The 57,671-nt window shown below is 45.3% G+C and carries 55 protein-coding genes; 17 read left to right on the forward strand and 38 right to left on the reverse strand.

The window, feature by feature from the left end:
- Positions 1-106 precede the first annotated feature (106 nt).
- Together pdeM and GVO63_RS12535 are read right to left on the reverse strand one after the other, a co-directional pair.
- Entirely contained in the window at positions 107-811 is a 705-nt protein-coding gene (gene pdeM / locus GVO63_RS12530; protein ID WP_159580289.1) for a ligase-associated DNA damage response endonuclease PdeM, read from the reverse strand.
- Positions 812-969: 158 nt separating this feature from the next.
- Positions 970-3,576, reverse strand: coding sequence for a ligase-associated DNA damage response DEXH box helicase (locus GVO63_RS12535; RefSeq protein WP_159580291.1), 2,607 nt, complete (start codon positions 3,574-3,576; stop codon positions 970-972).
- 225 nt (positions 3,577-3,801) lie between these two features.
- Between GVO63_RS12535 and GVO63_RS12540 the strand changes: the two genes are divergently transcribed.
- Positions 3,802-4,980, forward strand: a complete 1,179-nt coding sequence (locus tag GVO63_RS12540) for a DUF418 domain-containing protein (RefSeq protein ID WP_159580293.1) — start codon at positions 3,802-3,804, stop codon at positions 4,978-4,980.
- 67 nt (positions 4,981-5,047) lie between these two features.
- Here GVO63_RS12540 and GVO63_RS12545 read toward each other — a convergent pair whose 3' ends face one another.
- Entirely contained in the window at positions 5,048-5,863 is an 816-nt protein-coding gene (locus GVO63_RS12545) for a putative porin (protein ID WP_159580295.1), read from the reverse strand.
- Positions 5,864-6,122: 259 nt separating this feature from the next.
- On the opposite strand from GVO63_RS12545, the gene GVO63_RS12550 reads away from it, so the two are divergent.
- The 3 genes from GVO63_RS12550 to yeiP all read left to right on the forward strand — a co-directional run bounded on the left by GVO63_RS12550 (position 6,123) and on the right by yeiP (position 9,654).
- A complete protein-coding gene (locus GVO63_RS12550) occupies positions 6,123-7,139 on the forward strand; it encodes a ligase-associated DNA damage response exonuclease (protein WP_159494986.1) in 1,017 nt (338 codons plus the stop codon).
- Positions 7,139-8,809 carry a cisplatin damage response ATP-dependent DNA ligase gene (locus GVO63_RS12555; protein ID WP_159580297.1) on the forward strand — a complete coding sequence of 557 codons (1,671 nt, stop codon included), beginning with the start codon at positions 7,139-7,141 and terminating at the stop codon, positions 8,807-8,809. Before GVO63_RS12550 ends, GVO63_RS12555 begins: the two co-directional genes overlap by 1 nt.
- A gap of 269 nt (positions 8,810-9,078) precedes the next feature.
- On the forward strand, positions 9,079-9,654 hold the full coding sequence (gene yeiP / locus GVO63_RS12560) for an elongation factor P-like protein YeiP (RefSeq protein WP_159494984.1): 576 nt from the start codon (positions 9,079-9,081) through the stop codon (positions 9,652-9,654).
- 131 nt (positions 9,655-9,785) lie between these two features.
- Here the strand turns inward: yeiP and GVO63_RS12565 are convergent, their stop codons facing one another.
- Positions 9,786-10,754 (reverse strand): carbohydrate kinase, encoded by a 969-nt coding sequence (locus tag GVO63_RS12565; protein WP_159494058.1) that lies wholly within the window; start codon positions 10,752-10,754, stop codon positions 9,786-9,788.
- 284 nt (positions 10,755-11,038) lie between these two features.
- Between GVO63_RS12565 and GVO63_RS12570 the strand changes: the two genes are divergently transcribed.
- Together GVO63_RS12570 and GVO63_RS12575 are read left to right on the forward strand one after the other, a co-directional pair.
- Positions 11,039-12,205, forward strand: coding sequence for an ROK family transcriptional regulator (locus GVO63_RS12570; RefSeq protein WP_159580299.1), 1,167 nt, complete (start codon positions 11,039-11,041; stop codon positions 12,203-12,205).
- A 70-nt stretch (positions 12,206-12,275) separates the two neighbouring features.
- Positions 12,276-12,371, forward strand: coding sequence for a homocysteine S-methyltransferase family protein (locus GVO63_RS12575; protein ID WP_236552135.1), 96 nt, complete (start codon positions 12,276-12,278; stop codon positions 12,369-12,371).
- Positions 12,372-12,492: 121 nt separating this feature from the next.
- Here the strand turns inward: GVO63_RS12575 and GVO63_RS12580 are convergent, their stop codons facing one another.
- The 5 genes from GVO63_RS12580 to ubiG all read right to left on the reverse strand — a co-directional run bounded on the left by GVO63_RS12580 (position 12,493) and on the right by ubiG (position 16,941).
- Positions 12,493-13,152, reverse strand: coding sequence for a glutathione S-transferase family protein (locus GVO63_RS12580; RefSeq protein WP_159494056.1), 660 nt, complete (start codon positions 13,150-13,152; stop codon positions 12,493-12,495).
- Entirely contained in the window at positions 13,152-13,760 is a 609-nt protein-coding gene (locus GVO63_RS12585; protein WP_159580301.1) for a glutathione S-transferase family protein, read from the reverse strand. The genes GVO63_RS12580 and GVO63_RS12585 overlap by 1 nt, the downstream gene beginning before the upstream one ends.
- A gap of 210 nt (positions 13,761-13,970) precedes the next feature.
- On the reverse strand, positions 13,971-14,876 hold the full coding sequence (locus GVO63_RS12590; protein WP_236552136.1) for a lipase secretion chaperone: 906 nt from the start codon (positions 14,874-14,876) through the stop codon (positions 13,971-13,973).
- Between the two features lie 87 nt (positions 14,877-14,963).
- Positions 14,964-15,938, reverse strand: coding sequence for a triacylglycerol lipase (locus GVO63_RS12595; RefSeq protein ID WP_159494053.1), 975 nt, complete (start codon positions 15,936-15,938; stop codon positions 14,964-14,966).
- A gap of 250 nt (positions 15,939-16,188) precedes the next feature.
- Complete coding sequence (gene ubiG, locus GVO63_RS12600; RefSeq protein ID WP_159580305.1) at positions 16,189-16,941, reverse strand: bifunctional 2-polyprenyl-6-hydroxyphenol methylase/3-demethylubiquinol 3-O-methyltransferase UbiG; 753 nt, start codon at positions 16,939-16,941, stop codon at positions 16,189-16,191.
- Between the two features lie 168 nt (positions 16,942-17,109).
- On the opposite strand from ubiG, the gene GVO63_RS12605 reads away from it, so the two are divergent.
- Complete coding sequence (locus tag GVO63_RS12605) at positions 17,110-17,469, forward strand: DUF2237 family protein (protein WP_159580307.1); 360 nt, start codon at positions 17,110-17,112, stop codon at positions 17,467-17,469.
- A gap of 87 nt (positions 17,470-17,556) precedes the next feature.
- Here GVO63_RS12605 and GVO63_RS12610 read toward each other — a convergent pair whose 3' ends face one another.
- From GVO63_RS12610 to GVO63_RS12675, 14 genes are all read right to left on the reverse strand, one after another.
- Entirely contained in the window at positions 17,557-18,987 is a 1,431-nt protein-coding gene (locus GVO63_RS12610) for an aldehyde dehydrogenase family protein (RefSeq protein ID WP_159494050.1), read from the reverse strand.
- A 41-nt stretch (positions 18,988-19,028) separates the two neighbouring features.
- Positions 19,029-20,669 (reverse strand): acetolactate synthase large subunit, encoded by a 1,641-nt coding sequence (locus GVO63_RS12615; protein ID WP_159580309.1) that lies wholly within the window; start codon positions 20,667-20,669, stop codon positions 19,029-19,031.
- Positions 20,670-20,941: 272 nt separating this feature from the next.
- Positions 20,942-21,349, reverse strand: a complete 408-nt coding sequence (locus GVO63_RS12620; RefSeq protein WP_159580311.1) for a DUF4112 domain-containing protein — start codon at positions 21,347-21,349, stop codon at positions 20,942-20,944.
- 125 nt (positions 21,350-21,474) lie between these two features.
- Positions 21,475-22,554, reverse strand: a complete 1,080-nt coding sequence (gene hemH, locus GVO63_RS12625) for a ferrochelatase (RefSeq protein ID WP_159580313.1) — start codon at positions 22,552-22,554, stop codon at positions 21,475-21,477.
- A 205-nt stretch (positions 22,555-22,759) separates the two neighbouring features.
- Complete coding sequence (locus GVO63_RS12630) at positions 22,760-24,361, reverse strand: AbgT family transporter (protein ID WP_159580315.1); 1,602 nt, start codon at positions 24,359-24,361, stop codon at positions 22,760-22,762.
- A gap of 289 nt (positions 24,362-24,650) precedes the next feature.
- Positions 24,651-25,532, reverse strand: coding sequence for a protease modulator HflC (gene hflC, locus GVO63_RS12635; protein WP_159494045.1), 882 nt, complete (start codon positions 25,530-25,532; stop codon positions 24,651-24,653).
- A 5-nt stretch (positions 25,533-25,537) separates the two neighbouring features.
- Entirely contained in the window at positions 25,538-26,689 is a 1,152-nt protein-coding gene (gene hflK / locus GVO63_RS12640; protein ID WP_105932648.1) for an FtsH protease activity modulator HflK, read from the reverse strand.
- A 67-nt stretch (positions 26,690-26,756) separates the two neighbouring features.
- Entirely contained in the window at positions 26,757-28,046 is a 1,290-nt protein-coding gene (hflX, locus tag GVO63_RS12645; protein ID WP_159494044.1) for a ribosome rescue GTPase HflX, read from the reverse strand.
- 17 nt (positions 28,047-28,063) lie between these two features.
- Positions 28,064-28,312, reverse strand: a complete 249-nt coding sequence (hfq, locus tag GVO63_RS12650) for an RNA chaperone Hfq (RefSeq protein ID WP_014951092.1) — start codon at positions 28,310-28,312, stop codon at positions 28,064-28,066.
- Positions 28,313-28,390: 78 nt separating this feature from the next.
- On the reverse strand, positions 28,391-29,326 hold the full coding sequence (gene miaA, locus GVO63_RS12655; protein WP_159580317.1) for a tRNA (adenosine(37)-N6)-dimethylallyltransferase MiaA: 936 nt from the start codon (positions 29,324-29,326) through the stop codon (positions 28,391-28,393).
- Between the two features lies 1 nt (position 29,327).
- Positions 29,328-31,190: a DNA mismatch repair endonuclease MutL gene (gene mutL, locus GVO63_RS12660; RefSeq protein WP_159580319.1), complete on the reverse strand. Its 1,863-nt coding sequence runs from the start codon at positions 31,188-31,190 to the stop codon at positions 29,328-29,330.
- A 72-nt stretch (positions 31,191-31,262) separates the two neighbouring features.
- Positions 31,263-32,606 carry an N-acetylmuramoyl-L-alanine amidase gene (locus GVO63_RS12665; RefSeq protein WP_159580321.1) on the reverse strand — a complete coding sequence of 448 codons (1,344 nt, stop codon included), beginning with the start codon at positions 32,604-32,606 and terminating at the stop codon, positions 31,263-31,265.
- Between the two features lie 81 nt (positions 32,607-32,687).
- The gene (tsaE, locus tag GVO63_RS12670) at positions 32,688-33,170 is read right to left on the reverse strand and encodes a tRNA (adenosine(37)-N6)-threonylcarbamoyltransferase complex ATPase subunit type 1 TsaE (RefSeq protein WP_159494040.1); all 483 of its coding nucleotides are present in this window, start codon (positions 33,168-33,170) and stop codon (positions 32,688-32,690) included.
- 74 nt (positions 33,171-33,244) lie between these two features.
- On the reverse strand, positions 33,245-34,744 hold the full coding sequence (locus tag GVO63_RS12675) for an NAD(P)H-hydrate dehydratase (RefSeq protein WP_159580323.1): 1,500 nt from the start codon (positions 34,742-34,744) through the stop codon (positions 33,245-33,247).
- A 6-nt stretch (positions 34,745-34,750) separates the two neighbouring features.
- On the opposite strand from GVO63_RS12675, the gene queG reads away from it, so the two are divergent.
- Positions 34,751-35,893: a tRNA epoxyqueuosine(34) reductase QueG gene (gene queG, locus GVO63_RS12680; RefSeq protein WP_159580325.1), complete on the forward strand. Its 1,143-nt coding sequence runs from the start codon at positions 34,751-34,753 to the stop codon at positions 35,891-35,893.
- Between the two features lie 32 nt (positions 35,894-35,925).
- On the opposite strand, the gene GVO63_RS12685 is transcribed toward queG, so the two are convergent.
- From GVO63_RS12685 to nudC, 3 genes are all read right to left on the reverse strand, one after another.
- Complete coding sequence (locus GVO63_RS12685) at positions 35,926-36,558, reverse strand: hypothetical protein (RefSeq protein WP_159580327.1); 633 nt, start codon at positions 36,556-36,558, stop codon at positions 35,926-35,928.
- A 23-nt stretch (positions 36,559-36,581) separates the two neighbouring features.
- On the reverse strand, positions 36,582-37,673 hold the full coding sequence (gene hemE / locus GVO63_RS12690) for a uroporphyrinogen decarboxylase (protein ID WP_159580329.1): 1,092 nt from the start codon (positions 37,671-37,673) through the stop codon (positions 36,582-36,584).
- Positions 37,674-37,939: 266 nt separating this feature from the next.
- A complete protein-coding gene (gene nudC / locus GVO63_RS12695; RefSeq protein ID WP_159580331.1) occupies positions 37,940-38,773 on the reverse strand; it encodes an NAD(+) diphosphatase in 834 nt (277 codons plus the stop codon).
- A 156-nt stretch (positions 38,774-38,929) separates the two neighbouring features.
- Between nudC and rsd the strand changes: the two genes are divergently transcribed.
- The 5 genes from rsd (at position 38,930) to GVO63_RS12720 (ending at position 42,088) form a co-directional block, all read left to right on the forward strand.
- Positions 38,930-39,394, forward strand: coding sequence for a sigma D regulator (gene rsd, locus GVO63_RS12700; protein WP_159494034.1), 465 nt, complete (start codon positions 38,930-38,932; stop codon positions 39,392-39,394).
- 35 nt (positions 39,395-39,429) lie between these two features.
- Positions 39,430-39,903 carry a transcriptional repressor gene (locus GVO63_RS12705; protein WP_159580333.1) on the forward strand — a complete coding sequence of 158 codons (474 nt, stop codon included), beginning with the start codon at positions 39,430-39,432 and terminating at the stop codon, positions 39,901-39,903.
- Positions 39,893-40,357 carry a chemotaxis protein CheX gene (locus GVO63_RS12710; protein ID WP_159494059.1) on the forward strand — a complete coding sequence of 155 codons (465 nt, stop codon included), beginning with the start codon at positions 39,893-39,895 and terminating at the stop codon, positions 40,355-40,357. The genes GVO63_RS12705 and GVO63_RS12710 overlap by 11 nt, the downstream gene beginning before the upstream one ends.
- The gene (locus GVO63_RS12715) at positions 40,347-40,784 is read left to right on the forward strand and encodes a secondary thiamine-phosphate synthase enzyme YjbQ (protein ID WP_159580335.1); all 438 of its coding nucleotides are present in this window, start codon (positions 40,347-40,349) and stop codon (positions 40,782-40,784) included. Before GVO63_RS12710 ends, GVO63_RS12715 begins: the two co-directional genes overlap by 11 nt.
- 101 nt (positions 40,785-40,885) lie before the next feature.
- Positions 40,886-42,088, forward strand: coding sequence for an OmpA family protein (locus tag GVO63_RS12720; RefSeq protein ID WP_159494031.1), 1,203 nt, complete (start codon positions 40,886-40,888; stop codon positions 42,086-42,088).
- 144 nt (positions 42,089-42,232) lie between these two features.
- Here GVO63_RS12720 and dnaB read toward each other — a convergent pair whose 3' ends face one another.
- The 5 genes from dnaB to GVO63_RS12745 form a co-directional block, all read right to left on the reverse strand.
- Entirely contained in the window at positions 42,233-43,618 is a 1,386-nt protein-coding gene (gene dnaB / locus GVO63_RS12725) for a replicative DNA helicase (protein ID WP_159494030.1), read from the reverse strand.
- A 115-nt stretch (positions 43,619-43,733) separates the two neighbouring features.
- Positions 43,734-44,204, reverse strand: coding sequence for a hypothetical protein (locus tag GVO63_RS12730; protein ID WP_159580337.1), 471 nt, complete (start codon positions 44,202-44,204; stop codon positions 43,734-43,736).
- Between the two features lie 364 nt (positions 44,205-44,568).
- Positions 44,569-45,582 carry a DUF4097 family beta strand repeat-containing protein gene (locus GVO63_RS12735; RefSeq protein WP_159580339.1) on the reverse strand — a complete coding sequence of 338 codons (1,014 nt, stop codon included), beginning with the start codon at positions 45,580-45,582 and terminating at the stop codon, positions 44,569-44,571.
- A gap of 13 nt (positions 45,583-45,595) precedes the next feature.
- Entirely contained in the window at positions 45,596-46,108 is a 513-nt protein-coding gene (locus tag GVO63_RS12740; RefSeq protein WP_159580341.1) for a hypothetical protein, read from the reverse strand.
- Entirely contained in the window at positions 46,101-46,676 is a 576-nt protein-coding gene (locus GVO63_RS12745) for an RNA polymerase sigma factor (RefSeq protein ID WP_159580343.1), read from the reverse strand. Before GVO63_RS12745 ends, GVO63_RS12740 begins: the two co-directional genes overlap by 8 nt.
- 117 nt (positions 46,677-46,793) lie before the next feature.
- On the opposite strand from GVO63_RS12745, the gene GVO63_RS12750 reads away from it, so the two are divergent.
- Complete coding sequence (locus GVO63_RS12750; RefSeq protein ID WP_159580345.1) at positions 46,794-47,444, forward strand: MOSC domain-containing protein; 651 nt, start codon at positions 46,794-46,796, stop codon at positions 47,442-47,444.
- Positions 47,445-47,466: 22 nt separating this feature from the next.
- Here GVO63_RS12750 and GVO63_RS12755 read toward each other — a convergent pair whose 3' ends face one another.
- The 5 genes from GVO63_RS12755 to GVO63_RS12775 all read right to left on the reverse strand — a co-directional run bounded on the left by GVO63_RS12755 (position 47,467) and on the right by GVO63_RS12775 (position 51,505).
- Positions 47,467-48,579, reverse strand: coding sequence for an MBL fold metallo-hydrolase (locus tag GVO63_RS12755; protein WP_159580347.1), 1,113 nt, complete (start codon positions 48,577-48,579; stop codon positions 47,467-47,469).
- 426 nt (positions 48,580-49,005) lie between these two features.
- On the reverse strand, positions 49,006-49,458 hold the full coding sequence (rplI, locus tag GVO63_RS12760) for a 50S ribosomal protein L9 (RefSeq protein ID WP_012519953.1): 453 nt from the start codon (positions 49,456-49,458) through the stop codon (positions 49,006-49,008).
- Between the two features lie 26 nt (positions 49,459-49,484).
- A complete protein-coding gene (gene rpsR / locus GVO63_RS12765) occupies positions 49,485-49,712 on the reverse strand; it encodes a 30S ribosomal protein S18 (protein WP_012519954.1) in 228 nt (75 codons plus the stop codon).
- Positions 49,713-49,723: 11 nt separating this feature from the next.
- Positions 49,724-50,125, reverse strand: a complete 402-nt coding sequence (gene rpsF, locus GVO63_RS12770) for a 30S ribosomal protein S6 (protein WP_014951120.1) — start codon at positions 50,123-50,125, stop codon at positions 49,724-49,726.
- A 120-nt stretch (positions 50,126-50,245) separates the two neighbouring features.
- A complete protein-coding gene (locus tag GVO63_RS12775; protein ID WP_159580349.1) occupies positions 50,246-51,505 on the reverse strand; it encodes a HAMP domain-containing sensor histidine kinase in 1,260 nt (419 codons plus the stop codon).
- Between the two features lie 264 nt (positions 51,506-51,769).
- Between GVO63_RS12775 and GVO63_RS12780 the strand changes: the two genes are divergently transcribed.
- From GVO63_RS12780 to GVO63_RS12790, 3 genes are all read left to right on the forward strand, one after another.
- Positions 51,770-52,057: a YebG family protein gene (locus GVO63_RS12780; RefSeq protein WP_159494026.1), complete on the forward strand. Its 288-nt coding sequence runs from the start codon at positions 51,770-51,772 to the stop codon at positions 52,055-52,057.
- A gap of 157 nt (positions 52,058-52,214) precedes the next feature.
- A complete protein-coding gene (locus tag GVO63_RS12785) occupies positions 52,215-53,024 on the forward strand; it encodes an ABC transporter ATP-binding protein (RefSeq protein ID WP_159494025.1) in 810 nt (269 codons plus the stop codon).
- Positions 53,024-54,349: an ABC transporter permease gene (locus GVO63_RS12790; protein WP_159580351.1), complete on the forward strand. Its 1,326-nt coding sequence runs from the start codon at positions 53,024-53,026 to the stop codon at positions 54,347-54,349. The genes GVO63_RS12785 and GVO63_RS12790 overlap by 1 nt, the downstream gene beginning before the upstream one ends.
- A gap of 22 nt (positions 54,350-54,371) precedes the next feature.
- Here GVO63_RS12790 and GVO63_RS12795 read toward each other — a convergent pair whose 3' ends face one another.
- Positions 54,372-55,955, reverse strand: coding sequence for a PAS domain-containing methyl-accepting chemotaxis protein (locus GVO63_RS12795; protein WP_159580354.1), 1,584 nt, complete (start codon positions 55,953-55,955; stop codon positions 54,372-54,374).
- Positions 55,956-56,109: 154 nt separating this feature from the next.
- Positions 56,110-57,615, reverse strand: coding sequence for a sensor histidine kinase (locus tag GVO63_RS12800; protein WP_159580356.1), 1,506 nt, complete (start codon positions 57,613-57,615; stop codon positions 56,110-56,112).
- Between the last annotated feature and the right edge of the window lie 56 nt (positions 57,616-57,671).

Here is a 57,671-nt window from a genome sequence, read left to right on the forward strand (position 1 = left end):
GGGTCAGTGTACATTTTCCGAGACAAATCTATGTCACAGAATGTACTCTGACCCCCTTTTTTGATTCTACCGCAGTGGAAATGTACTCTGACCCCATTTTGGTAATTCATACTTTAAATATAATGTTGTCGTAGAGCATGAATACCTGTCTTGAGCGTTTAGGCAGAAGCGTTAGCATCACCTCTTCATCTATATCCAGACCGCCAGTGAACTGACCAAAGGCAGGCATCACAAAAACGTTTTCGTTATTGGTAAAGCATTTGCCTGAATATCGGCGGCGGGTGATGGTTGTGCGCTTTTTGGGGTGATAATGGCCAATAACCTGGGCACGAGTTTCGTCCGCTTCAGCTTCGTGCCTGAACACCATGTTATCTAACGTTATTTCATAGCAGGGCGTGCCGGGAATACCGTCGGGTAAGTCAGGATCATGATTACCTTCTACCCACATCCATTCGTCCACTTTATTTACGAGGCTACATAGATGCTGACGGTCATGGATAGTCATACGCGACATACTGTGTTTGTCATGAAAACTGTCACCTAAGCTTATTACTCGTTTAGGCCGATAATCATCAATAATGCTTTCTAGGCGCGTTAACGTAGCAGTGGAATCTAAACTCGGCAACGGGTTCGCATAGCTGCGTAGATAGCTACCTTTCTCTAAATGAAGATCAGAAACGATAAGCCAATCGCATGCGGGTAAGTAGGCCACGCCACGGGCGTCTAATAGCCACAAATAGTCTGCATACTTTGTAATAGTGATTTGGCGCCGGCTTACTTTTTCGGTCAGCCAAACATCGCTTAGTGCCAAATTTTCCTCTTTTATTTTCGTTTGTGAGTGTCTATTAGCGGGATACTTTGCTCTATTGCAGTTCGTGCTGACCACTCTTGTTAGTTGAGTAAAGTGTCAGGCGTAAAGTACATCGCTAAAATATGAAAGCGCAGTTTACAGATTGTGCGATCCCCAAATTATTCAACGCTAGCCCCTGACAGCAATGCACGCACTTCGTCTAGCATGGTTTCAGCTTCAGCGTATAAATTGGCTTGCTCAATGATAGCCTGTGCACCTGCCCCTTTCACTTGTTCACTGCGTACATCAAGTACAATAGGTATGGCCATGGGCGACGGTTTTTCAAGATTAACCAACGTGGTTGAGTCTACATAGCGAATAAGTAAATTGGCAAGGCGGCGCAGGTCAAGCAGTTCTCGCTCTGCGTCAGCCCGCGCTACTTTAAGTAAAATATGGTCGCGGTCATGTTCGCGCAACGTATCGTAGATAAGATCAGTAGAGAACGTGACCTGCTTCATGGTTTTTTGACTGGCGTGGTAACGTTGTTCAGTGAGTCCACTCACCACCGCAACCTGCCTGAACGAGCGCTTGAGCATAGGCGCCTGCAACATCCAATCTTCCAACTCGTCCCCTAAAATGTCCGGCTGAAATAACTGCTGCAACTGCTTTTGAGTAATGACATTAACTGATGCCACCGACAAACCATAATCCGTCACACTGAAGCTTAAAGGCTTAACACCCATTTTTTCCATTCGTCGGGTTAACAGCATACCCAACGTCTGATTTGCTTTGCGACCGTCGAACGTGTAATACAAGGTATAGTAGGCTTGTCTAAACGGAAATTGCTCCACCAGCACATTATCTGGGCGAGGCAATTGAGAGAAAGCTTGCTGAAGCTTAAGCCACTCTTGCACCTGTGCGGGTAAGGCTTTCCATGACTTTTGTGTTGCCAGAATTTCGCGCACACCGTCAGCCAAATAAGTAGACAACGGCATTTGTCCACCAGCATAGCTTGGTATTTTTGGCTCTTTGGCTTTGGCCGGCTTTGCGTGAAGCTGCATGTCTCGAATAGCCTCAAATCGCAACACTTCTCCTGCAAAATAAAAGGTATCTCCAGGAGTTAATTGCTGGGCAAAATACTCTTCAACCTCGCCAATGATCGTGCCTTGGTTTCCTCTTCGAATACGTTTCACTTTAAGACGACCAGCTTCAACGATTGTGCCGATGTTTTGTCTGTGTCTTTGAATAACTCGGCGGTTAGCTGGGGAGAACGTACCATCATCATTTCTTGTCAGACGCTGGTATCGTTCATACGCATTAAGTGCAGTGCCGCCGTCTTGTGTAAACTGCCACAGCTTATCGAAATCATCTCTGTCCAAACCTTGATAAGGCGTGGCAGTCAGTATCTCTTGGTACAAGCTATCGGGGCTATCAGCCTTACTGCATAAGCAATTCAATATAAATTGGGGAATGATGTCTAAGGCACCTGGCTGTGGGCTTTCTCCATCTAACTCACCTTTTTCAATCGAAGTGATTGCCGCTTGACACTCAAGCGCTTCAAAACGGTTTGCTGGTACTAATAACGCTTCACTCGGCTCGTCAAGTCTGTGGTTCGCACGCCCTATACGCTGCAACAATCGACTCACACCTTTTGGGGCGCCTACTTGAATAACCTTATCCACGTCCCCCCAGTCAATACCTAACTCCAAGGCCGACGTACATACAATGGCCCGCAACATGCCGCTTGCCATCATGGCTTCGGTTTTGCGACGCTGCTCTTTGCTTAAACTACCGTGATAAAGGGCAATAGGAAGGGCTGCTTTATTTGCCTCCCATAGCATTTGAAACAACAGTTCGGACTGAGCCCGCGTATTCACAAAAACCAACGTGGTTTTGGCATTTTCAATAGCCTGGTAGATATCATCAATAGCGTAGCGAGCCATAAAACCGCCAAAGGGCATGCGCGCTTTAGAATGCAGCATTTCAACTTTAGGCTTTTCACCGGCTTTCACTTTTATAATATTGGCGACACCGTCACTGCCAGCCAGCCACGCGCCTAGTGTTTCGGGAAATGCCACGGTGGCTGATAAGCCAATACGCTTACAATGTGGTGATAAAACGCTTAACCGTGCAAGGGCTAGCGAAAGAAAGTCGCCGCGTTTATTTGCCGTTAAGCTGTGGGTTTCATCGATGATCACACGTTTGAGCTTGCCAAACAGCTTATCGGCATCGGCGTAGCTTAACATCAGCATAAGCGATTCAGGGGTGGTAAGCAGGATATTAGGCGGCTTCTTTCGTTGACGCTGACGCTTATGCGAGGGCGTATCGCCAGTGCGTGTTTCTGCCGTAATAGGCAACCCCATCTCTTCAATGGGCTGTAACAAATTACGATGTATATCTTGCGTCAGTGCTTTCAATGGCGATATGTAAAGGGTGTGCAGGCCGTTAAATCCGCCCTTTTTTTTCTCGCTCGTACTTCTGTCGCTGCCAGCCTTTTTTTTAGGTTGCTCACGAACTTCAGTCGTTTCGGCAAGCTCCCTGTTTCCAAATGTCTCGGCAAGCTCTCTGTTTCCAAATGTCTCGGCAAGCTCTCTGTTTTCGAATGTCTCGGCAAGCTCGACTAAGCTAGGCAAAAAACCAGACAAGGTTTTGCCCGCGCCGGTTGGCGCAATTAATAATGTGCAGTCATGCTGATCTTTCTCCACCAGCATGGTGTGTTGGTAATCGCGTAACTGCCAGCCTTTTTGTTCAAACCAACGGGCAAAGACTGAGGGAAGTGAAGTCATTGACGGTTCTTGTAATTACTTTAAGCACTTATACGGCAAAACCGGGGTTAGGTTTACTCATTACGCCTTACGATAGATGCACAATGCAATCAGCCTCCGCGCGTTTAATGTTTAGATACATTTTTCACTTCGACCTTATGCATTTCTTTAGCGTAAACTTCAGCGCAGAGTTGTCGACCTTCTTATGCTGTACGAACTTAGCAGTTTTTCTTACAAGGACCGTAAATGCGAATTCATTCAATAGACGCCGTTAGAGGCTTAGCCATTCTTGGCATCCTGTTCATGAACATTACGTTCCACCAAAACGGCTACGCAAACTATGCGTTTTTTGAAGAACCGCTGTTATCAGACACCGTTATTTCACTTTTTAACACGCTGTTCTTAGATGGGCGATTTCGTTCTCTTTTCTGCCTGCTGTTTGGTGCAGGTCTGGCAATTCAATTTGATGCCTGTGAAAAGCGCGGACGCAACTTTCTAGATTTCTCAAAAGCCAGACTTAAATGGCTGCTTGTATTTGGGCTACTGCATGGCGTATTTATTTTTAGCGGCGACATCTTGCTGTATTACAGCCTTTGCGCTTTTTTTATTCTAAAACATTTCACGCTTTCTCAGGATGAACTCAAAAAAAAGAGTATTAATTACCTTATTGTGGGAAGTGCAATCATGGTCGTAGGTGGGCTCGTCATGGCGTTTATTTACAACATGGGGGCTGAATTACCAACACGACCCAGTGAAACATTCAACGGAGAAGCGGCCGTGTGGCAAAGTGGCTATATAACGCAGCTTGGTATTCAAGCATCGTTTATGCTTTCTACCGTTATTGTCGCGCCTTTTACTATGCTATGGCAGTCCATGGGGCTTATGATGTTTGGAGCATACTTGTATAGAGCAGGCTTTTTCGATCACGGCTTCTCGTCACTGGCATTTAAGAAGTTAGTATTGGTGGCTATCGTCACTTCCATCATCACTGCACTTGTGCAAATCTTATTCGAACAGGTGACATTAGATGTGGTTCCCATTTTCACGAGTGTTCCAGCGATTTTCTGCGCTTTGGTATATGCCCACATATTGATAAACATAAAACGAACTGGGGCGTGGTGGTATCAGTCGCTTGTAAACTGCGGCAAAGTTGCGTTCACGCTCTATCTGACCCAATCGATAGTACTAGCAGTGCTCTTCCGCATCCTCATGCCGGCTTATTTTCCAGGTTTTATCTATAACGTGACGTTGCTTGATTTGCTTCTCATCACCATTGCGTTCACCGCAGTACAAGTTATTTTAGCGAACGTCATTACTAAGCACTTCAACCAAGGTCCCTTTGAAGCCCTGTGGCGAAAAATGTATTTGCGCAGTTTTCATAAAAAGCAAAAATTGACACATGATGAGGTCGAGAAGTACACCTAACACGATGCCGCCTACATTTTGAAAACTGCGCCTATACTAAACGGAGTACATTCAGCTAAATAGCGTATTAGAATCTGAACGTCCCTAACAGGGTAGCCGAACCCAACTGGCTTTCATCCGTATCATAGCCTAACCCAAATTCGATAGATGAATGCGGGTTAAACCAATATTGGGTACCCAGTTCAATCACGTTATCCGAGCCGATTACTTCATTGCTTTCATGCAGGTATGTCACACCTACGCTCCAATCGGGGCGAAAATAATAATCTGCATCAAGCTCAACTGAAAATTCGCCATCAAACTGTGTCGCTTTTAATTTGGTGTCCCAACCTGGAGAAAACTGACCAGAACGCTGCCCAAAGCTCGTGTATCGTGCAAACACACTGTAGCTAAATTCTGAGTCAGAACGTTCTTCCCTGATGCCAGCGTCAATAGAACTAAAATACGCTTCATTCAAGTGAAAATACTCTATACCAAGGCCGTATTCCCAATGCGGGTTGGCGAAGGTAGACACCTCTACGGCGTAGCGATTTAACGTTTCTTCAAAATATCTATTGTCGTTAGTTACACGCCCATAACGCCCTCGTACTACCAGCGCATCTGAGTAAAACCACTCGCCTCGCACATTTACGCTGTCGATATTGTCAATACCGAAATAATCTACAGAAACATTGTTAGTTCGCTGGAGATAAGGGCTGATGGACCATGGTTGCTGGTTAATATTTACTGACTCGAAATAGTAGCGATAACTCGCACCGATAAAGTTGTCATCTGCATCGCGGACATCAGAAAAACCTAACGCAATTTCATGTTGAATATCAGTGGACTGGGCGATAGCAGGAAAGGTAGAAATAGCGAGCAAACACGCGCTTAAACGCAACATAGAGCAATATCCTTATTCGTGGCGAGCATCCAAAAAAGCTCACGTTTTTTAGTAGGCCTAACGGTAAATGAGAAAATCATTCATTGCAATATGTGAAGCGGCGACGACATATTTTGTGACAATTTCAGACGCTAACCTAATACCATATATGGTGTAAAAACGAACTAGGGAAAAATTGACTTTCGAACGTCAAGTGGTCGTTTTTGGGGATTGATTACGTAGTAACAAGCATTCATGAGTTTGGCAGGAAATATGAGTAGTGCACCCATCGACGTGGTTAAAAGCTGACGATACCGGCCTTTATTGCGAGCCCGGTGAGTTTTACATTGACCCCATGCATGAGGTAGCAACCGCGCTTGTTACCCATGGACATGCAGACCATGCCCGCGCAGGCCATCACAATGTGTATGCCAGCAAAGAGACATTAGCAATTATGCAAACCCGATATGGCGAAAATATGGCTACTCACCAGTACGCTGTAACGCTTGGTAAAACCGTCGCTTTTAATGAGGTAAAAGCGACGTTTTATCCTGCAGGCCATATTCTCGGATCTACACAAATTCTCATTGAATATGCTGGCTACCGCGTTGTGGTTTCTGGCGACTATAAACGCCGTCACGACCCCACCTGCCCACCATTTGAAGTTGTTCCTTGCGATGTGTTGATTACCGAAGCCACCTTTGGGCTTCCTGTATTTAGACACCCTCCAATAGAGCACGAAATAGAAAAGCTGCTTCACTCATTACGGGTCTTTCCACAGCGGTGTCATTTGGTAGGTGCCTACGCACTGGGCAAGTGCCAGCGGGTTATTCTGGCGCTGCGTGAAGCCGGTTACACCAAGCCAATTTATTTACACGGGGCGCAGCTAAAGCTTTGTCATTTATATGAGCAGTTAGGCATAGACTTAGGTGAGTTAATTCCCGTGTCGGATGTTGCGGATAAAAAAACGCTAGCCGGTGAAATAGTCATTGCGCCCCCTTCGGCATTGGCCGATAGGTGGTCAAGAAGCTTGCCTAATGTGCGCCCTGTGATGGCGTCTGGATGGATGCAAATTCGCGCCCGAGCCAAGCAGAAAAACGCTGAATTACCCCTCATTATTTCGGACCATTGCGACTGGCCAGAGCTAATTCAAACCATTGAAGAAGTAAACCCGAAAGAAGTATGGGTAACCCATGGCCGAGAAGACGCCTTGATGTATCAGGCAGAAAAAATGGGGTTTAAAGCAAGAGCATTGTCTCTTGTGGGTTACGACGAAGAAGATCAAGGAGGCAACTAATGGAGGCATTCAGTAGCTTGCTTGAACAACTTTATTACACGTCTGGAACAAAGGCTAAGGCTCAACTCATTGCTAATTACATCGCTAACACACCAGACCCAGACCGTGGCTGGGCCATTGCCGCTATGGCTGGCACCCTTCGCTTCGACTTTTTTAAGCGCAACACGGTAAAAAATCTGATTACTGAACACACCGACCCTGAACTTTTCGCGATGAGCTACGACTATGTGGGTGAGGTTAGCGAAACCGTAGCGCATTTATGGCCATACAGCGAACCCACAGACTCACTGCCAAGCCTTACGGAGGTGGTTGAAACCTTTAGTTCGGTGAGTAAAAACAAGGTATCCGAAACACTAGCAAACTACTTAACGATAATGACACCTGCCCAGCGCTGGGCGCTATTAAAGCTTGGCACGCGGGGGTTGCGCATAGGAGTGTCCGCTCGTTCTATTAAGCAGATACTGGCCGATTATGGCAATAAAGATGTCAAAGAAATTGAGACGCTGTGGCATGCGGTGACGCCACCTTATACCGAGATGCTTGCTTGGCTAGAAGGCGATGCCGACAAACCTGACATTGAAAATGCGGTGACCTTTCACCCCGTGATGCTTTCGCATCCTATTGAGGACAGCGATATTGATGCTTTCGAGGACAACACATGGCAAATTGAAAATAAGTACGACGGCATTCGTGTGCAGCTTGCTGTTAAATCGGAGCGGTCTGCGACTAAAAAAACCGCTAATAAAAATGCCAGTCAGTCTTCGGATGAGGATACGCCAGATAGAGCGCTCTTCTCGCGCACAGGAGATGACATTAGCCATTCTTTTCCCGACTTACTTGATACGGTTGACGGGAATATGGTGCTAGACGGTGAGTTACTGGTAATTCATAACCTTGAAGGTGGCGCTAATAACGCCACTTCCTCACAGCCGGATGTCGACACCTTTAATGCACTGCAGCAACGCCTCAACAAAAAAAAGCCGAGCAAAGCGCTGCAGGCGTCTTTACCTGTTGGGCTTATCGTTTACGACGCCTTAGTGCTAGATGGCAAAGATTTAACTGAAAAAACGTTGAAGGAACGTCGCCACGCGCTAAATAAGTGGTTTCAACACAATAAAAGCGAACGCTTATTTTTATCGGAAACCCTATCGGCAACCTCCCCTGAAAGCCTCCGAGAACTTCACGCTCACGTTTGCCAGAATCGCGCGGTTGAAGGGTTGATGTTAAAACGCTTGGAGAGTAAATACATTCCCGGTCGCCCCAAAGGCCAATGGTTTAAGTGGAAACGCGATCCGCTCGTTGTCGATGCTGTGATGATGTACGCGCAGCGTGGGCATGGTAAGCGCTCTAGCTTTTATTCCGATTACACCTTTGGCGCTTGGGAAGACAACCAACTACTGCCCATTGGAAAAGCGTATTCCGGCTTCACTGACGAAGAGCTCAAGAAGCTGGATAACTGGGTAAGACGCAATGCTGTGGGGCGTTTCGGACCAGTACGAGAAGTAAAAAAAGAACTCGTTTTGGAGGTGGCTTTTGACGCTGTGCACCCTTCATCAAGGCACAAATCAGGTGTGGCACTGCGCTTCCCTCGAATTCACCGAATTCGTTGGGACAAGCCTGCTGACGAGGCGGACACGTTAGCTAACGTAAAAGCATTAATAGAAAGCTAATACCAGTTCGCATAAATCATTACCCACTCAGTGAGACTTAAAATGCTCATAATCGCGGCGTGTTACCGCGGGTACAGTGGTTCTACATCAAGGTGACACAACAAAGAGTACGGACATTTTAAACCCGGCCTACGGGAAGGCAATGATTTATGCGGATTAATGGTATAAGCCATCAAAAAGCTTCCTAACCAATCCAAAATGGCAGAGAATAAAGTGAGTTATAACGTCAGGCTTGTAGTCTGAATAATACAAAACAATAGGAAGTCGCCATGCCCAAGGCTAGTGAAATTAAAAAGAATAACACCGTGGTATTTGACGGAAAAACCTGCATTGTTCGCGATATTGAACGCTCTGTTCCGCAAGGACGTGCAGGTGGCAGTATTTATCGCATGCGTATGTACGACGTGGTAACAGGTGCAAAATACGACGAGACATTCAAAGACTCAGATACATTGGATATGGCAGACCTTACCCGTCGTCCAGCAATGTTTTCTTACATTGACGGCGATGAGTACGTATTTATGGATAAGGAAGACTACACGCCCTATCACCTCAATAAAGGCAGCATAGAAAACGAGGCCTTATTTATTAATGAAGAAACCGACGGAATTCAGGTTGTTATTGTAAGCGAAGTACCTGTAGCGCTTGACCTGCCTATGAGTGTTGAGCTTGAAGTGGTTGAAACCGACCCTTCAATTAAAGGCGCGTCTGCAACATCACGTACAAAACCGGCCACACTTTCAACGGGATTAGTCGTACAAGTACCTGAGTACATCAGCACGGGTGAATGGATCAAGGTCAACACCGAAGAACGCAAATTCCAAAGCAGAGCCGATAAGCACTAAGCTTATTGAAACAGATTAGTTCGCTAGCCTGTCGCTGAATGGGTAATTATCTATGCGGACTGGTATTACTAAGAATAAAAAAGGGTTCGCTTTGAACCCTTTCTTAATTTTGCTAAAGCCAAGCAGCTCGCTTATTTAGCGATATGTTCCTGAGTAGGTAGCGCACTGAATGCACCGTATTGCGTGACTGTGTACGCACCACAACGAATAGCAAACTCAGTGGCTTCACTTACATTCTCAAAGTTTTCTGCCCACGCATCGAACTCATCGGCATTTTTCACCTTGGTTGAAAGGAAATAAAGGAAGCCGCCAATGAAAGAATCGCCCGCTGCTGTGGTGTCTTTCACATCCATTTTGGGTGATGCTAATGTGCCGCTAAACGACTGAGTGATGTAGTGAATTGGCTCGCCGCCATCGGTAACCAGTACGACTTTCACACCGCTGTCTAACCACTGCTGTACTTTTGTATCAGCGTTTTCTTCGCCATAAAGCTCAGCAAGTTCTTCACGGCTCGCTTTTAAAATAGAGACTTTCTTCGCCGCTTCGTCAATGCGTGCTGGTGCGTTGGCAGTATCGTCCCAAAACGCCGGGCGATAGTTGATGTCTAAGCACACCATCATACCGTTTGCCTTCGCCTTATTTAGAATAAACTCGGTGCCAGGAATAAGTTCAGGGCCAGAAATAGAGCCAGAGCAGAAATGAAGAACCGTATTTTTGTCACAATCGATGGTAGACAAATCTTGCTCTGAAATGTGCTTATGTGCGGCATTATCGACATAAAAGTCAAAAGAGCGCTCGCCATCTTCATCTAAATTTACAAAAGCTAAAGCAGTATTGCCTTCTTGTGTTGTCCACACAAAGTCGGTGTTTACTTTATAGTGCTCCAACATTTCTTTTAGAAATGCACCAAAAGTGTCATCGCCTACCTTTGACACCATCGCACTCTCGCCACCTAATTGAGCTACGGCAACAGCAACATTTGCAGGCGCCCCACCCGCGTAGGGCTGAAATGGTTTCATTGCTGGTATGTTGCCATCTCTGGGCGCTGCGCCTTGGCTTAGCATATCGATAAGCACTTCACCTAAACATAAAATTTTCATACCAGCCTCGCTTAACAAAGTTCAAAAGAGATGTTATTGCTTGTGCAAATAACACAAGGTTAACGAATCGTTAAATAATTGGGGCATAGTATTGTCGAAAGATGCATTTAAATCAACCTAATTGATTTAACATTTTTCAAAAGAATTGTAGGATATGTCTACATCGTTTTAGATTTAGAAAAAAATCTATTTCTGAACAACAAGCTACATTGATTCTTAAATTTGATACACGGCTGGCTTGTCATTAAACTCTAGTTTCTTTTAATGGATAGATTGTAAGTACATTGAATATTGAACCGGCTTTACACCTGCCATCCCAAAAAACGCCTTTACTCCTTGATGATCGGTCAACGAACGAACGAGATATCCTCACACTCATTCGCCGGCGTATCGCCTTACCCAAGGCTGAAATCGCTCAACTGACGGGTTTGTCGGCACAGTCCGCTACTGTCATCATAAAAAAGCTAGAGGCCGATGGTTTGGTCAAACGCTTAGAGCCGATTAAAGGCGGTGTAGGACAGCCAAAAGTTCCATTCGGGCTCAATGCAAATGGTGCATTTGGCATCGGATTGAAAGTGGGACGCCGCAGCTTCGATATGACGCTTATTGACTTAAAGGGCAATGTCAAAGCGACACTCCACGAAAAGTCTGACTACCCTACTGTGAGCAATTTATTGAATTTTGCAAAGCGAGCTTTCAATGTTCTCATGAAAAATCTTAATACCTCTCAACAAAGCCTAGTGAGAGGGTTAGGCGTGGCTATGCCATTTGAGATTTGGAGCTGGGCTGAAGAAGCGGGTGCTCCGAAAGAAGTATTAGAAGAGTGGAAAGAGTTTGATCCTCAAAACGCTCTTGAACAGCGCTTAAACTTACCGGTATTCATAAAAAATGACGCGGGCGCGGCATGCAGCGCGGAAATGTCTTTCGGCAACCCGCAACGCTACGAGAGTTTTTTATATATTTTCGTAGGTACTTTTTTAGGTGGTGGGCTGGTATTAGATAACCAACTGGTAAATGGAAAAACCGGCAATGCTGGCGCCATAGGCTCTTTGCCATTTGGCAGCGATCAGCGCCAGCTAATTACCCAATCTTCGCTCTATTTACTAGAGCGGGCACTCACTGACGCAGGACAAAACGGCAAACATATTTATGAATCGCCATCGCACTGGTCTTGCGACAAGCAGGTGATAGATAACTGGGTAAATGACACTGCCAAAGGTTTAGCATTTGCGACACAATGCGCAATGAGTTTATTGGATTTAGACGGCGTAATTATTGATGGTGCGATGCCTGACGACGTCAAACATTCACTTGTTGAGCGAACTCAAAAGGCAATGCAGGGTTTGGATATGCGAGGCCTTACAGAGATAGGGCTAAGCGCAGGTGTTGTCGGCAGAAAAGCGCAATCTATAGGAAGTGCACATTTAGCGCTACAAGCTAATTATTTCTAACCGCCTAATATCGTAAAAACTTTGGTGGCAAGCAGTATGAAACAACATCGACGCGACATTCTCATTTTAGATGGCGGCAGGAGCCAGTATTGTTGGAGGCTGTTGCGGCATAGGCCCTGAACATATTAAAGCCATTAATGATGCCGTTAACGAGGAACAAGAGTAACGCCCGCGAAGAGCGTTGGTATTATTGGGCAATGTCCCACGCCTTTGAATTAACCGCCAAACAAGTTACTTACGTCGGCATAATAATGACTTAAACAAATTCGTAAGCATTATTTCAAGTGCTATTTCGTGACCACGTTCTTGGCGCCCTTAAGTAGCGCCTCTTTATCAATTTTATTCGGGACTTCCACACCACGTCGTGCTGCGGGCCTCGCTTCAATATTGTTCTTCCAACGAATGAGATTGTCCAAGCCTTCAATGCTAACGCCAGACCATTCGTAAGTGCGCACCCAACACCAGTTAGCCATATCTGCAATACTGTAGTCATCGACCAAATATTCGTGATTTTCTAACCTCCCATCCAGCACGGTGAACAGGCGCCGCACTTCGTTTTGGTAGCGAGCTATCGCTACTGGGATCTTTTCCTCTAGGTACCGATGAAACACGTTGGCTTGGCCCATCATGGGGCCTATACCACCCATCTGAAACATTAGCCACTGAATGACCTGGCTTTTTCGTTTAGCATCGCTAGGCAGAAACATACCGCTCTTCTCAGCGAGATAAATCATGATAGCGCCAGACTCAAAAACAACGTGACCGTCGGCTTCTCTATCAACAATAACAGGGATACGGCCGTTCGGGTTCATTGCCAAAAATTCAGGGGTCTTCTGCTCGCCCTTCATTAAGTTGACTGCATGGGCTGTATATTCTAAGCCCATTTCTTCCAACGCTACCGACGCCTTCCAGCCATTGGGTGTTGCCGCTGTATATAAATCTATCATCAGGCTTTTGCACTCGCTCTGTTACTGACTGCCTCATACCAGCGTGCTAAGTTAACATGCTCTTCGGACATGCGAATGTTAACAACACGCGCAAAATCCATAGCGCATAACGCAGTTATGTCTGCAATAGAAAAAGCATCTCCGGCTATGTATTCTTTCACACCAAGTCGGCGCTCAAGTATGTTGAGATACTTAGACGCATTAATGCCGGCTTCTTTGCCATATTCAGGAACGGGCGTCATACGATCTTTAAAGTACCCTGTCGTATGTTGAAAGCACATGCCAACTTGCATCATGAACGCAAGCTCTACTTGTCGCTGCCACATCGATATCGTCGCTTTTTCAATAGGGGTAGTGCCCATTAGTGGCGGCTCTGGTTGCAACGCTTCAAAGTAAGTGCAAATAGCATCGGTTTCGGCAATACACGTGCCGTCATCAAGTTCTAAGATAGGAATTTTTCCTAACGGGTTTTTAGCACGCATTTCTGCACTTAAGTTCTCCCCTTTTTGAATGTCGACTTGAATATAGTCAACATCAATGCCCTTCTCGGCTAAAAACATGCGTACTCGGCGTGGGTTAGGCGCGGTCTTCGTTTCGTAGATTTTCATAGTGATATAATCAGCCTCGCGAAAAAACGGTGGAAATTTCGATGGAAATAAACGTAGAAACAACAGTGTAAAGTCAGGAACAAAAGCTAGATTAATAATAGTCCCACACGCTTTCAAATCACTTCGTATAGCGGTGGTACTATTCAGCGCTTTTATGGTCCTACCATATGGTTGTCCGTTTAATACGACGTATTAAACATACTCACGTTGTCAACGGCCGGTGAGAACGTGAAGACGTTTAACTTCGTTGGCGGTGAAATGCTGCTCTTGATACGCTAACAGCGCCTGTTCAATTGCAGCGTGTGACAGCCCTTGTTGGATTAGCTCGTCTCTGAAGCGCTTGTATTTTTCTACGTTTTCCTGCCACTGAGCTTGTTGCTCCCACGTTTTGGAAAAGCGCTCTGCCACTTCTGGGCCAAATTCCGCGGCTACAGCATTGAAGCGGTCATTGATATTATTATGCGTCTGCTTGATTTCATTGATGCGTTGCATATTTAACGTTGGTTGAAACGCTTCGCGTTCAGTCCGCCCTGCAGCCTTAATCGATTCCATGATCAGGCTTTTTCTCTCTTCTCTAGAGAGTGCGCTTTCCTGAGCAATGTTTAATCGTTCCAGCGCAGCCTCGTCGACTTGTGCCTCTCGACTGAATAAGTAGTGATATTCGTTGTCGGTGAAATATTTACGCCTTATTTGCTCTCGCTCATCTAGCTTGTAAGTGATATCTCGTAAACTGTGCGTGGACAGTTCGACCTCTAACTCGCCAGTTGATAACGCCACTTTATAATCAACGTATCGAGAAAATAAGTCTGCTGCCATAACGTGAGAATCGCCAGCATATATGGTTTTTGCATGCGTTGCATAGGCAAGCTTAACGACCTCAGGTTGTTCAGAAGTACGTTCAAATATAAAGCGGTCGAAGATGTCTTTAGTGGAGTAGTTCAATATAAAAACGTCTAAACCGGTGCCGGCTAGGTCGGCGATGCTTTGAGCGCTATTCGGGCTTTCATTACGTTTTGTGTACGCCCGCTGACCGTCGAATTTGCTTTTTTCCTGAAGGTTATTGTTCACGTTCTGGACAGGCACGTCGGCTTCAAGCACCCTTGTGTCGTCGTTCACATGCAACTTAAAAGAAATACTTAAAACAAGGAGGACGAAAAGCCCTCCTAGCAGTTTAACGCGCCAGTGCAATGTAACTAACCCCCTCTAAAGGCCGAGGCCTTTGAGCCTGTTCGCCTGGCGAACAAACACGTCTACAGGGTTGGTTTCAAACCAATGAGTTATGCCAAAGCTCTGATTAACTTCATCGAGATGGTTCATTTTATAGTTGTCTTTAAGCACCTTACCTAAATGTGAGCTACACGTTGATACCAGCCCGTCGTTTGGCTCTTTAAACGCAGTGCCAGTGATGGCTAAAAAGGGATCGACAACATCAAGCGCATTGGTAAAAGTTTGTCCTCCACTCCATGAAAAATAGTAAACGCCATTTTCAGCGAGCATCTTTCCGTCGTTACGACAGTATGCTGTGGGCATTCCCTCTGGATATTTTTTATTAAAGGCCACTGAACCCGCCGTTGAAAGCGAGTTCAAGGCAGCGATCGAGTCGGTAGGCTTATCTCTTGGATCTGAACCTGAAGCAATTTCGATAATGTTGGCAAATGCATCAACAACCAGGCCCGTCGCACCTTCACCGACAGAGCCTTCTGAAAAAGCGTCCCGTAGTTGGTCCGCTACCTTGCTTCCCCAATTTACCCCTGCCACTGAGCTTACCGACGCAACTTTTTCTGGCGCAACACTGGCAGCATATCGGGCAGTTGGTCCACCGTGACTATGACCGATTAAGTTTACTTTTTCAGCTCCCGACAATGCCAAAACTTCATCGATGTAAGCAAGAAGCTGTTCGCCGCGCACTTCCGTGGAGTTAGCAGGTGAAACTTCTGCGATATACACGACAGCACCATTTCTACTGAGTTTATGCGGCACTTTATAAAAGTAATCCACAAACAGAATGTCCTCAAAACCAAATAGGCCATGAACAAGTACAATCGGGTGCTTAGTTTTCGCGTAGGTGCTTGCATGTGCATGTCCTGAAAAGCCAAAGGCTAAGCAGAACAAGGTAAGTATAGCCACGAGCGTGCGCTTTCTTATTTGCATTAACAGTGTGTTATTACTTGGTGTCATCGAGTGTGCCCCATAATTATGGTAAAAATCTGGTCTGTGGTCAGACCTTTGTTATAATTATGTAAACACAATGTGAAGATCAAGTATTCATTCTAAGTTTTAATGCATCGCCTCCATGAATCAGCGTCATCATTAGGGTGTATAGGTATATAATAGTCATTAAATTCAGTACGCTAGCAGTGAAAAAAGGGTATGCAGCTATATACCATTCACTGTTTTCATACAAAACATAAGCATTACTTATAGCTTGCTATTTTGCTTTGGAATACGCTTGTATGAAGTTTACGGCGAGACTCGATGTCGTTAACCATTCACCTCTCAATGGTTTTAATTTCATTCCCACTTGATGTTTTAAAGAGAATGCTTCGCCAACCCACTGTGTAAGCTCGCTTGGCTTTACAAACTTTCTCCAATCGTGAGTACCTATGGGTAAATACCGCATCACATATTCGGCGCCTACAATGGCGATGACAAAGCTTTTTAACGTTCTGTTTAACGTGGCCAATATTAGAAGCCCACCGGGTTTGACCAAGCTCGCACATTCCTCGATGAGTTGCTGTTGATTTGGCACGTGCTCTACCACTTCAGCATTGATAACAACGTCATACTGGCGACCCTCTTGAACCACTTCGCTAGAAAGCATGTGTCTGTAATTGACATTCACACCATTTTTTTCCGCATGTCGCTTAGCAACTTCCACACTCACCGCACTGGCATCTATACCAGTAACGTGTGCGCCTAATTCTGCCAATGGTTCACTAATAAGCCCACCGCCACTGCCAATGTCAATCATTGACAGTGTCGAATAATCCAAGGGCGAGCTCCCCGTTCTGAAATGATTTTCTATCTGCGCTTTTATGACTTCCAATCTCGCTCGATTAAATGCTAAAGCGGTTTTATATTTTCCTTTGGGATCCCACCAAGATTCAGCAAGCGCATCAAAACGCGCTATTTCATCCTCAGAGAAATTATTTCCGCCTGTTTTTTTACTTTTATCGAGCACGACTTTTTACCTTTCAACGTAATTACATTACAGCTTTGTAGTTGACCCGTAGCGCTTGGGGTCATAAGGTGAATGCAGTAAGAGCTATGAGTTTTGTGAGATATGCATTCTTATATTTCGACAAAGCGACATTATTGTAGTGATACGTAGTAAGAGAGGGTTCTGATTTTGGCGAACGCAAAAAATGTTTATGGCCGTCCGCTCCAGCTGTGCTGTGGAAATACGGGTTTTACGCGAGAAGGATTTTGTTATGTGCCCGATGCAGATGTCGGCAACCACAGCGTTTGTGCCGTCGTCACCGATGAGTTTCTTCAATTTTCATTACGACAAGGCAATGACTTAATCACACCTTGGCCAAGTATGACGTTTCCCGGCTTGCTTTCTGGCGACAGATGGTGCTTATGCGCTGCACGTTGGTTACAAGCCTATGAAGCTGGAGTAGCGCCTAAAGTTCGTCTTGAAGCGACTCACCAAAAGGCGCTTGATGTTATCCCGCTATCATTGCTAGAAGAGTACGCGGCGGATTAGCCGATTAACCACATGCTCTATCCATAAGAGCGCTGACAATTCGTCGCTATAGGCGTCTATCTACCCGGCTGTCTTATACCAATGCATTTATTGTGGTGTACGAATTACCATCAGTCGGGTTTCTGACATATCTTCAATCGCGTAGCGAATGCCTTCACGCCCTAACCCCGAATCTTTTACGCCGCCATATGGCATGTTATCAACACGCCAGCTAGGTACGTCACCAATAACAACGCCACCTACTTCCAGCACGTCCCATGCCTTGTGTGCTTTGTAAATATCGCGGGTAAATACACCAGCTTGCAGTCCATATCGGCTGTTGTTTACTTCTTTAAGCGCTTCATCATAGTCGTCAAAAGGCGCTAATATCGACAAGGGGCCAAACGCTTCTTCCGCGCTGGCATCGCAGTCTTTTGGCACGTTTTCCATCACCGTGGCTTGGAGCATAGCCCCCTCTCTGGTACCACCGCATAGAATGGTTGCGCCTTTGTCTTTTGCCTCTTCAATCCAGCCGTGGAGGCGCTCAGCCTCGCCTTCTGAAATCATTGGGCCAATAAACGTATCTTCCTTAGATGGGTCGCCAGAGACTAGCGCCTTCACTTTTTCTACGTAGCGTGACTTGAACTCGTCATATATCTTACTGTGCACCAGTAGACGCTGTACGCTGATACAGCTTTGCCCTGATTGATAATAAGCACCAATAATGACGCGTTCGATTGCATCTTCGATATCTGCATCTTCATCAATGACACAGGCAGCGTTACCACCAAGCTCCAATACCACAGGTTTTTTGCCTGCTTTCGCTTTCAGTGCCCACCCTACATCGGGTGAACCCGTAAAACTCAGCAACTTCAAACGATCGTCGGTAGTAAACAAATCTGCACCATCTCGACTGCAAGGCAAAATTGAAAATGCCCCTTTCGGTAAATCAGTTTCAGCTAAAACCTCACCGATAATTAAAGCACCTATCGGCGTGCGCGATGCCGGCTTAAGAACAAACGTACAGCCGGCTGCGATGGCCGGGGCTACTTTGTGCGCTGCTAAGTTTAGCGGGAAGTTAAAGGGCGATATAAACGAACATGGACCTATAGGGACTTTTTTGGTCATTCCTTGATACCCTTTGGCCCGGGCAGAGATTTCTAAATTCACCGTTTCGCCATTAATGCGAACTGACTCTTCGGCCGCTATTTTGAAGGTATCAATAAGGCGACTTACTTCACCTTTAGCATCTTTTATGGGCTTTCCAGCTTCAATACATAGCGCTTGCGCTAATTCATCCGCCCGTTCTGTAAAGCGTTTAACACAGTGCTCTAATACCGCTTGTCTTTCATAGGGTGCCATAGCGGCCATCGCGGGCTGTGCTTTTTCAGCAGCCGCAATCGCTTTGTCGATAGTATCAACATCAGCCATAGCGACTTTTGTTGCGACCTCGCCGGTGTACTTATTCGTCACCTCCAAATCAGTATTAGCGTATTCAGGCTCACTGGCGAGATAATAGGGGTAGCTTTCCTTCAACATTTTTTCACTCCTTTCGGTTATACCAAATTACATGCGCTCAATTAGAGCTTTGCACTCAATTCTTTAATAGTATGGTTTAGGGTTTTGTCATTCATACTATAATCAACTGGGCAATCGATAATATGCACACCTTTCGTGTTTAAACACTTATCAACCATGTGAATCAGTACACTCGTATCATCCACTCGCCAGCCCTGAGCACCATAACTTTGCGCATACTTCACAAAATTAGGGTTACCGTAATCTAAACCAAATTCATCAAACTTCATGTTTGCTTGTTTCCATTTGATCATACCGTAAGCATCGTCGCGCAAAATGACCACAACAAGGTCGAGCTTAAGCCTAACGGCCGTCTCAATTTCTTGGCTATTCATCATAAAGCCACCGTCGCCACATACGCTTAAAACAGGCGCGTCGGGGTTGACTAACTTTGCCGCAATCGCAGAGGGCAAACCCGCGCCCATCGACGCTAACGCATTGTCTAAGAGCAGCGTATTTGGGTGATAAGCGGGATAGTTTCTAGCAAACCAAATTTTATATATACCGTTGTCTAACGTAACAATGCCGTTATCAGGCATCACTTTACGTATATCGCGCACCAGGCGCTCGGGTAAAATAGGGAATCTGTCATCATCCTCAGCTTCAGCGCGGTGATCGACATACGCTTGGTGTACGTCTTTATAAAAATCAAGTTTCCAACTTTCTTGCGGCGTAACCCCTTCTTTTATTTGCCAGATGCTATTGGCGATATCCCCTACCACTTCAAGCTGTGGGAAATAAACAGGGTCTACAGCGGCGGAATCAAAATTCACATGAATCACTTTTTTATCGTTGTGATGCATGAAAAACGGCGGCTTTTCAACTACATCGTGACCTACGTTGATAATGAGATCTGCACGCTCAATCGCTCTGTGAACAAAGTCACCATCAGATAACGCCGTGTTTCCAGCGAAACGTGAATCGCTCTCGTTCAACACGCCTTTACCCATTTGTGTAGTGACAAATGGAATACAGGTTTTATCTACAAATTCTCTCAGCATTTTTGCCGTGAGTTTGCGGTTTGCCCCTGCGCCAATAAGCAGTAAAGGCGATTGCGCCCCTTGTATCATATCGATAGCGGAAGCAATGGCTTTATATTCGGCAATGGGACGACGGGTTACGCTAGGTTTTAATAGCGGCGCGCTGGTTTGCTCTGCCGCAATGTCTTCTGGAAGTTCGATATGCACCGCGCCAGGGCGCTCTTCTGACGCTAACCGAAAGGCCTCTCGCACGGTTGAAGGAATTCTGTCTCCACTGACCACTTGATTAGTGAACTTAGTAATAGGGCGCATCATGTCGACAATATCAATTACCTGAAAGCGCCCTTGTTTACTTGTCTTAATCGGCTTTTGGCCCGTTATCATTAACATAGGCATGGCGCCTAATTGAGCGTATGCCGCAGGGGTAACGAGGTTAGTTGCACCTGGGCCAAGTGTTGAAAGACACACTCCCACCTTTCCAGTAAGCCTGCCATACGTGGCGGCCATGAAACCTGCACCCTGTTCATGTCGAGTGAGTACTAGCTTAATAGACGAATTTCGTAATGATTCTAGTAAGTCGAGGTTTTCTTCCCCGGGAATACCAAAAACATATTCTACGCCTTCCGCTTCTAATGCTTTTACAAATAAGTCTGACGCTTTCATGTAAGGCACGCTCCTTGTAGAGGGGAGTTGTTTGAATAGTTTCTGGTTTATTCCTACGACACTCGCATCAAAAACGATTGGTATTTTTTGTGACTCGCCAGTTAATCGACCTGAGGTTTCTTCATTAAATGTTCGTAAAACAAGACAGCCTCGGTATTAGGGCGTGAGCGAAATGACAGACACAAACACGGCAACATGTTGGACCTATAGGAGGGCGGTCGACGCTATGATTGACGATTTGGCCAAAGTATTATTTGCATTGCCTGCCGAGCTTAGGGGTTTTCATTTTCCCATTGAGCAAGTTTAGCTTGAGTAGCGGCATCAACATTTGCTTTGTTTTCACCTATCCACCAGCGCTCCATAATGCGAACGTTTTTTTGATTCGCTTTGTAAAATATATCCACGATATCACCGATGAAAGGAATAAAGCCCAAGCCAAAATCGATGGCTGAGTTTTTCACCATTTGTGCAACTAATGCTTTAGGCATACCCAGAGACTTGCCGAGCCAAACGATACGAAGTGAAACAAAGAGCATCAGCGCGTCACCTGCCCCTGGGATAAGACCAACAATGGAGTCTAAACCTATTCGAATAGGAATAAAGGGAAGCTTTACCGCAGTATCAAGTAAGTTCGCCAACTTTTGTGCTTTGAGTAATGCATTTGGTGCTTTAACGTCCACGTTAATATCTCCTTTTAACGTTGTTGCCTAAACCCGAAGGCATTGGTTAATCTGTGGGCGCCTAAAAAGGGGCAGCCCACAGCATGTAGAAAGTTTTAGCTGTCAGTGAGATGTTGTGAAAGCTGTTATTTTTCTGCCCCTAGCGCTCTTGCTAACCCTGCACGAAGGCCGTTGTCCGAGGCGACGGTCCATCCATGCAAGTTTTCTTGCACTATATCAAAAAGCACATCAATGTGTTCTTTGTCGCTGTTAAGGGCAGCGATGTATTCGTACCGCTCACCACCGGCTTCCATAAAGTACTCGCGGTTCTCCTCACCGATTTCTTCAATCGTTTCAAGACAGTCTGCTGAAAAGCCAGGGCACATCACTTGAATTGATTTCACACCCTGCCCTGGCAGAGATTTTAAGGTTTCATCTGTATACGGTTTTAACCACTCTTCTCGACCAAACCGAGACTGGAAAGTTGTCATGTATTCATCATGAGATAGCCCTAACTTCTCTGCGAGTAAACGCGACGTCTTGTGACACTCACAGTGGTAAGGATCGCCGTTCATTAAATATCGTTTGGGTATACCGTGATACGACAATATAAGTTTGTCTGCTCTCCCATGGGTTTCCCAGTGCGCTTTAACTTTATTGGCAAGCGCAGTAATAAAGTTTTCTCGGTCGTGATAGTGATTAACAAAGCGAAATTCAGGTAACCAGCGACGTGAGGAGAAATCTTTTGCTATAGCATCAAAAGTAGACCCCGTTGTTGATGCGCTATATTGAGGATACAGCGGAAGGACGACAAGTTTACGTACGCCTTTAGCAAGCATTGCGTCGATAGTGTCGCCTATGGCCGGCTTGCCGTAGCGCATAGCAAAGTCAACAATCACATCATCGCCATACTGCGCTTTACAGCGTTCTGCTATGGCACTCGCCTGGGCTTTTGTAATTGACATCAGCGGAGAGCCTTCTTCAGTCCATACCGTTGAGTACGCTTCGGCTGAACGCTTTGGGCGGAAATTTAAAATAATACCGTTAAGAATAAACCACCAAATCGCTTTTGGTACTTCAACCACTCGAGGGTCGGAAAGAAACTCTTTCAAATAGGGGCGCAATGCCTGTTTGGTTGGTGCTTGCGGTGTTCCCAAATTTGTTACAAGCACGCCTATCTTGTCAGCTTGCCCGTGGGTGAAACCGTTATTCGATTTATATTTCATGTATTCTTAGTCCGAGAAGTACTGCGCTGTATTCGTATTATACTGAATTAACGTCGATTATGATCTTTGATAAGACCAAAAAAGTGCGATTGCAATAATAGATTTTAGACATTAAAAAAGCGGTAAATGTTCGAAAATACTTTTCAAAAACATCACCGCTTTTAAGCTTGCCACTGATTAAACTGGGCGTTTTTTGCCAAGCTATTTAGGGCTGATAATACGTCGCCGCGCCTGGACCAACCGGCATTCCAAGTAGGAACACCCAAATGTAGAATAAAACGGTCCAACCGACGATAAACACCATAGAGTAAGGCAGCATCATCGCGATGAGCGTACCCATCCCTAAATCCTTTTTGTACCTTGCTGCCATCGCCAAAATCAGCCCGAAATAACTCATCATTGGCGCAATAACGTTAGTCACTGAGTCGCCAATGCGATAGGCCGCTTGTATGACTTCAGGCGCATAACCAATAAGCATAAGCATAGGTACAAATATAGGTGCAGTTACTGCCCACTGTGCAGAGGCACTGCCCAGTGACAGATTCACCACGCCACACATCAAAATGAATAGGATAAATACCGCTGGTCCGTCTAACCCAGCAGCTTGTAGCAATGCAGCCCCTTTGACCGCTAACACTGTGCCTAAGTTAGTCCATTTGAAAAACGCCACAAACTGCGCCGCGAAAAACACAAGGGTAATGTAAAGACCCATGGCTCCCATGCTTTTAGACATGGCATCGATAACGTCTTTATCGTTCTTCATTGATTGAGTGACTTTACCGTACACAAAACCGGGAATAGCGAAGGTGATAAAAATGAATGCAACGATCCCTTTAAGGAACGGAGAGCCGGCGACTTCACCGGTTTCAGGATTACGCAAAATGCCGTTCTCTGGCACAACGGTCAGCGCTAATATGGCACACACCGCAACAAAAGAAATACCGGCCCAACGCAAACCTTTCTTTTCCAGCTCAGTAGGTGCATCCATCGTTTGCTTACCCAAGTCTATTGATGCTTCGCTAGAATCGTAGTGTCCTAATCGAGGCTCAACAATCTTTTCCGTCACCAACGCGCCCATGATTGCCACCACGAAGGTACTGATAAACATGAAATACCAATTTACTTCTGGCCCCACCATATAATCTGGGTCAATCATATGCGCTGCCGCTTCAGTAATCCCCGAAAGAAGCGGATCGACAGTACCGAGCAATAAGTTAGCGCTGTAGCCGGCGGACACCCCCGCAAAGGCAGCCGCTAGGCCTGCTAAAGGATGGCGCCCTAGAGAATGAAAGATCATCGCGGCTAGAGGAATAAGCACCACATAGCCAAGTTCGGATGCTGTGTTTGAAATAATCCCTGCAAACACAATTGCGAAAGTGACGGCACGCTTAGATGCATTCATAACTAACGCACGCATAGCCGCAGATAAGAGGCCAGAATGTTCAGCCACTGAAACACCCAAGAGCGCAACGAGTACAGTACCGAGCGGCGCAAAACCGGTAAAGTTTGTGACCAAGCCGGTGACGATGCGCTGAAGCCCTTCTGCACTCATAAGCGATATCACTTCAATCATGCCGTCTTCTTCACGTCCTTTCGCGCCAACAGGACGCGGATCGGCAACAGCAATATCGAAGAAACCTAATATTCCGCTTAACACCACAATAAAGAGTGAAAGTAAAGCGAATAATGTAACAGGATGCGGAAGAAGGTTTCCTAACCATTCTACCGTTGCGAGAAATCGAGAAAATAACCCGCCTTGTCCGCCGTTTTTGTCGGCAGACGCTGAATTTGTGTTTTCCGTTGTCAAAATCTTCCCTCTGTCGTTTATTTACGTCTACTACATTAATGTTAGTGCTGGGAAGGCACTCACTTAATACAGAAATAGTGACGTGTTTTAATTGTAGTCAGGCGTTATTTTACCCGATTTAGTGAAAATTTGGCAGTGAAGAGGGAAAATGAAGGGTTATCTCGCTGTACAACTTTCTGACAGGCGCTTTAAAGAAGAAAATAAAATATAAAAATCATTCACTTATTTTGTTCTGACGTAAAAAAGCCAGTCTTATAGACTGGCTTTTTGAAACATCAACAAAGAAAAACTAGTTTCCTTTAGACTGATTCATATATTTAAAGAAATCACTGTCAGGCGCTATAACCATAACGTCTTGCTTACTGTTGAAGCTCTTTTTATACGCATCCATACTGCGCAAGAAACTGTAGAAGTCAGCATTCTTTGAATATGCATCAGCGTAAATCTGCGCTGCGATTGCATCACCTTCACCGCGGAGCTGTCGAGCATTACGTTCAGCATCAGCAAGCATAACCGTTACTTTAGCATCAATGTTCGCCTTAATAACTTCAGCCTGCTCTTGACCCTCAGAGCGATGCTCACGGGCTACTGCGGCACGCTCTGCACGCATACGCTGGAAGATTGAATTACTTACCTCGGTAGGTAAATTAATCTGTTTCACTCGTACGTCAACGATTTCAATACCCAGTTCATCAGACGACGTTGACGCCTGCTCCATCGCTTGATTCATAAGCGCGGAACGCTCGCCAGAAACAATTTGCGCGATGGTACGAGTACCGAACTCAGAACGAAGACCGTTATTCACCTTTTGCTTTAATAGCGCTTCAGCCTGCAGCTTGTTACCACCTGTTGATAGGTAATAACGGGCAAAGTCATCAATGCGCCATTTAACGTAAGAGTCAACAATAAGGTCTTTTTTCTCACTTGTTACAAAGCGATCAGGTGTTCCGTCAAGGGTTTGGATGCGCGCATCGAGTACGCGTACCGAGTCAATAAACGGCAGTTTAAAGTGAAGACCCGGCTCAAACACTTTAGTGTCGCCCGTTGCATCGTCTCTTTGTACTTTACCAAATTGAATAACAATAGCGCGTTCGCCTTCTTTAACCGCAAACAGAGAGCCTGATGCCAGTAAGACAAGAAGAACAAATACTGCAATTAATAGATTCTTCATTATGCTTATCTCCCCTCTCTGAAGCTGTCACCGCGAAGGCCCGAAGTAGGCGAGCTATTTCGACTGCGACCATTCGCATCCGTTACAGGCGCCTGTAGGCCTTCTAACGTACTGCGTGAACGCTCTTTAGATGTAGACTGTTGACGCTCCATGATTTTATCAAGGGGTAAGTACATCATGTTGTTACCGCCTTTACTGTCCACCATGATCTTGCTCGTACTGCTCAAAACTTCTTCCATCGTCTCAAGATAAATACGTTCACGTGTTACCTGTGGCGCGCGTTCATATTGAGGAAGAAGCTCTTTAAAGCGGGCAACTTCACCCTGCGCTTCTAATGTGACCTGCTCTTTATACGCTTGAGCCTCTTCGTTCATACGATTCACTTGTCCGCGGGCGCGAGGTTCGATTTCTCTCGCATATGCTTCCGCTTCGCGTATGAAGCGTTGTTCGTCTTCTTGCGCAGCAATCGCATCGTCGAACGCGTCTTTAACTTGCTCTGGCGGACGCGCGTCACGGAAGTTCATATCAATGATCGAAACCCCCATGTTATAAGGTTCGATAATCGCTTGAAGTTCTTCCCATACGCGCTGACGCGTTACTTCACGACCATCGGTAAGTACATCATCCATCTTCGAATGACCCACCACGTACCGGATTGCACTGTCTAGCGATTGACTAAGGCTTTGCTCAGGGCTTTCAACAGCAAACGTCCAACGGAATGGATCAACAACGCGGAATTGCATTTCCATCTGTACGCTTACCACGTTCTCATCTTCTGTCAGCATAGAGCCAGAAGACGATTGATCGCGAATTGACTGAACGTCGACAGGGATCACGGTGTCAATGAACGTTGGCGCCCAGCGCAGGCCCGGCTCAACTTGCTGATAATACTCACCAAAGCGAAGTACCACGCCACGCTCCGCTTCGCGAATTGTGTAGAAGCCGCTAATAAACCAAATCACAACGAGCAGGCCGACTAGAATACCAGCGCCGATGCCGCCAAGGCTTTTACCTGAGCCGCCACCGTTACCACCTGACTTTCCAAACTTACCGAATAAGTTTTTAAATACATCGTCTAAATCTGGGGGACCTTGTTCTTTCCCCCCGCGATTTTTCCACGGGTCGTTATTATTGCCACCCGGCTCGTTCCAAGCCATGCTGATACTCCATAGATTACTGTTATATTTTTAAATTTCTCATGCTCAACGCAGTGACTAGCACTGGCTAATGTCGCACAACATACTCTGATATTCCGTTTTCCAGACGCTTTTCTAGTCTGTTCCAGTCAGCCGCGGGCATTCGTACATCAACAACCCAGTCTCCCTGACTGTCGTACTCTTCACTGGCAATGCAGTTAAGTTCATACAATACACCGCGTAATCGACTTTGAGCAGGGGGAATTTTCAACGTGTAATTGACCATGCTCTTGCCTAAACATTCGGTTAAAGCTTGGCTTAATAATTCTGTCCCTTCACCGGTCTGTGCAGAAAGCCACACTCGAACCGGCACGCCCTCGTCGTTTCTTTCTATACGGGGATTCACGTCGTCTAGTTTATCAATCTTATTACAGATTAGTAATTGTTGGATCTCTCCCGCCTCAATTTCTTCAAGAACGTTATTCACCTCGTCCATCGTTTCGCGGTACTTTGCATCAGCAACATCAACCACATGGAGGAGTAAATCGGCTTCTTGTGTTTCTTGAAGCGTCGCTTTGAACGCCGCAACAAGGTCATGAGGAAGATGACGAATAAACCCTACGGTATCGGCTAAGATAGCAGGACCGACGTCTTTCAACTCAATTTTGCGCAAAGTAGGATCAAGCGTTGCAAACAACTGATCGGCAGCATAGACGTGAGAGTCGGTAATGGTGTTAAACAGGGTTGATTTACCCGCGTTCGTATAGCCAACTAAGGATACCGTAGGAATTTCTGCGCGTTTACGTGAGCGGCGCCCCTGCTCCCGTTGTTTTTGCACTTTTTCCAAACGACGAAGAATGGCTTTTATACGCCCGCGAAGTAAACGTCTGTCTGTCTCTAGCTGCGTCTCACCTGGGCCGCGAAGACCGATACCACCTTTTTGACGCTCAAGGTGAGTCCATCCTCTAATAAGACGCGTTGAGATATGTCTCAATTGTGCTAATTCAACCTGGAGCTTTCCCTCGTGGGTTCTCGCGCGTTGCGCAAAGATATCGAGAATCAGCCCCGTTCTGTCTAACACCCGGCATTTACACACGGCCTCTAAATTACGCTCCTGAGAAGGAGAAAGGGCGTGGTTGAAAATAACAACGTTGGCATCGTGTGCCCTAACTGCAGCTGCTATTTCCTCTACCTTACCTGAACCGACAAAGTATTTAGCAAGAGGCGCCGTGCGTGAAGTTGTAATAACTTCTGCCGCATTCACCCCTGCTGAAGACACAAGTAATTCAAGCTCACTTAAGTCCTCTTTTGAGTCTTCATCGGAAAAATTTACATGAACAAGTACAGCCTGTTCACCGGCTTCATAACGGTCAAACAAGCGCGTTACCTTTTAAATTATTCACCTTTAGTATTTTCAGAATCTCCTGCGCTAGGCATAGTAATAGCGCGTGCTGGAACAACAGTAGAAATTGCGTGCTTATAAACCATTTGGCTTACTGTGTTCTTCAGTAAAATAACGAACTGGTCGAATGATTCAACCTGCCCCTGAAGTTTAATACCATTTACCAAATAAATTGATACTGGAATACGTTCCTTACGCAAAGCGTTCAAGAATGGGTCTTGTAAAGATTGCCCTTTAGCCATTTGATATCCTTAGTTTTTATTATTCGTGATAGAGATTTCACTACCACTGCACGTCTAATGTATACCACACTCAACTATTTAAAGTGTGACTTTCGCTGTAATTTTAGTCAAATTATCGTTAGCAAATGTGTCAAGCCAAGTCACTTGCTCCCATCCCCTCAACCATGTGAGTTGGCGCTTAGCAAGTTGTCTTGTTGCAATTATGCCTTTTTCACGCATTTCAGCGTAGCTCAACTGACCATCAAGGTACTGCCACATTTGCCTATACCCTACTGAACGAATAGAAGGTAACGCCTCATGTAGATCACTACGCTCATAGAGTTTTAATACTTCTTTTTCGAACCCCTGCTCCAACATTGTGTCGAAGCGAGTTGCGATACGCGTGTGCAGCACTGCTCGTTCTGCGGGCGCTATGGCAAATTGTGCAATATTATAAGGGCACTTATCACCCTCTTGTTGTTGCCAATATGTCAACGTTTTGCCAGTACTTCTAAACACTTCAAGTGCACGCGTAATGCGCTGGGGATCATTAGGGTGGATTCTCTCACCACTAACCGGGTCTACACTACGTAATTCATCGTGTAATTTAGACCAACCCAGGCGTTGCGCCTGCTCTGTTATTTCATCACGAACGTTCTCGTTTGACTTAGGTAGTGGCGAAATTCCATTTATCAAGGCATTAAAGTACATCATTGTACCACCAGCCAAAATTGGCACCTTTCCACGCGCTAAAATATCGCCAATCAGAACGTTAGTATCCTTCACAAATTGTGACACAGAATACGTTTCTACGGGGTCGATAATATCGATAAGGTGATGAACAACCCCCGCTCTTTCCTCAAGCGTTGGCTTTGCTGTGCCAATATCCATGCCCTTGTAAACAAGTGCAGAATCGACACTGATCACCTCACTCTCGACCTGTTGAGCAATCTCGAGTGCCAAGCCTGTCTTTCCAGACGCTGTAGGACCCATGATAGCAATTACGGGTAATGCAGAATTTATGCCACTGGACATATTATTCTCCCCATACATCTAGCACTCGTTTCAACGAGCGCACTTTAGCAAATTGCTCAATAATTTCCCATTGTTTAACTTCGCTTTGCTGATCCAACCAGTACCACACTTCATTCTGCACATCTTCATCAAAGACATGGTTAGGCAACGCAAGTGAGCCAATCACACTATCGAACGTGCTGCAATTCTCACTTGGCGCCAGAGTTAATAGGTGCTCGAACCATCTGAGCCAAGGAAAATGTCGTGTCCCAGCAGGTACTTGCTGTAAGCGATACTTTCCTGCCACCCTATTTACTTCGAAATGAGATGCGTTTAATAACGCCAGAAGGCGTTCGCTAACGTTCTCAAGTGATACAGCAACGGGCATAAGTAAAGGCTGACTATGTTCTGCTTTTAAAAATAGCTCCCTCAGCCAGATACTGGCAACTTTACTCACAGAAAGAAGGTAAATTTCTTCAGTTTTTGGGTAAATCCTTTGGAATGAAGAAAGATTGATACACGCGATAGCGGCTTGGTTATGCTCATCATTTGCAAAATTGTCGCTATTTGGCGTCATCAACGCGTTATAGCTAGACTGGTATGCGGCAATTGGTCCTCGACTTTGTCGATGAGTAGCGCCGCTCGCTCTGCTATTTACACCCATTTTTGCTCCACCCGAAAATGACGGTGCGTGAGGCATTGATGTTGAACTAGAAAGCGTATCCCGTGACACCGGTGGCGAAGAGTATGAGGTTGATTCACTAAATGATGGTGAGCTGACCTCAGCATGAGTCTGTAATGGTCTTATATAATCGTGCGCTACCTCGGCAGACATAAACCCACCGCTGGAAAGCGACTTGGCGCTCGAATCAGATAAAGGTTGCTCACCCGTTATTGCATGTAATGCATCCCCAACAGTTTTAGAGATAAAATCATGGACTAAGCGGCCTTGTTGAAATCTAACTTCATGCTTGGCTGGATGCACATTAACGTCTACATCTTTAGGGTCAACGGTGAGATAGACAACAAAACTGGGTTGCTCAATGACGCCCCAGACCGTCTCATAAGCTTGGCGAATTGCATGCATGATAAGCTTATCGCGCATACCTCTTCCATTGACAAAACTGAACTGGCAATCGTTGCTACTTCTCAGCATAGTTTCATTGCCTAACCAAGCATCAATGTGAAGCCCTTCATATTCGGCATCGATGTGAACAGCGTTTTGAATAAATTTTTGACCCACAACAGAAGCAATTCGACTTGCCAGGCTTCCTTCCTTATCAGCGACAAAACGTCTTGCAACCTTATCATTATGCTTGAGAATAAAAGACACCTCGGGATGACTGAGCGCGATACGCTTGATGACGTCTTCTATGTGCTGAAACTCTGTTTTTTCCGTGCGTAAAAACTTGCGCCTTGCAGGGGTGTTATAAAACAGATCTGCCACATCAATAGTCGTTCCAACCGGGTGGGCAGCGGGCTGAACATTCACCGCCATATCTCTACCTTCGCAGTAAGCCTGCCAAGCCTCGGTTTGTGACTCGGTTCGCGAAGTCAGCGTTAATCGGCTTACCGAACTGATACTGGCCAAAGCCTCGCCGCGAAAACCAAGGGATAAAATCTGCTCTAAATCATCAAGGGTAGAAATTTTGCTCGTTGCATGACGGCTCAACGCCAACTGTAATTCACTTTTGACTATGCCCGACCCGTTATCTTTTATTCGAATTCGCTTGTGACCACCTTTTTCAATGTCTACTTCGATTTTCGTCGCTCCGGCATCGAGACTATTTTCAAGTAGCTCTTTAACCACAGATGCGGGGCGTTCCACCACTTCACCAGCGGCAATTTGGTTGGCTAGTTGGGGAGATAAAAGCTGTATAGGCAAAGGGCTACCCTATGAAATAATTAATAGATGAGAGGCGACGGACGGCGAATCAATTAAAACGCTAATGAGGCGTTACGTGCTCGGTATATTTAGTACTTGCCCGACGCGAACAACGTCGCTTGAAAGCGCATTCGCTGCTTTTATGCTGCTTACTTTCACATTATAACGCTGCGCTAGTAAAGATAAGGACTCACCACTTCTTACCTTGTGAGTACGGTTGTTCGCTTTTTCTTGTGCCCATAGTGTACCATCAGGAGGAACTTGCTTGAAGTAACGCTTGGTTGCATTGAACATAGCAGTAGCCAAACGTTCGCGATATTTAGACCAGTTTAAGTTCTTTTCTTCTTGAGGATTAGAAATAAAACCAACTTCCACCAGGATAGAAGGGATATCAGGCGCGGTTAAAACTGCGAAGCTCGCCGCTTGCGGTTTCCTTTTGTGGAGACTGGTTACCTGCTTTAATTCCTCAACCACTTTGTTTCCTAGGTCATGACTGGTTGCCATGCTGTGATCCATAGAAAGACCGAGTATCGTTTCAGTCAAGTAGCGTTCACTTGATTTATCATTAATGACTTCAGCAGCGCCCCCTAATAATTCTGAATGACGCTCTGATTTTTCAAGCCATCGGCCTAATTCCGTATCAGCTCTTCGCATAGACAGCACCCAAACAGAACCGCCTCTAGGCTGTGGTTGACTGAATGCATCGGCATGAATAGAAATAAGCAAGTCAGCTTTCTTCTCTCTTGCGATTTCTGGCCGACGGTTTGGCGAAATATAATAATCATCGCTGCGCGTCATGATAGCCCGCATTCCGCGCTCTTTGTTTATCATGCTTTCAAGCTTCTTAGCGATGCTCAGCGTTATGTGCTTTTCAAATGTTCCTGCAGGTCCAACTGAGCCTGGGTCGTGCCCGCCGTGGCCCGCATCTATTGCCACGATGATATCTCTGTCGCGAACACTTGTTGAGTCGTCAAGCACAACCGAGCTTGTCGAGGCAGTTAATGAAGGCAATGTCTGTGGCGCGCTATCGGGTAAATCCACCACTAACCTGTGACCATATGCCCCCTCAGGTGACATAGCAAAGAGCGAAGGTTTGGTATCCCTGTTAAGTTCAAGGACAACCCTTGCCGATGATTTGTTTTTTGGCGTGGAATAACGCAGCTTATCGATAAGGTTGCCGCTGTTCTCAACATCAGAAAGCGAAAAGGAATCTTTTGTGTCGTTGAGGTCAATAACTAGGCGATGAGGGTTCTTTAGCGTGAAGTAGGTAAACTCTGGCGCCGTCTTCATATCAAACACTACGCGCGTATTGTCCGTCGACGGCCATATTCTTACTCCGTCGATGTTATTTTGCGCACCGTGTGCAACTTGCATCACCAAACACAAAAGTAATACCGAAACTATACTGCGCACCATAATTAGCCTTTGTATTGTTGTTATGTCGCTCTCCCAGACCTCGGAGCGGCTATTCTTTCTATTCTTTACTTATCGCACGTATTAAACGCGCTTGCATTGCTGAAGCAATCTAGCACCGTGGGCACTTTTTGCTTCCAAATGAAACTGCCTGCCCGATGGTGTAATATTTATACTAATCACTAAGTCCGGGGATGCCAAGTATTCGCCCCCTTTTTCCGACCACTCAATAAGCGCAATTGCACCTGAACCGAAGTAATCTCGAATTCCCATAAACTCTAATTCTTCAGGGTCGGCGAGACGATACAGGTCGAAGTGATAAATATTGACGCTGTCCAACTCATAAGGTTCAACAAGTGTATACGTCGGACTTTTAACGCTACCTGAATGGCCTAAAGACTGAATAAAATAACGACTGAAGGTTGTTTTCCCTGCGCCTAAGTCACCGTTGAGATAAATAACGGCATCGGTAGGTAATTGACTTGAAACGGCTTGCGCCAGATCTCTGGCAAGCTGCGCGGTATCATCTAATTCATTAGCAAAAAAAGAAGTATGCGGGTAAGACATCAACAATATTCCACAGTAGTGTAAAGCCGAGTAACACAGCAGATGCCTGCTCAATTATGACAAAACCACGCTAATTAGTGGTTTATGAGCGCACGTACTGCATCAAACAAATCGCTGGCTATCATACCACGTTGACCGTAGAGTTGGGCAACATCATCTCCGGCCTTTGCGTGAAGCACTACACCATATTTTGCTGCGATGTCCGTGTCTACCCCCTGAGCAAGCAAAGCGCCTAAAATCCCGCTTAACACATCACCGCTCCCTGCGGTTGCCATCCCTGGATTGCCATGACGACAAACCCAGGTTTTCTTTTCGTTATCAATCAGCGTACCCGCGCCTTTGAGCACGCACACAGCGTGATAACGCTGAGAACATTGCCTTGCGTAGTTAAACCGGTCGCTTTCCACGTCATCAATTGATACACCCAGTAGTCGTGCCGCTTCGCCTGAATGGGGAGTAAGAATACTGTCTGAAAGCGTAAATGCCGTTGACTGTTTACACAGCAAATTAAGCGCGTCTGCATCGATAACCACCGGCTTATTTTGACTTTGACAGTGCTTCAATGTGGTTTCAAACACGTCTTCAGCCCACTCATCTTGCCCAAGCCCCGGGCCTATCACTACGCACGTTGCCCACGCTAAAGCATCATCTAAGTTAAAGTCAGTTACCATGAGCTCTGGCCTACCTGCACTCACCTGTATCACTGACGATTGGTGGGTATAAACACGCACCATACCCGCTCCGCTTCTCAGCGCCGCCTCGCTCGCGAGGCGAATAGCGCCAGCGGTTCCGCGGTTTCCACCTATACACAATAGCCGTCCGTATGTGCCTTTGTGACTATTAATTTCTCGCGGTCCCATGCCCTTAAAGTGATCAATATTGAGCATGGTGGCGCATGCTTTGGCAAGCCCTTGAAACGCTTTGCCAATGCCTAAGTCAGCATAGACCAATTTACCGCATGACTGCTTTCCCGCACCGGTTACAAGACCTGGCTTTATCCCTACAAACGTAACGGTGATATCAGCCTGTACACAGCGGCCAAGGCTCTGGCCTGTGTTAGCATCTAGGCCTGACGGTACATCGACACTGACCACTGGCGTTGAAGATTCATTAACGGCATCGATAATATCGGCGAATTCATTGCGTATATAGCTATTAATGCCGGTACCTAACAAGGCATCGATAACAACATCGGCTTTTTGCAACCATGCCCTATCAAATTCATTAATGCTTCCTCCTGAATCGAGCCAACGCTGCTGGGCTTTTCCTGCATCGCCTTCTAGCATTCGCTGTGGCTCAACCGCACATAAATGCACTTGTTTACCCGCTAACTTCGCGTTGATTGCAGCAATATAGCCGTCACCAGCATTATTACCCTGACCGACCAGGACTAAGTAGATATCCGAGTTCGGCATAAGCTCCAGACACTGTTTAAACACCACATCGCCTGCGCGCTGCATCAAAGTAAACATATCACAGCCTGATTCGGCCGCTGCTTGTGCTTCATTTTCTCTAACCTGATCGGCCCGAAATAATTTGTATGATAAACTTGATGTTAATTGAGTATCTAGCATGAGCAAATGTCCGAAATTAGTTCTATCGACCTCGTTGAATTAACAAACAATATCAAGGCTTGGGGAGCAGCGCTAGGCTTTCAACAAGTTGGCATCAGCGATATTGATCTAAATCAGCACGAGTCCCATTTGCAGGAATGGTTAGACAATGGGTATCACGGCGACATGGCCTATATGGAAAGCCATGGTATGAAGCGTGCACGACCCGATGAATTAGTTCCTGGCACCTTAAGGGTGATCAGCGTTCGCATGAATTATTTACCACCGGATGCCTCTTTCGCTCGACACCTCAAAAATAGTGAAATAGGTTATATCAGTCGCTATGCGCTAGGGCGCGATTATCACAAGGTATTGCGCAAACGTTTAAAGGCACTGGGTGATAAAATTACTGCATCGCTGAAGCACACGCAGTACCGTCCGTTTGTAGACTCAGCGCCAGTGCTAGAACACGCTATAGCCGAGAAAGCAGGGATAGGTTGGACGGGAAAACACAGCTTAACGCTTAATAAAGAGGCCGGTTCTTGGTTCTTTTTAGGTGAGCTTTTCATTAACCTTCCCCTCCCTGTTGACGTCCCCGTTGAAGAGAGTTGCGGCAACTGTACAGCTTGCCTAACAATATGCCCCACTAACGCTATTGTTGCGCCTTATACTGTCGATGCCCGTCGCTGTATTTCATATCTCACGATAGAGTCTGATAAAGACATCCCCGAAGCACTAAGACCTTTGATGGGCAATCGAATTTATGGTTGCGATGACTGCCAGCTTGTTTGCCCTTGGAATAGGTATGCCGACATCACAGATGAAGAAGATTTTCATCCGAGAGAAATACTTCACGGACAACGTTTAGTCACGTTATTCAGTTGGTCTGAAGAGACATTTTTACACAACACCGAGGGCTCGCCAATTCGGCGTATAGGTTATGAAAAATGGCAACGCAACATTGCCGTAGCGCTTGGAAACGCACCATTTAGTCATGACATTACTGCGCTTCTCACAGAACGGCGAGGCATGGTCAGCGCGTTGGTAGACCGGCATATTGATTGGGCTTTCAATCAACAGCAGCGGAAAAGGAGTGCGTTAGAGAGGGAAAACAGACAGCAGCATCGGCTCATACGTGTCATAGAGAAAGGCTTACCGCGAGATGCGTAGTACGTGCATTCGCGAGAGCCTGCATTCTTTTTTTAACCTGCTGACGCCACCTTTTGATTTAAGTCAGTCTGCATGCCGTTGCCGTACCCGCCTTTATCGTCTGGAAGATATTCAGCGGTAAACGAAACATTCAGCTTTAAACCGCGATGAACGAGTTCAGTAGAAATTTCTGGAGCACCGAAATGCCACCATGGCTCTTGTTCAAGCGCCGCCATTACCAAAGAAAGTTCTGATTCAGAGCCGTTGTACTCACCCACTAATTCACACAATCGGTTTTCACATTTTATAGATCTTAAGACGAAGCGCTCTTCATACGTAGGAAGCGAGAAGAATGCGACGAGTGCCCCTTCTGTTTCAGAATAAAAACTCTCTGATGAAGCTGAATCTGCGCTCTCAACATTTTCAGTAGCTGGCGTAGTATTGTGAATCGAGTCTGACGATTGAACATGACGTTGTTGTTCATCGCTAAGGCTACTGCCAGCAACCAGTTTTGTTGCTGGCTTCATGACTTTAAGCTCGCTCGTTTCAGTGGCGCGAGAACGGTCTAACACCGACGTTAGTCGTTCTTTCTCGGCGTTAGATTCACTGAGTTGGTGTTGATAGCTAAAAACCTTATAACCCGCTATCAACGCAAACACTATCAGCCCCACAAGCCACGTTTTCATTACACTTCCTTTGTTGAAGTCGCTTACTTGTGATATTGCTTACTAAGTTCGTGTACCGCATTAACGAATACACCTGCGTTTTCTGGTGGTACGTCTAAGTGGATGCCGTGGCCTAAATTAAATACATGGCCACTACCTTCGCCGTAACCTTCTAAAATTGAGGCAACTTCCTGCTCAATACGCTGAGGCTGCGCGTAAAGCATAGAGGGGTCCATATTCCCCTGAAGCGCTACTTTATCGCCAATGCGTGCTCGCGCTTCTTTGATATCGATGGTCCAATCTAGCCCAACGGCATCACAGCCAGTCGCCGCAATTGATTCTAACCACATACCACCGTTTTTAGTGAACAAGGTTACGGGCACTTTACGCCCTTCGTTTTCGCGGGTAAGTCCACTAACAATTCGCTCCATGTACTGAAGCGAAAACTCTTTGTAGTCACGGGGAGATAGCACGCCGCCCCAAGTATCAAATACCATGACAGATTGTGCACCCGCCGCAATTTGAGCATTAAGATATTCAGTTACGGAATCCGCAAGTTTTGCTAGCAGTGCATGAAGCGTTGCTGGCTCTGCAAATGCCATTTTCTTGATTTTGGTAAAGGCCTTGCTTGAACCCCCTTCGATCATGTACGTGGCGAGGGTCCATGGGCTTCCAGAAAAGCCAATAAGAGGAACTTCACCTTTGAGTTCTCGTCGGATAGTACGAACCGCATTCATAACGTATTGCAGTTCACCCTCTGGATCAGGCAGACCAATTTTGTCGACGTCCGCTTTGCAGGTAATGGGGTTTTTGAAGCGAGGGCCTTCGCCTATCTCAAAATAAAGCCCCAGACCCATAGCGTCGGGAATTGTCAAAATATCTGAAAACAGGATAGCCGCATCCAACGGAAAACGACGCAAGGGCTGTAACGTAACTTCACAAGCGAGTTCGGCGTTTTTACAAAGCGACATAAAATCCCCGGCTACAGCACGAGTCGCCTTATATTCTGGCAAGTAACGACCTGCTTGTCGCATCATCCATACAGGTGTGACATCTACCGGCTGTTTAAGCAACGCACGCAAATAACGATCGTTCTTCAACGCGGGCTTATCAACACTGGGGAAATTTTGCGACATATAACTCACCTAAATAACAGAAGATAATTAAGCGCGAAAGTATACCAGCATTCTTTATAAGGTGCGCTAAAACCTGCGTTAAAAATCAATGTTTAAACGACAATGTCGTTGAAAAAGCCATAGTGTCGAAAATAAAAGACGAATAAACCTTGAAAAAATTACTTGCACTAATAAAAGGGGTTTGTTATCAATATAACACTTAAATAAAAGAAGCCCTCGAATGGGACCGTGCTAAACTTATTGAAACCCTGCCTCAGCAGGGTTTTTTATTTGTTGCCGATCAGAGACACCGTTTCTGCAATAAGCTGTCCTGCGATTGACACTTTCGGTGGAATATTTGGCAGATTATCAATGTCGAACCACTGTGCGTCGTCTATTTCGTTTTCTTGGCAGCGGATTTCCCCCTCATCGTACTCAGCAATAAATCCGACCATAAGCGAGTGTGGAAATGGCCAAGGCTGGCTGTGGTAGTATCGCAGGTTTTTCACCTTAACCCCGACTTCTTCAAATACCTCTCGGTGCACTGCTTGCTCTAGACTTTCCCCACTTTCAACAAAGCCTGCCAATGTTGAGTACATATTGGACTCTCTGTGACGAACTCCCTTCGCTAACAGTATTTTTTCGTTATTGTGAATTGAGACGATGATACACGGTGAAACACGCGGATAGCTACGATGCTGACAACGATGACAGTGCATTGCCATTTCCCAATCTACTCGCTCCGCCTTCGATCCGCATTGGCCACAAAATTGGTGAGTACGTAAGAAATGTATGTATTGCCATGCCCTTCCGATGACCGAGAAAGCAATATCATATTCAGCAAAAAGAAGTTGTCTTAACGATACACGCTCCCAACCGGGTTCATTAATATGCTCTGCCCCTAAATCCACCACAAAAACGGGTACATCTCGATGGGCAGTTTCATTCAAAGGGGGGAGTTGATGGATATCGTCGATGTAGGACGCTAAAAACGGGATTTCACTCAAATAAGCGATAGGAATAGACTCTGACGACTCTTGAACAACTAATTTTCCTCGACTAAATAGCACCCACATTGCCTGTTGGGTTGTGAGTTTCGCCTCGTCTAGTTTAATCATCATACACATCGCCTCTGTAGTCTTACCCTAAAATAGTACACTATTACTCGACGGGAGTAATCGTAACGCCCTAAATCTGAACTTTTTCTAGCAAAATTTGTGTCGCAAGAGCACGGTGTTATACTGACGCTATTGTCGCCAGACGAGTAGCACATCAATATGTTGCAACAGCTAGAAAGCGTTAAATCTAAATGGGGTGGTAAAAGTCATGTTATCGACCGATGGTTGATGGACAGACAAGCTCTGTTAGTGTCTTTTTGTGAATTGGCAGGTATTAACAAGCAAAGTGAGTGTTTACCGGATGCCGACGAAATTACGCGTTTCTGTAGCGCTCTGCTTGATTACTTGTCTGCAGGACACTTTGAGGTTTTTGACATCTTAGTGGAAAATGATAAAGAAGGTCTCGACTTAAGAGACAAGCTCTATCCCGAATTGTCGAAAACGACTGACGCCGCTCTTGCATTTAATGATACGTTTGCACAATCAGTAACGCTTGAACAGGCTGCTGATTTAGATTCAGCCTTAGCATCGCTAGGTGAAACACTGGAAGAGCGGTTCATGTTGGAAGATGAGTTGATAGCTCACGTACACACAAACAAACGTGATCCAGAAGTAACACGTTAATATAATAATGAAAGTCGAGTTTACGGTTATCATCAATGAACAAAACCACACTTATTCATAAGGCACGGGCGTATTGCGAACAGCGCGGCGCTAGATTCACACCTCTACGAGAAAAGGTGTATGAAATTCTTGTGTCAAAGCACGGCCCCATGGGTGCCTATGAACTTCTCGACTCTTTGAAAGAAACTGAGTCTAGCGCTAAACCTGCAACCGTCTATCGCGCTCTCGATTTTCTTCTGGATTTTGGGTTAATACATCGTCTAGAGTCGACCAACGCTTTTGTTGCGTGCTATCACTTTGGTTGTAATCACCCCGTCCAGTTTTTAATTTGTGATAGCTGCGGTGATGTCGCCGAAATACAGTCTGAGGGGCTAAAAGACACCCTTGATAGTCAAGCTCAGCAACATGGTTTTAAAATATCAAAACAAACTATAGAGGCGCATGGACTGTGTGCCGATTGTCAAAAAACGGAAGCGCAATCTGAATTGGAGAGTGTACATGAATGCTGATTTTGTGAACCCGTTTATCGCTGGGCTTCTCAATGTGCTTGAAACAATGGCACAGACAAAACTAACACCTGGAAAGCCGAAGCGTAAGCAAAACGATATAGCTAAAGGTGATGTCTCAGGGCTTATTGGCATGGTAGGCCCCGATGTTAGAGGGTCAATGTCTATCACTTTTGAAGAGTCTCTAGCACTTACAATTATGGAGAGGATGGTAGGCGAGCGTCCTGAGAAACTTGATGCTGAAGTGGGTGATATGGTTGGTGAAGTGACCAACATGATTTGCGGTAACGCAAAGCGCGATCTCGCTGAACGCGGTTATGAATTTGGAATGGCCACCCCGATTGTCGTATCGGGAAAGCAACACACCATTAGCCATCAGGTAGACGGCGCTAAAATCATACTTCCCTTTATGTGTGATGAAGGCTTAGCGTATTTGGAAATTTGTTTTGACAAATAATGTCTGGCAGTCTGAAAAAATTACACTCAATAGTTACCCGAGGGGCTTTCATCTGATTACTCCCCTCGTTGAATCAGCCTTGCCGAGCATCCGTCAAGTCGAGGTTGGCTTACTGCATTTATTTCTTCAGCACACCAGCGCTAGTTTAACAATAAACGAAAATGCTGACCCGACCGTACGCCAAGATATGGAGGCTTTTTTCAACCATAGTGTAAAAGAGGAGCTTCCTTTTTTCAGGCATACTTATGAAGGTAAAGATGATATGCCTGCACACTTAAAATCGAGTATACTAGGCTGTCAACTTACTATTCCTGTCCAACAAGGCAAACTTGCACTTGGCACGTGGCAGGGTATCATGCTCGGCGAACACCGAGATCATGGTGGAAGACGAACTATTATTGCCACATTACAAGGGATTGCAGCCTAACCCATATTATAAATGGCACAATTTGTGCTAGTGTATTTCACTAAGCACAACACAAAATTATCTAAAATCGATAATCACTCAACGTTAAACAGGATGTGACTATGAAACAACACTTTAAAATGGCAGCGCTATCTCTTGCTGTACTTTCATCTACCAGTGCATTTGCTCAAGACTCTTCTGAGCCTGCTTACAAAAGCTGGTTTGGCGGCTCTGCAATGTATTACAACACAGACGAATCTAGACCGTTCGACGGCGGCGTAGCAGACGATAATGGCGTTGGTTTGTCATTAGAATATGGTTTTCGCTTTACACAAAGCTGGGCTGCTCGTGTTGAATTCACTGCGCTAGAGTTAGATTACACAGATGTAAATGGTAATTCTGCTGACGATGACGGCGAAATGACTGGCGTTGATGTAATGTACTTTATGCCTAATGATCAATGGTACTTATTTGGTGGTGTTAAGCGCCAGGCAGTACTTGATTCTACCACGCTTGGTAATATCGGTATTGGTAAGCACTGGAATGTTCATGAGAATGTTAAGCTAATTACAGAAATCGCTGCGTATCACGACTTTGGTGAAGATTACAACGATTACAGCGTAAAGCTTGGTCTAGCTGTGCCGTTTGGCAAAGCAACACCTTCTGCGCCTAAAGACAGCGACAACGACGGCGTTGTTGACGGTAAAGACCAATGCCCAATGACGCCAGCTGGTGTTCGCGTTGACGCGACAGGCTGTAGCGTTGATAACGACAACGACGGCGTTCTAAACAGTGTAGACCAGTGTCCTAACACGCCAGCTGGCACTAAAGTAGACGCAACTGGCTGTGCAATCAAAGATGCTGACAATGACGGCGTTGTAGACAGCAAAGACATGTGCCCTGACACACCGGCAGGCGTAAAAGTTGATGCGAAAGGCTGTACAGTGTTTGACGAAGAAACCGTAGAAATCACACTACGCGTTCTTTTCGACAACGAAAGTGCTGTTGTTAAAATGCCAAAAGATCCAGAAATCTCAGAATTCGCTGAATTCATGAAGCAGTATCCTTCAACAACGGCGGTAATTGAAGGTCACACTTCTGCACCAGGTACTGAAGCATACAACATGGACCTTTCTAAGCGTCGTGCTGCTAACTTCAAAGAAGTTATGGTAGACATGTACGGTATCGACAGCTCTCGCCTAGAGACCATCGGTTACGGTGAAACTCAGCTTCTAGACGAAGGCAACAACGCTGAAGCACACCGTGTTAACCGTCGCATTTCAGTGACAGTTAAAGACACAGTGAAAGTAGCTGAAGAAAAGTAATTCATTTGAATTGAAAAAAGGCGCCGACTGGCGCCTTTTTTGTGTCTGTCATTTTTGGCAGGCTGAAAATAACGTAAAACCGTATTCGCCTTATATCAATCCGTATAGATCATTGCCCACTCAAAAAGCGCTGGGCAAAGCACATCAATATTCGTCGGCTATTGCAGGACCTGCATAGTTATCAAAACGCGAAAACTGCCCCTGGAACGTGAGTCGACAAGTGCCTATAGGGCCGTTACGTTGTTTACCAATAATAATCTCTGCAATGCCTTTATATTCACTGTTCTCGTGATACACCTCGTCACGATAAATGAACATGATAAGGTCGGCGTCCTGCTCAATTGAGCCAGATTCACGAAGGTCAGAGTTAACAGGGCGCTTGTCAGCACGCTGCTCTAGCGTACGGTTGAGCTGAGAAAGCGCGACAACAGGCACTTCGAGTTCTTTCGCCAGCGCTTTAAGTGACCGCGAAATTTCAGCAATTTCTAATGTTCGATTATCGCTCAATGAAGGGACCCGCATTAACTGCAAGTAATCCACCATGATAAGACTGATGCCACCGCGCTCCCGCGCTAACTTGCGGGCCCGACTTCGCACATCCATAGGCGTAAGTCCCGAAGAATCATCCACAAATAAGCTATCTTTATCTTTGAGCATAGCCATGGTGTTAGAAATCCGCGCCCAATCCTCGTCATCGAGCTGTGCAGTACGAATCTTGGTTTGATCAACCCGGCTTAACGATGCGAGCATACGCATCATGATCTGCTCTGAGGGCATTTCAAGACTGAAAACCAACACAGGTTTTTCTTCTGCCATCATCGCATTTTCAATCAGGTTCATGGCGAACGTGGTTTTACCCATTGATGGACGAGCAGCCACAATAATAAGGTCGGATGGCTGCAAACCACTGGTCATTTTGTCCAAATCAGTAAAACCCGTTGTAACACCCGTCACTTCTTTATTGGTTTTCACCAATTCTTCAAGGCGGTCAATGGTTTTACCGAGAACAGACTCCACATCACGAGGCCCCTCATTCTCTCCCGTTCTGCGCTCGGCAATTTCAAATACTTTGCTTTCTGCGAGATCGAGGATATCAGCGCTGTCTCGCCCCTCTGGGTTGTAACCAACTTCAGCAATTTCATGCGCCACGCCAATAAGCTCACGGGTGATAGCACGTTCACTGATAATTTGTGCATAAGACGCTACGTTTGCAGAACTCGGTGTATTTTTAGCAAGTTCACCTAGATAGGCAAAGCCACCTGCGTCTTCAAGTTCGTCGTGTTTTTCTAACTCTTCAGAAACCGTTATAAGATCAATAGGCTGGCTGCTGTTTAGCAAACGCGTAATTGCACGAAAGATGATCTGGTGGGAACGGTTGTAAAAGTCATTGTCAGTGACTCTTTCTGCAACTTTGTCCCAACTTTCAGGGTCGATAAGCATGCTGCCAAGAACAGATTGCTCAGCCTCAATGCTATGAGGTGGAACCTTCAATTTCTCAACACTTTTATCGTTTTTAGACGCAGACGCCACGACGTTAACCTATTCCAATGCACAAAAGTCAGTTAGATATTATGCGCTTTTAACGATCATCTCTCAACTAAGGAAGCTGCTCTTTTACTGCGATAGCATAAAAAGACATCTATGGTTAAAGGGTTTTCTCTAACTTTAGAAAAGTGCCATCTACGAGCGTATACGCGTGACTGTTTTCTTGAAAAATCAGCGTAGAACCAATAACGGCGCGGTTATCTGAACAAGTCAGATTGACTTGGATAATTTTGTCATCGCTAAAATCGAGTGACGACGGCGCCAAACCAAATGCGGCATGAAAATCTTCTCCAGTCATCTTTTCGGCTGTATATACAGGAGACTCACAGAGCGCCTGGTCTAACTTTGCAGTATTTTGTTCATACGTGACGGACCGGCCAAGAAACTGCTCTGATTCTGCGGATGAATGGGCACTAATACCGACATTGTAGGCCTTAGTGACAACCCAAGTTCCTTCGTAATAAGCCGGCTCTTGAACAGCACAACCTAAGGTTAGCGCACATATCCCGAACGCACCGATGATTAGGCTATGAAATCGCCAAAACCTTTTGACGTGTCCAACAATACTCAATTTGACCTCCATTTATAAAATAGTTAGCTGTGCAATTTTCTAGGCATAGCGCACAGCATATCTACTGTGTATCTAGGCGGTGTTGATCTATGCTGTGCACTTTTGCAGCAGGGCTGTTTCGCGATTAACATGCTTTCATATAGACCATAATTCGTACAGCAAAGATCAACACGCCCTAAGAGCATTTAAAACCAACTTTTGCTACTTTTGCTACTTTTACGCGTCGAATCACACATTTTAGCGGCCAAACAAAAAAGCTGCGGTTACTCGCAGCTTTTCAGTAATCACCACATCTCTGATTAATAAATGTGGACTAAAAACATTTTTTCAACCTAAAGTTTCAATTGGCTTACCTATAGCTTATTCACTTTTGGTCTATTTCAATACGACCATGTACCGTAGAGATGTCTACATTTGCGGCACCTCCGTTATGGAGAAAACGTAGCCAGCTACCCGGGCCATACTTCGGCTTTTGCGACTTTTCATCGCTTATATTATTCACAATATTGCCGCCAGCATGGGTTTCAATATCAAATTGTGCAGATACACCGTCTTGAAAGACGAATTCCATTGCGCCGCCCACAGAGTTCGCCTTAACACTCCCGTTTTTGTTAAGCCCTAAACTTGCGAAAGTGCGTCCGTTAACAGTATTAATTTGCAAGACATCGACCGCTTGGAGGGATACATCAATTCGGCCATTTACTGTTTCTAACGATACATCTGGGCTATCGGAGGTGATATCGAGCTTGCCATTTACCGAAGCAAAGCTCACAGGCGTGTTGCCTGAGTGTGTCGCTTCAATTTCACCGTTTACCGTTTCCGCCTCTAACCGGCCTCTCACATTTTCAAGAACAATGTCGCCATTGACCGATTCAACCTCTACACGCTCACCAATATTTTTAAGTGTGACATCGCCATTCACAACTTCAACGTCAACCGCTTTTGTTATACCTTCTGCAATAAGGTCTGCATTAACCGCTGTGTAATGAAGGTCGCTTGCCGAAGGTATATAAATAACAAGGTCGTCTCCATCTTCACCTTTATCGAACCAGCCCTTTGAATGACGCTCCACTTCAACGTGTATGACCACGATATCTCCGCGTCTTTCAAAGATGAACTCATCGGTTTGTTCCCCAAGTTCACCGGTGACACGAACCTGGGACTTATCCCAAACTCGAATATCCGCTTTTCCGTTAATGTGCTCAATGTCTACTTTCGGCGAAGACGACGTATCGATGGTTTTTTCCACCTTTTCGCCCGCAAAGGCTGCTGTTGCCGTACTCAGTAACATGGCTGTTAATACCATTTTAGTGCTCATAGATGCCTTAAACGTGTGCATAAAATTGTCCAATAGCGTATTTTTCGTATTTATATTCATCGTTAAACCCTTATTAAATTTGCTGCCACTTTGGCGCGTGCACTCGCTCAATTAAGGCAATTTGCTGTTGATATACGTGATGCAGCATTTTGATTAATGCTGAGTTGTCCGGATCGTCTTTTAACGCCGCTTTGATCACATCTGCGGCATCGTCCAATTCTTTTAATTGTTCTTGCCAGTCTTCAGTTAGCGCTGTAGTACTTTGATAACTAGCGAGAAGACTATTTACTTGTTGCTGTTGCTGCATACTCATTGCGTCAATCATTGCATAGCCATCGCTTCTACTTTCATCTGCTTTAAACGCAAACGGCGCAGCGAACCACAATACAGTGACGAAACAAACGCTTGCGGCTATCGCTATCCAATGTCTCGATGTAACCGTAGTTGATATAGCGTCCTCATTAGATGAGTTATCTTGAGCTGATGCTATACCTAGCTCTATGCCTCGCCACAGATCTCGCTCGGGCTGCTTCTCTTTTGATAGCTCAGAAATATGCTGAGCAAGCTTGTCATCAAAATCACTCATCATCGACTCCCATAAAACCTTTCAATAGTTGCTTAGCACGGAAAAATTGCGCTTTGCTTGAGCCCGCTGCCATGTTCAACATGTTGGCAATGTCTTCGTGTCGGTAACCTTCAAGGGCATGAAGAACAAAGACCATTCTAGCTCGCTCAGGAAGGCGAATAACCAGTGCCTCTAAATCCACATCAGTACTATTTCCCTCAGCCGGCATCTCGTTAATACCGCTGTTTTCCAAGTTGAACATCCGCTGCACCCAGCCTTTCTGTTTACGCATATAGGAAATGGTAATGTTTGCTGTGACACTGTGTAGCCACGTAGAAAATTGGCTTTGGCCATCAAAATTGCCAAGCTTTTTCCATAGCTGAATAAAGACTTCTTGCGAAGCATCTTCTGCCATTCCCTTTTCACCTGTTAGCCGATAACAAAGCGCATATACTCGTCCGATATGTTCTTCGTAAAGGGACCTAAACGCCTGCTTATCGCCCCTTTTCGCTCTAGATATCAGCTCATCTTCGCTTTTGTTACCAAACACCACATTGGCGTGTACAACACGTTGTTGTGTGTGTTCCATTCTTTTCTCTTTGTTATTTGTGGTGCTGATTAGCATTAGCACTTGTTAGAGTTATAAGGTTAGTCGTACCCTATAGTAGAAAGGTTTAAATGCACAAAAATATTTTTTGGAGATACCATGTCTGCCACATTTACTGTTAATGCTTTGTTTGCTGGAAAACCTCAACCACTCGGTCCTCGTGGGGCACCGAGTAGTATTATGAAAAGCCCCGTCGACTCATTAACGGTACACATAGATGGAACCGATGAAGACGAACAGGCCAACAAACGCCTTCACGGTGGACCGGAAAAAGTGCTACATCAGTTCAATCCCACCAACTATCTGACATTAAGAAAACACTTCCCTGAAGGTGATTTTTCGTTGGGCAGTATTGGTGAAAACATCAGTGTAGAGGGCATGGATGATGCCACCGTATACATTGGCGATATCTGGAAGTTCGGCAATGTAGAACTGCAGGTAAGTGCACCCCGCGCGCCCTGCAGTAAAATCTCACAACGTTTCAACATTCCCAATTTAGATAGATTTGTCGGCGAACGGGGTATCACAGGCTGGTACTACCGAGTTATTAAAACCGGAACGATTAACGTTGGCGACGAAGTAACACTACTTCACCGCGAAGACGATACGGTTAATGTTCACACCTTAATGCAGTGCACTCATACCAAAGCCGACAAAGCACTGGCTCAAAAGCTCGCAAAACTTGAGCCGCTTGACGATGAGTGGCGCGGAAAATGCCAAAAAATTGCAGATAGAATTGCGGATAAATAGGCCTTTGATGTGGAGGCTGAACTTAGAAAGACGCTCGCTCACCTTCATTCAAAATAATCCACGGCATAGAAGGATTTAGCTGCTGCTTCATTTTCATCAATCGAAACAGCGCAGAATGTGAGGTTTTGTCTCCCATCATCCAGCTAGCATTTCCATAGCCCCAAGGCACTACGGCTTTACAGCCTAGGTCTTGGGCCGCAACAATGGCATCTTCGGGCGTAGTATGTACTTTGCGATACCATTTAGGAGAGGTTTCGCTGAAATAAGATGCTATGGGTAACAAGCAAACATCGATTTCCCCAAAGCGAGCTTTAATATCTTTGAAGTGCGGTGAATATCCCGTATCGCCCGCAAAGAACAATGTTTTGCCTTCACTCTTAAATAACCAACCGCCCCACAATGTAGCATTGTCGTCCTCGTACAAATAAGGCACCCAAATTCGGTTACTGAAATGATGGGCGGGCATGAAGTGAATAGAGGTTTTGCCTACGTTTTTGCTGGTATACCAAGCCATCTCGCTAATGGTATAGCCTCTATCAGGAAAGTGATCTGCGAAACCTAACGGAACAAGATATTCTGGCTTTGTGCCTAATTCGGCAATATCGGCCTTATTAAAATGATCATAATGGATATGGGAATAGACCACTGCATCGGTTTGAGCGAGCTTGTCTTCACCTACTTTATCAGGTTCTTTGCGGCTAAATCCTTCCGCCAATCGAAAAGCCCAGTTAACGGGCCAATCAAACTGGCCAAACACGGGGTCGATAAGTATTTGCTCGCCACCTGCGGTGTTAAGTAAAAAGCTGGCGTGCCCTAACCAGGTAACGGTAAAACCGGTGTGTAAGTTCACCGTCGGGTTATTGCCAATGAACTGACAATTTTGCATGTCACTTTCACATTCAATATCGGCAGATACCGGGTAGCAATCATGCTTACACGTGACGGGGTATGCTTTAAAACCGTCGTAAATATTGCTGAATCGGTCCTCATAACCCGGCTCGTCGGTGTACTTGATTACCGCATTTTCGTCTTCAATCTGAGTGACATAATTAGAACTGGCGCAACCTGTCATAACACTGGCTACTACAACTAGTAATGCCAGCAACGTCGTCAACTTCTTCAAACCCATTTCCATTTTTGATATCGCGTCCTTGTAGCTCCAACCTAGTAAGCGAGGCGCTTAACGGGCCGCCGCATTGATGTATCATTTACTTAATGGTGCTGAAAACCAGAAAACCTTAGTTTCGCGCTAGCACTAAGATATCAGTAAACAGCTAGTGTAAAGCGAGTAAGCATCAGCATCACAGTAAATTTGTAACAAAAGTAGATTGAATTGAGCCACCAATGTTACCTGGCACTCTGATTGCCTCACCTTCGCTAGCCTGTATATCAATTTACTTTAACAGATCTAAAACGTTATCAGTTTTTTCTGCTCTACTACTTACATGAGAAAATGCCGTGAAAGCAAAGTTTTTTAAGTTAGGCTTCTTTTTCAGCTTGAAGGGAAATTCAAAACAAAAAAAAGCCGCTCTAGGAGCGGCTTTTTCAAATACGTCAGCGATTACGCTTCAGCAATGATGATCACTTTGATTGAAGTGATAACGTCAGAGTGAAGTTGTAAGTCGATGTCATACTCACCAGTCTCACGAAGAGTACCAGTAGGTAGTTTAACTTCTGCTTTTTGTACTTCTACGCCAGCTGCAGTGATTGCATCAGCGATGTCACGAGTACCAACAGAGCCAAATAGTTTACCTTCGTCACCAGCAGGCGCTGCGATTGTAACTTCAGCAAGCTCAGCAACTTTTTCAGCGCGTGCGTTAGCAGCAGCTAGTTGCTCAGCAATTTTCGCTTCAAGTTCAGCACGACGTGCTTCGAACTTTTCAACGTTGTCTTTAGTTGCAGGAACCGCTTTACCCTGTGGGAAAAGGAAGTTACGAGCGTAACCAGACTTAACAGTCACTTGGTCGCCCAGGCCGCCAAGGTTGGCGATTTTATCTAGTAGGATGATATTCATCTTAGCTAACCCTTATATTCGCCAAATTACTTGTGTGAATCAGTGTACGGAAGCAACGCAAGGAAACGTGCGCGCTTGATCGCAGAAGACAGCTGACGCTGATATTTTGCGCTTGTACCAGTAATACGGCTAGGGACAATTTTACCGCTCTCAGTGATGTAGTTCTTAAGAGTAGCGATATCTTTGTAATCAATCTCAGTCACACCTTCTGCAGTGAAACGGCAGAACTTACGACGTCTGAAAAAACGAGCCATGGGTGATCTCCTTAAGCGTTGTCTTCAGTGGTTTCAGTTTTCTTTTCCGCGCGGTCTTGGCGAGGAGCAGAATCGTCACGACGCTCACGACGTGGCTCTTCTTTCATCATTGGAGAAGGCTCAGTCACAGCAGTCTTAGTGCGCATAACCATGTTACGTAGGATCACGTCGTTGAAACGGAAAGCATTTTCCAGTTCATCAACCGCTTCTGCAGACGCTTCAGCATTGATTAGTACGTAGTGGGCTTTGTGCAGCTTTTCAATTGGGTAAGCCAGTTGACGACGGCCCCAATCTTCTAAACGATGAATCTGACCACCGTCTTGCTTTAGGATTGTGGTATAACGCTCGATCATACCAGGTACTTGTTCACTCTGATCAGGGTGAACCATAAATACGATTTCGTAATGACGCATTATAGCTCCTTACGGTTGTAGCCTCGACAGTACAGCCGACTGTATGGAGACAAGGAACGAATTAGGTTGGCTGTAAGGGCGCGCATTATACGCACACTAAAGTAGTTGCACAAGCATTAATCAACAGCGAGAAGACATTAGCGAACTATGGCCGACATCGTTAACAAATTTTGAAATCGACCTATTTAAAGGAAAGGTGAACGTAAATTCGGTTTTTTTAGAATCTGATGATACGTCTATTGCACCATGATGAGCGCTTGCTATTTCAGATGCGATATAAAGCCCAAGCCCCAACCCCTCTTGCTTTTCATTCTCTTCGTTGCGCCAAAAAGGCTGGAATAGTCTTCGCATAGACTCGCCTGGGATGACGTTTCCACTATTACTTACACTCAATATAAAGTCAGTATGACTCGTGATAACTTTTACATCGATGGGATGCGCCTGGTCACCGTGAATTAACGCATTTTTCAATAAATTAGACAGTAACTGGCAAATTCGTTTTTCATCACAAACAACCTGATTAGCAATATCAACGTGAACATTAATTGTAGCTTGAGGATATGTTGTGGCCAGTTCTTCAATTGTGTACTGTATTTGTTTCGTAAGGTCTTTTGAAACATCAAGCTTTACTGGCAGTCCTTTACCCACCCGACTATAGGTGAAATCCATTGTATCATCTATCAAGCGCGCCATTCTTTGCACGCTGTTTTTCATACGCGACACCGCCTTAAACACAGGGATTTGTATCGAACTAGCTATTTCACTGTCTTTGATAATGTCGTCTAAAAAATTAATACCGATATGGATGGAAGATAACGGCGTACGAATATCGTGACCTAATATAGCGATATACTGCTCCTGCAGACGCGTCATATTTTTTACATCATCCAGTTGATTATGGGTTTGTTCAATATGTTCGTTTAGCTGTATTTGGTTAGAAATGAGTTTTGCAAAAGCACTAATCTGGCCATGAGTCATCTCGTTGCGAAGCTCTCTTGGCTCGGGATCAAGACCACACAAAGTGCCGAAGAACTCACCGTTTGCATCGTAAATAGGATAAGAGAAGTAACTTTCAAAACCGTACATAATAGGGATTGGATTATCGCAGTATTCTGCATCAGCAGATGCGTGATTAATCACTATTTCTTTTCTATTTATACGCACTGTGCGACAAAACGTTGTGTCTATATCCAAGTGGTCACCAGGCTTTAGCCCGAAATCTGCGTTATCTAACACGGCGCACATGGTCCAAGCTTGCTCAGTTACCCTTGCGACACAAATAAACCGAAGCTGAAAGCTGTTCGCTAATATTTCCATAATATGTGGAATCGCATCTATGGTAGCTACCGCTTTTATCTCTCGCGCAAGTTCCTTGCTCATATCAGTCGCCTTATTAATTTTTGATAGGTAGATGAACCAAAGTAGTGTCTGTCCATCCTATTTAGCGCTAGGCCGATGGCATAAAAATTACCATTCTGATTGAACCTTCAATGGAAATGTTTGTATCAGAAAAACTTCATTTTTTATAAAGTATAATACGCTAATTTATTGGCGGTACTATCCAAAAATATTTTTTAAACACTGTTTATTTATACAGTTAAATACTGTACAGTTTTTATCTCTTTCGTAAATAGGGGACCTACCATGGCCATTACCACACAGTATGTTGTTACGCACAAAGGGGTAGAAAAATTGGTAACTACCGACAAAAAAGAAGCCGATCAGTATGACAAAATGCTCGATGCAGCAGACAACCTAGCGGACTATATCCATGCTAAAGGCATTAAGCTTGAAGACAGTGTCGTAGAAGAACTCACTATCATGCTATCGAAAAACAAAGATAAAATTAGCAAGATATTCAAAGGTGCAACGGCTGAAAGCGTATTAGAAGACGAGAGCGCTGAAGTAGTCAAACTTAAAGCAAACGGCTAGCTAATATTAGGTTTCTGATTCATTACCTCGTTAGTAGAAGCAAATAATAAGAACAATAACCGCTTTACCGCCATGTTATTTGATAACATGGCGGTAAAGCGGTAGCTTATTTTTGATTGTGATGGGCTGTCCGCTCATTTCTGCGTCTACGAATTTTATGATGTATACATGGGTCGAGCGAAACGTGAATATAAGTGAGCAAAAGCAAAACGCGCAACACAAGAAAAAACAGTGTGTCACTGCAGTTGAAGTTACTAGCTTGCAATTTGCATATTCAAAAGAAAGTAAACCGATACTCGATATTGAAAAATGGCAGGTAGCGCGAGGAGAGCATGTTTTTCTCTCCGGTCCATCTGGTAGCGGTAAAAGTACTTTACTCAATTTACTCTGCGGGACGTTAACCCCATCCAAAGGCACTATTACATTACTAGAGCAGCCTTTTTCGTCATTGTCTAACCGACAAAGAGACAAATTTCGAGCACGCAATATCGGCGTGGTCTTTCAGCAGTTTAACCTCATTCCTTACCTTTCTGTGGCGCAAAATATTAATGCGGCGGTGTACTTTGCTGGTACAGGAAAAAACAAGAACAAAAGCCAAATTGAAACAACAACATATCAGTTGTTAAATCGACTTCAGCTTCCCGATAGTGTGTTACACGCTAAAGCTGATGCGCTCAGTATTGGCCAGCAACAGCGTGTTGCGATAGCCCGTGCACTCATTAATGCCCCTCAACTGTTAGTTGTCGACGAGCCAACATCAGCGCTAGATGCTGAGGCGAGAGACAGCTTTATGTCTCTGCTGAAAGACGTAGCGGCCGACAGTACCATGATATTTGTCAGTCATGACATGGCGATGAAGCGTTATTTCGACCGTCACTGCAGCATCTCTGAACTCAGTCGCCTTTCTCGCAGTCGCGCCACTTCTTGCAGTGAAGGAAAGACGGAGCCTACGCAGGAGCCAGTCTGATGCTAAGTACTATCGCAATTGAAAGTTTAAAACGCAGAAAAACAACCGCGCTACTCACACTTTTGAGCATTACGATTAGTATCAGCTTGTTGCTATGTGTTGATATTGTTCGTAGTCAGGTAAAAACAAGCTTTACCCGCACGGTTTCCGGCGTAGATCTTATTGTTGGCGCGCCGAGCGGGCAACTTAATTTGTTACTGTCTTCAGTCTTTAATATTGGCACGCCAACAAAAGGCATTGACTATAAAAGTATTGCCTCGCTTCAATCTAACAGCCAAGTTTCGTGGCTAATACCTCTCTCATTGGGCGATACACATCGCGGCTTCCGCGTTGTTGGTACAACAAATCGCTTCTTCGAACATTTTAAATATGGTGATATGCAGCATTTAGCCTTGTCACAAGGCGACGTATTTACCCAATCTTTGTCTACCGTTATTGGGGCTGATATAGCGTCAAAACTAGGCTATAGCGTTGGCGATAAAATAGTGATTTCTCACGGCTTAGGTAATGTTTCTTTTAATAACCACGACAACCATCCATTTACTATTTCTGGCGTACTTGAGAAAACAGGAACACCCGTAGATAAGGCTCTTTACGTTACACTTCAGGGCCTGGAGGAGGCGCATTCAGCGCCACAGCGAACATCGGTCTCTCTGGTTAGGAGACAGGCTGAAAATCAAGGTAATTCGGCTCATGAGCATGAGCATGAGCATGAGCATGAGCATGAGCATGATGAGCTTACATCCATTGATGTCAAAAGCAATGCATTCACGCCAAAGGCGGTGTCTGTTGTTATGTTAGGGCTTAAACATCGCGCCGCCGCACTTCAACTCCAGTACCAAATCAATCAAAGCAAGAATGAGCCGCTAATGGCTATTTTACCGGGTATGGCGCTAGCTGAGTTGTGGCAAATAATGGGTAATGTCGAAGCTTTGCTACTGGGGCTATCAGGATTGATTGTCGTCTGTGCGCTGATTGGACTTGCTACAATGTTGTTGGCAACAATGCGTGAGCGTTATCAAGAGATAGCAATACTGCGCACGATTGGCGCTGGTCCTTTTACCTTGCTATTACTGGTTCAAATTGAAGCTATGGTGCTAACGATACTAAGTGCGGCTTTAAGTATTGGGGTCGTTGCCGGATTAATGAGCATGCTTAAACCCTGGCTGAGCAGTACTTATGGGCTGTTTTTAAGCAGCCCATTATTCGGCAAAAGCAGTGGCGTTATATTACTGCTGATATTAGGCTGCACTTACCTCGTCTCTCTTTTGCCGGCTATCGCGGCTTACAAGCGCGGCTTGCATGCAGGTTTAAGTCAACACTAGTATTTCTAATGCGGTGGGCGATTTACTCTCCCACCCTTCCTGTTGTACTAAAACGGATAATAAGTTCATTCACTTGCGTTACCGTTTTGCGCAAGTCGTTACTTGCAACCAGTGACGCCTCTGATGAGCGCTGTGTTTCTGATGCACCATCTGCAACTTCAACGAGCTGTTGATTAATATGTTCAGCGACCGTGCTTTGCTCTTCGACCGCAGACGACATTTCTACAGTGGCGTCAGCAATACCTTTAACGGCAGTGTTGATTTCAAATAACGCGCCTCGCGTTTCTTCAACAATTGCACTGCCTTTCTCAGCAGACGCAAGCCCTTCATTTGAAACCCGTACCGCGCGCTCTGAGCGTTCAGCGAGTTCACTAATAATATTGTGAATTTTATCGGTGGACTCGCGCGTTTTTGACGCTAATGTTCTCACTTCGTCGGCGACTACAGCAAACCCGCGCCCTTGCTCACCTGCCCTTGCCGCTTCAATGGCCGCGTTAAGCGCTAGCAAATTGGTCTGCTCTGCGATAGTAGAAATAATGTTTGCAGCCTCGCCTATATCCGTCGTTGATTGAGCAAGTTCTGTTACGGTTTTTGATATAGACTGAACGGCTTCGCGCAGCTCAACAATTGCTTGCATCGCCTGCTCTGCTTTTTTATTACCCGTTGCCACGTTTTCCGCGGCAGACTGGGCGCTTTTAGCATTGCTTTCGACACGCTCTGCAACCTCTTGGATAGCCTGGCTCATTTGCGTAACTGCAGAAGCAATTTGTTGTGTCGCTTGATTTTGCTGAACAACGGATGCGCTGGTCCCTTCCGCTTGTTCGTGGGTCGTCTTGGCAATTTTATCTAAGCTCGCCGATGCATCTTTTATCCGCGTTAGCGCTGTGCGATTACGCGCAAGCTCACACCCAATAGCAAGTTTTACCCGGGCAATATGAGTTCGATCAGGAAAGTAAGTCTGCGCGACTGTTTCATCCGTGTAGCTTTCTGGGCTAAGTGACAGTATGGCATTCCATTCTTTCTTACTTTGTAATTGTTGAACCGCCATTAATATTAGCGCTCCAATAAATGCTATCGCACCAGCAACAAAGCCATGCGTAACCCCTAGCAGAATCGCTAAAAACACACCCGTAAGCAATGAAGGAAGCAACTGTTTAGACATATTCGCAAAGCGAGAGACCGGTGATACTGCAGATTTTCCTTCTTGTAACCTCGCGTAGACATGAGTTGCTCGCTCTATTTCTTTGTTTAAAGCAGGTACTCTGACGGACTCATATCCCACAATTGCCTTGCCATCATAAACCGGTGTTACAAACGCCGATACCCAGTAATGGTCACCATTTTTTCTTCGATTTTTGACCAGTCCTAGCCAACTTTGACCAGACTCCAAAGTGCGCCACATCTCCTTAAAAACCGCAGAAGGCATGTCAGGGTGTCTTATGATGTTGTGATTCTTGCCAATCAATTCATCTCTATTAAAACCACTTGCCTCGACGAATTCATCGTTACAATGCTGTATAACGCCTCGCTTGTCGGTAGAGGAGATAAGGCGGTGGTGTGCAGGAAACTTATATTCCTTCTGAGTAATTGGCTGGTTATTTCTCATCTAATACGTTCTCCGATTCGCAATGCGAAAATCCTTTTACATTAGGATCATTGCTTTCTCATAAGACTAGATCATAAAACGCTTCTGTCTAGTAAGTTAAGTGAATTAGAGAAATATTTAATTTTATCATGAAGTTAGAATATGGCTTTAAACTTTAGTTTAAAGGCAAAACGACAGTAACTTTCGTTCCTTTGCCCTCTGCACTGACTATATCTATTTTCCCATTATGTTCTTCGATGATGGTCATTGAAATTGACATTCCCAACCCGGTTCCTTGCCCCACTGGTTTGGTGGTAAAGAAGGGGGTGAAGACTTTGTCTAAGGTCTCTTGCGACATGCCCTCGCCTTCATCGTCAATAATAAGAAATAAGTTACTGTCGTCGCTCTCTATTCGTAAGTTTATTCCTTTGTCTTGGGGGGTTGCATGGATTGCATTAGTGAGTAGGTTGACCAACACTTGTTGAATTTGACCCGAATTTCCACTGAAGAAAATATCGTTTTCAGGTGCTTCAAACACAACTTTGTTTCGGTATTTGTGCAAGTTGCTTGTAAGCTTGATGGCGGTACTCATTGCTTCGATGGCACTGAGTTGGGAATGTTTGCCCGACCCCGGATATGAAAAACATCGCAACGCTTTGACAATGTCAATGATACGCTCAATTCCCTCGTGGGATTCATCAAACATTTCAGCTATTTCTGAAGCGCTTTCTCGCAGTGCATAGCGTTTCTCAAGCTGCAAAAACTTTTCTTCTATTTCACCACCGGCTAATTTACACAGGCTACCGATTTCATCGAGCGCACGCTGGTATTCGTTGAATATTTCCTTTGCCACCACAGTGTTACTTCGTACATAACCAATGGGATTATTGATTTCATGCGCAATACCTGCGGCAAGTTGCCCTAGCATTGCCATTTTGTCTGCACTCACCAGTCTCTCTTCTAAAAAATCCCGATCTTTTTTGATGCGACTCAATTCAAGCTGTCGAATGGACAGCTCACTTTTTTTATTTTGATATCGAGAGGTAATGTTCAGATAATGCTTGGTGGTGTCTAGGACATAAAGCGTTTCTTCATCGAGTTGATCATCTTTAGTTAGCAGTACCAGCCACGTATATTCACCCTCTGACATTTCGTGCATGAAGTGTAACAAGCGAGCCTCTTTCTTGGTGTCAGGTCTTGTCACAACACTTACACACCAATGAGAGTAGCCTTCTCTTAAATCTAACGGTGTCTCTTCAAACATCAATTCCGCTAAAGCATGAGAGGTTACCCAGCCGTGGCCATGCATCAAAACACGGTCGTCATTGCCTATGCATACTTTTTCGTTTTTCACCGAAAAGGCTTTACCACAAAAAGCACCGCTAAATTCAACGGCAGACTCCAATGCAGAAAAGATAAAACTTTCCCCAGACTTCGCCAAAGTGAGTTCAGATGCCGTGCGATTAAGATAGAGCAACTCGCGCTCGCGCTGCTTTGAGTCACTTAGGGCCTTTCGTAGCGCTTGGTTGGCAAGATAAGCATCTTGGGAGTAGGTTTCGAGAAATGATTCCGCGTTTTTTCGCGCGGTTTTCTGGCGTTTTAACTGACGCTCTAAAGAGTTAACGCGGGCTTCTAACGCTAAAATGCGCTCTTGCTCAGAGGATTGCGATGTGTCACTCAATTAAAAGCCCAACGTTTTATATGCTAACGATGAATATTACTGCTTACGTTTCAATC

The sequence above is a fragment of the Alteromonas sp. KUL106 genome (assembly GCF_009811415.1).
Taxonomy (GTDB): domain Bacteria; phylum Pseudomonadota; class Gammaproteobacteria; order Enterobacterales; family Alteromonadaceae; genus Alteromonas.

Bases quoted from the DNA above. Each gene is read 5' to 3' on its own strand.
- GVO63_RS12535 (WP_159580291.1), bottom strand. From the start codon at position 3,576: ATGACTTCACTTCCCTCAGTCTTTGCCCGTTGGTTTGAACAAAAAGGC.
- GVO63_RS12540 (WP_159580293.1), top strand. From the start codon at position 3,802: ATGCGAATTCATTCAATAGACGCCGTTAGAGGCTTAGCCATTCTTGGC.
- GVO63_RS12545 (WP_159580295.1), bottom strand. From the start codon at position 5,863: ATGTTGCGTTTAAGCGCGTGTTTGCTCGCTATTTCTACCTTTCCTGCT.
- GVO63_RS12555 (WP_159580297.1), top strand. From the start codon at position 7,139: ATGGAGGCATTCAGTAGCTTGCTTGAACAACTTTATTACACGTCTGGA.
- yeiP (WP_159494984.1), top strand. From the start codon at position 9,079: ATGCCCAAGGCTAGTGAAATTAAAAAGAATAACACCGTGGTATTTGAC.
- GVO63_RS12565 (WP_159494058.1), bottom strand. From the start codon at position 10,754: ATGAAAATTTTATGTTTAGGTGAAGTGCTTATCGATATGCTAAGCCAA.
- GVO63_RS12575 (WP_236552135.1), top strand. From the start codon at position 12,276: ATGGCGGCAGGAGCCAGTATTGTTGGAGGCTGTTGCGGCATAGGCCCT.
- GVO63_RS12580 (WP_159494056.1), bottom strand. From the start codon at position 13,152: ATGATAGATTTATATACAGCGGCAACACCCAATGGCTGGAAGGCGTCG.
- GVO63_RS12585 (WP_159580301.1), bottom strand. From the start codon at position 13,760: ATGAAAATCTACGAAACGAAGACCGCGCCTAACCCACGCCGAGTACGC.
- GVO63_RS12595 (WP_159494053.1), bottom strand. From the start codon at position 15,938: ATGACACCAAGTAATAACACACTGTTAATGCAAATAAGAAAGCGCACG.
- GVO63_RS12610 (WP_159494050.1), bottom strand. From the start codon at position 18,987: ATGTTGAAGGAAAGCTACCCCTATTATCTCGCCAGTGAGCCTGAATAC.
- GVO63_RS12615 (WP_159580309.1), bottom strand. From the start codon at position 20,669: ATGAAAGCGTCAGACTTATTTGTAAAAGCATTAGAAGCGGAAGGCGTA.
- hemH (WP_159580313.1), bottom strand. From the start codon at position 22,554: ATGAAATATAAATCGAATAACGGTTTCACCCACGGGCAAGCTGACAAG.
- hflC (WP_159494045.1), bottom strand. From the start codon at position 25,532: ATGAAGAATCTATTAATTGCAGTATTTGTTCTTCTTGTCTTACTGGCA.
- hflK (WP_105932648.1), bottom strand. From the start codon at position 26,689: ATGGCTTGGAACGAGCCGGGTGGCAATAATAACGACCCGTGGAAAAAT.
- hfq (WP_014951092.1), bottom strand. From the start codon at position 28,312: ATGGCTAAAGGGCAATCTTTACAAGACCCATTCTTGAACGCTTTGCGT.
- miaA (WP_159580317.1), bottom strand. From the start codon at position 29,326: ATGTCCAGTGGCATAAATTCTGCATTACCCGTAATTGCTATCATGGGT.
- GVO63_RS12665 (WP_159580321.1), bottom strand. From the start codon at position 32,606: ATGGTGCGCAGTATAGTTTCGGTATTACTTTTGTGTTTGGTGATGCAA.
- tsaE (WP_159494040.1), bottom strand. From the start codon at position 33,170: ATGTCTTACCCGCATACTTCTTTTTTTGCTAATGAATTAGATGATACC.
- GVO63_RS12675 (WP_159580323.1), bottom strand. From the start codon at position 34,744: ATGCTAGATACTCAATTAACATCAAGTTTATCATACAAATTATTTCGG.
- queG (WP_159580325.1), top strand. From the start codon at position 34,751: ATGTCCGAAATTAGTTCTATCGACCTCGTTGAATTAACAAACAATATC.
- GVO63_RS12685 (WP_159580327.1), bottom strand. From the start codon at position 36,558: ATGAAAACGTGGCTTGTGGGGCTGATAGTGTTTGCGTTGATAGCGGGT.
- hemE (WP_159580329.1), bottom strand. From the start codon at position 37,673: ATGTCGCAAAATTTCCCCAGTGTTGATAAGCCCGCGTTGAAGAACGAT.
- nudC (WP_159580331.1), bottom strand. From the start codon at position 38,773: ATGATGATTAAACTAGACGAGGCGAAACTCACAACCCAACAGGCAATG.
- rsd (WP_159494034.1), top strand. From the start codon at position 38,930: ATGTTGCAACAGCTAGAAAGCGTTAAATCTAAATGGGGTGGTAAAAGT.
- GVO63_RS12705 (WP_159580333.1), top strand. From the start codon at position 39,430: ATGAACAAAACCACACTTATTCATAAGGCACGGGCGTATTGCGAACAG.
- GVO63_RS12710 (WP_159494059.1), top strand. From the start codon at position 39,893: ATGAATGCTGATTTTGTGAACCCGTTTATCGCTGGGCTTCTCAATGTG.
- GVO63_RS12720 (WP_159494031.1), top strand. From the start codon at position 40,886: ATGAAACAACACTTTAAAATGGCAGCGCTATCTCTTGCTGTACTTTCA.
- GVO63_RS12735 (WP_159580339.1), bottom strand. From the start codon at position 45,582: ATGAATATAAATACGAAAAATACGCTATTGGACAATTTTATGCACACG.
- GVO63_RS12740 (WP_159580341.1), bottom strand. From the start codon at position 46,108: ATGAGTGATTTTGATGACAAGCTTGCTCAGCATATTTCTGAGCTATCA.
- GVO63_RS12745 (WP_159580343.1), bottom strand. From the start codon at position 46,676: ATGGAACACACACAACAACGTGTTGTACACGCCAATGTGGTGTTTGGT.
- GVO63_RS12750 (WP_159580345.1), top strand. From the start codon at position 46,794: ATGTCTGCCACATTTACTGTTAATGCTTTGTTTGCTGGAAAACCTCAA.
- GVO63_RS12755 (WP_159580347.1), bottom strand. From the start codon at position 48,579: ATGGAAATGGGTTTGAAGAAGTTGACGACGTTGCTGGCATTACTAGTT.
- rplI (WP_012519953.1), bottom strand. From the start codon at position 49,458: ATGAATATCATCCTACTAGATAAAATCGCCAACCTTGGCGGCCTGGGC.
- rpsR (WP_012519954.1), bottom strand. From the start codon at position 49,712: ATGGCTCGTTTTTTCAGACGTCGTAAGTTCTGCCGTTTCACTGCAGAA.
- rpsF (WP_014951120.1), bottom strand. From the start codon at position 50,125: ATGCGTCATTACGAAATCGTATTTATGGTTCACCCTGATCAGAGTGAA.
- GVO63_RS12775 (WP_159580349.1), bottom strand. From the start codon at position 51,505: ATGAGCAAGGAACTTGCGCGAGAGATAAAAGCGGTAGCTACCATAGAT.
- GVO63_RS12780 (WP_159494026.1), top strand. From the start codon at position 51,770: ATGGCCATTACCACACAGTATGTTGTTACGCACAAAGGGGTAGAAAAA.
- GVO63_RS12785 (WP_159494025.1), top strand. From the start codon at position 52,215: ATGATGTATACATGGGTCGAGCGAAACGTGAATATAAGTGAGCAAAAG.
- GVO63_RS12790 (WP_159580351.1), top strand. From the start codon at position 53,024: ATGCTAAGTACTATCGCAATTGAAAGTTTAAAACGCAGAAAAACAACC.
- GVO63_RS12795 (WP_159580354.1), bottom strand. From the start codon at position 55,955: ATGAGAAATAACCAGCCAATTACTCAGAAGGAATATAAGTTTCCTGCA.